Raw genomic sequence first — 56,709 nt, 5'->3', positions numbered from 1 at the left:
GCCCGACAACACCATCAGGAAGAACATCGGCTCGATTCCGGCCGTCCCCGCTCCCAGTGGGCGCAACGCGGCCCCGGCCGCGGCCAGTACGCCGAGCATGGCGATGGCCTTGGCGTCCAGGCCGGCGTCGGCGATGGTCGCCACGACCACCGCGAGCAGCATCGGCAGCAGCGCGGCGAACAACCAGGGCGCGTCCTGGGAATGGGCCAGCCCGGACGCGGAGCCGGCGAGCAGCGGCCACCCGAAAGCCATCACGCCGGTGGCCGAGACCAGGACCAGCGCGGCGACGGAGCGAGGCCCGAGGCGCACCGCGCGCGCCCGGCGGCCGGGTGCGGGTCCCTCGGAGGTGGGGCGGGCGGCAGTGGCCCCGGCACGGTCCCGTTGCGTGCTCATCCGGTGGCCTCCAGGGCACGCGCCACCTGAGGAACGGTCAGCCAGGGCAGCGGAGCCAGCACCTTGGCGACCTGCGGAGCAAAGGAAGGAGAGGAGACGACAACCTCATCGGTGGGACCGTCGGCGACGACCTCACCGTCCGCGAGGATCACCACACGGTGCGCCAGTTCGGCGGCGAGTTCCACATCGTGGGTGGCCAGGACGATGGCGTGGCTCTCGGAGGCCAGGGCGCGCAGCACCTCGATCAGGCGGGCCTTGGCGGCATAGTCGAGGCCGCGGGTGGGTTCGTCGAGGAGGAGCAGCGGCGGACGGGCGGTCAGGACGACCGCGAGGGCGAGGGCGAGGCGTTGGCCCTCCGACAGATCACGGGGGTGGACGGAGTCCGGAACATCGGGCAGCAGTTGGCCGACCAGCGTCCGACAGCTGCCTGCGGGGGCGCCCGCGTCCTGGTCGGCCGCGGTGCACTCGGCGGCAACGGTGTCGGCGTAGAGGAGGTCGCGTGGTTCCTGGGGCACGAGGCCGACATGTCGCAGCAGGGCACGAGGGCTGGTGCGGTGAGGGGCGGCGCCGCCGACCCGAACCGCCCCGGAGGACGGCTGGTGCATCCCGACGAGCGTGCTGAGGAGGGTGGACTTCCCCGCGCCGTTGCGCCCCATCAGCGCGATGGTCTCCCCGCCCCGAACCGTCAGGTCCACCCGGTGCAGCGCGTCGACGGGCCCCCGACGGACGCCGAGCCCGGAAACCTCCGCGACCACGGCGGTGGGCGGGACGGCGGCGGCACCGGCCGGGGCCTCGGCGTCGCCGGTGGGCGGGGCGGCCTGGCGCAGGCGTTCGCGAAGCGGAGCGGCCTTGCGGCGGGCGTCTCGGACGGAGAGCGGAAGCGGGGACCACTGTGCCAGGCGGCCCAGTGCCACCACAGGGGGGTGAACGGGTGAGATGGCCATGATGTCGGCCGGGGGGCCCATGACCGGGGGCGCACCGGGGGAAGGGAGGAGGATGACTTGATCGGCGTACTGGACGACGCGTTCCAGGCGGTGTTCGGCCAGGAGGACCGTGGTTCCCAGGTCGTGTACCAGGCGCTGGAGCACGGAGAGCACCTCTTCGGCGGCGGCCGGGTCGAGGGCCGAGGTCGGCTCGTCGAGGACCAGGATCTTGGGGTGGGTGGTGAGCACCGACCCGATCGCCACCCGCTGCATCTGGCCGCCCGAGAGGGTGGTGATGGCACGGTCGCGCAGGTCGGCGAGGCCCAACAGGTCCAGGGTCTCCTCCACACGGCGGCGCATCACGTCAGGGGCGAGGCCGAGCGACTCCATGCCGTAGGCGAGTTCGTCCTCGACGGTGTCGGTGACGAAGTGGGCCAACGGGTCTTGGCCCACGGTGCCCACCACGTCGGCGAGTTCGCGCGGCTTGTGGGTGCGGGTGTCGCGGCCGTCGACGGTGACGCGGCCGTGCAGGGTGCCGCCGGTGAAGTGCGGGACGAGTCCGCAGACGGCGTTCAGGACGGTGGACTTGCCGACGCCGGAGGGGCCGACCAGGAGGCACAGTTCGCCCTCGGGGACGGTCAGGTCGATGCCCTGGACGGCAGGTGTCGCGGCGTCGGCGTCGCCGTACGTGACCGAGACCTGCTCGAACCGGATCACTGGGTGGGCTCCTTCGTGTGCTGCTCGTACTTCTTGTGCTTCCCGGATTCCGTGCCTGCCGTGTCGAGGGCGGCGGCATTTGTACGGCCACCTGTGCACCCAGGTCGTCCGGTCGCCGCTGAGGCCGGTGCGGGGGCTGGCGCCACGAACGCCGGGAGCAGCCCGAGAAGAACGGATGCGGCCGGCCAGAGGGGGAGGACGGGGGTGGTGAGGGGGACCGCGGGCGGGTGGAGAGCGGCGGGAGCGTAGGCGTTGGCCCAGATCATCAACGCGGCCACGGCGATGCCGGAGCCCGCGACGAGCCAGGCGCGAGGACCCCAACGCTCCGGGCGGTAGCGGGTGCGGATTGAGCGGCGGCCGCCGAGCCACAGTCCGCCGAGGGCCGCGGCCAGACCGCCGAGCAGCAGCGGCAGTCCGTAGCCACCCCCGGTGTCGCCCAGCAGGCCGTATGTACCGGCGCAGATGCCGAGCAGGCCACCGAGCGTGAGCACCGAGGTGGTGTGCCGTACGGCGCGCGGTACCTCGGCGCTACGGCCGTAGCCCCGGGCGTCCATGGCCGCGGCCAGTGCCACCGAGCGCTCCAGCGCGCCCTCCAGCACCGGCAGGCCGACCTGGAGCAGCGCCTTGAACCCCCGGTCGGGGCGGCCGCGCAGCCGTCGGGCGGCACGCAACCGTTGTACGTCGGCGACGAGGTTCGGTGCGAAGGTCATGGCGACGACGACCGCCACGCCCGCTTCGTACAGGGCGCCCGGCAGGGACTTCAGCAGCCGGGACGGGTTGGCGAGTGCGTTGGCGGCGCCGACGCAGATGAGGAGGGTGGCCAGCTTCAGCCCGTCGTAGAGGGCGAAGAGCATGGCCTCCGCCGTGACCCGGCCGCCTATCCGGACGCCCTTCGCCCAGTCCGGCAGCGGGACTTCGGGCAGGGTGAGCAGGGTGTGGGTACCGGGGATCGGCGAGCCGAGAACGACCGCGCAGACCAGCCGAATGGCAATGACGACCAGGCCGAGCTTGACGAACGCGCCGTACGAGCGGGCCCATGGCGCATCAGTACGGCGAGCCGCGACGACATAGCCGGCCACGCCCACCAGCAGCCCCAGCAACAGCGGATTGGTGGTGCGGGAGGCCGCGGTGGCCAGACCGAGCGCCCACAGCCACCAGGCGCCGGCGTGCAGCGCGGTGGTACGGGTCGCCTGTGGGGCGCTCATCCGCGTCGGCGGCGCGCCTGCCACACGGCTGCCGCGCCCAGTACGACGACGGCAGCGACACCGCCGAGCAGCCCTGCGGACGGCCCGCCGTCGGCGCCGGAATCCCCGCCGCCCCCGCCGTCGCCGTTCGCCCCCGTGCTGGCGGAGGCCGCCGTGTCCGTGGCCCCGGTCCCCTTGTCCCCGGACCCGTTGGAGCCGCCCTTCGACCCGCCGTCCTTGGAACTGCCGGTACCGTCCGACCCGTCAGAACCGTCCGACCCGTCCACCTGGTCCGCGCAGCCGGATGTGGGATAGCCGGCGATGGCACAGAGCAGCGCGTTGGAGTCGTAGCGCAGGGGGCGCGCGACCGCTGCGAGTGCGTCGCCCGCCGAGGCGTCCTCGGGCACCTGGGCGCACTCCGTCCGCGTCTTGGGAGGCCGTTCGCCGCCGGGTGCGTCCGCCGTGGTGCCGAAGTCGATGACGATGCCGATCCGCTTACGGCCGTCCTTGGCCGGCGTACGGCGGCAGATGGCGTCGAAGTCGGCCGCCGTGCGCGGCTTGCCGGCCGCGGCGGAGTCTGCGCTGAGGGTGAAGCGGAAGCCCTCGACCGCGCCGTCGGCCGGCCGTAGAGTGGCGGGTCCCTCGGTGGCGTAGGCCCAGGAACCGGAGCCGCTCGTGCCGCCGCCCTTGGCCTCCTCGCCGTGCCAGAAGGACCAGTAGCGGTACTCCTGTGCCTGGGCCGGCCCGGCGCTCAGCCCGAGAACCGCACCGCTCAGCAGCAGCGCTCCGAAGACCCTGCCGGCCCGCACCGGACGCGCCGACCGTACTGACCGCGCCGACTGCCCCGACCGCACCATCAGACGCACCAGAGGCATCAGAGCTCGTTCTTCTTCCTGCGGCCGCTCAGCAGGAAGCCGATGCCGGCGCCGAAGGCGAGCCCGACGCCGACGACCCACCAGATGCCCATGCCGCCGCCCTTGGCGTCACTGGAGTCGCTGGAGCTGTCGGACCCCGCGGTGTTCCCCGCGCTCGTCGCGGCCGGCTTCGGGCCGGTCGCGTTCAGTGCGGCCACCAGGTCCGTACCGCCGAAGGACCGCGGGTCGGCTCCGGTGGCGTGCGCGGCGAGCACCAGCTGGGCGTACGCGGCCGGGCCGTTCTGCCGGGCCCAGTCCTTCGCGTTCTTCTCCAGCCACTTCAGCGGCTTCTGGGCCGCGGCGCCGTGCGCCCCGGCCGCCAGCGCGACCACGGCATCGGCGGTGTTGCCGACATCGGGCTGCTTCTCCTGGCCAGGCATCGCGGAGGGCAGGTGCTGCCCGTTCTCGTCGAGCACCCCGACGAGGTAGGCGGCACCGGCATCCGCCGCCTGCTCCCGTCCGGCGGTCTGCTGCTTACCGCCCTTGTCGCCGTTCTTGCAGCTCAGCTGCTTGACGGCGGTCTTCGCGCCGTTGCCGGCGGGCGCCACGACAAAGCCCTTGCCGAGTGCGCCGGTCGCCGCGGCCGCGGTGGCGTCCGCGTTCGGCGCCGCGCCCTTGAGCTGGAAGGTGAACGCGCCCCGCTCACCCTCCTTGGCGTCGCAGCCCAGCAGGAAGGTGAGCAGCCCGTCGTACGGGTTCTTGCCGCCCTTCCCGGACGTGACCGACTCCGGCTTCTCACCGGCCGCCACGAGCGCGCCGATGACCACGGAAGTGGAGTTGGCGTCGCTGGGCGAGCCGGGCATCGAGCTCCAGCCGCCGTCGTCGTTCTGCACCGACTTCAGCCAGTTCACGGCCTTCTTCACGGTGTCGCCGTGCCCGCCGAGGGTGGCCAGCGCCTGTATCGCCGCGGCCGTCTGGTTGGTGTCCCGCATCGTCTTGGCGTCGCACGGCTTGCCCGGCTCGGCGCGGAAGGCGGTGAACGAGCCGTCGGCGCACTGCTGCCCGGCCAGCCAGTCCACAGCCGACGTCGCGGGCCGCACGCCCACCGTGTCCTGCGCCAGCAGCGCCAGCGACTGTCGCCAGACACCGTCGTACTGCGGGTCCTTGGTGCCGTACAGCCCACTGGGCAGCTTGCCGGCCGACGGGGACGGCGACGGGGCGTCCGCGAACGCTGCGGGAGCTGCCGCCGTGGCCAGTACCGCCGCAGCCGCCAGCGCCGTGGCGGCGCGGCGCGCCAGGAAGGCGACGGGGTGCGTCAACGGGGCCTGGGGTGCCATGGAATCCATGGGGGCCATCGGGTCGGTGCCTCTCGGGTCGGGTCGCGGCGGTGGTACGGAGCCGCGCTCGGTCGGCCGCGCGCCCGATCCTGTGATCGGCACGGTGGCACCGGGCTCAGCTCCGCATACCTCGACGGTGCCGCGCACCGGCCGTCCGCTCGGGCGGGCGGTTCCGGTGGCGGGAGCCTTGGTCGTGCCCCATCGGGTGCTCCGGCTCGTACGGCCGGGTGCGCCGCGCGGTGCGCGGGCCGGCCGTCCTCACGGTTGCGGGTCAGCGCCGGATTTCCACCGGCTTCCCCCGATCGGGTACGGATGCAGTTGTCCCGCACACCCTAACCGGCGCCGAGCCGTCACCCGCCCGCACGTACCAGCCGAGAGCGGGCCCTCACCGGGCCTCACCGTCCTTACCGGCCTCACCGTCCCTCACCGTCCCTCTCTGGGCTCTCTGGGCTTGCGGACCAACCGGTCGCGGACCCGGCCGACCGCCCCGACCGCCCGGAGGCATCCTCCTCCCTCCGGACGGCGACCACGAAAGCCCCGCGGTCCCCGCCGTGCCCGCCGTCCCCGTGCCCGCCGTGCGGAGTCGTGCCGTGTCCACTCGTGCCCCCCTGCGCCCGCCCGTACGACGCCGCAAGGGCCTCGCGGGCGTATGTACGCGGCCGCCAGCCGTGCAGGGTCAGCCAGGCGTCGGCGGGCTCGTCGAGGCCGCCCTGCCACAGGGCGCTCACCTCGCGCATCGACGGCAGTGCCCGCCCGCCGGCCATCAGCGGACTGTTCCGGAAGTCTCCGACCCCGGGGAAGGCGAGGCGGCTGCCGGGGGCGGACTGCGCGCCGATGGTGGACAGCAGTTGGGCGGCGTCCCCGGCCGAGAGGTAGACCAGCAGACCCTCGACCAGCCAGGCGGTCGGCTCGTCCGGAACGAAGCCGGCGGACCGCAGCGGTGCGGTCCAGTCCGTCCGGAGATCGGCGGCCAGGGAGGTGCGGGTGCAGCGCGGCCGGGCATGCTCCTCGTCGAGCACGCGCTCCTTGAAGGCCAGCACCTCCGGGAGGTCGACTTCGTAGAGCCGTACGCCGTCGGGCCACGGCAGTCGGTAGGCGCGGGTGTCGAGGCCGGCGGCGAGGATCACCACCTGGCGGAGGGCGTGCCCGCCGGCGGCCACTGACGAATGCTCAGTGGTGGCTTCCGAGGGGCGCCCGGTGGTGGCCTCCCTCAGGTAGTCGTCGAAGAAGCGGGTGCGTAGCACGATGTGCCGGGCCAGGGTGCGGTGGAAGGCGTCCCGGCGTGCAGCGGCAGGCACCGCGGCGTCGTTGCCGGTGCTGCCGGTGCTGCCGGTGCCGTCGGACGCGGCGGGCCGCCGTGACACCGACGCCGCCGCGGCAGCCTCGACGCCACCGGCCGCTGCCACGAACGCCGCGGCATACGGATCGTCGAAGAGCCGGTCGGGGCGGGCGCTTTCGGCCGCACGGATCCGGGCCACGCCGAGTGCCGTCGCTGCCACGCCGCTCAACTCGCCCATACGAGGCCTCCTGGAGAGAGATTTAGTTGCCTAAGGCTCCTAATTTCTCTCCAGCTTCTCACACCGCCCGGTACGTCGCGGGGTCGGAGCCGGGCACTCGCTCCGCGTGCCCCTGCTTCAGCAGGCGGCGCAGATGGGCCTCGGCCTCCGAAACGGCGATGTTCCGTGAGCCGTAAGGGATCTGTTCCCAGGGGCGGTTCCACTCCATGGCCACGGCGAGCTGCCAGGGGGTGAGTGGCTCGCGGAGCAGTGCTCTCAGTCCGGAGAGCCGCTCTTCGTGGTGTGCGATGAGCTCGCGCACGCGCCCCGTGGCGTCGGAGAAGGCGTGTTGGTGGGCGGGCAGTACCTCGGCGGGGGCGAGTCGGTCGATGCGTTCGAGGGAGTCGAGGTAGTCGCCCAGGGGGTCGGTGACGGTGGCGTCGTCCGGGTCCTCGTAGAGGCCGATGTGCGGGGTGATTCCCGGGAGGAGGTGATCGCCGGAGAAGAGTCGCCCGAAGCCGTCGACGCGCCCGCCGGCCGGGTGTTCCTCCTCCAGGTGCAGGCAGACGTGCCCCGGCGTGTGCCCCGGTGTCCAGATGGCGCGCACCCGGCGACCCGGAAGATCGAGCAGCTCCCCGGGTGTGATCTCCCGGTCCGGTAGTGCCGCCCGTCGGCCCGGCAGTCTCCGGCCGCCGCCCCTCGTGCGCGCCTCGCGCAGCGGCGCCAGGTGGTCGTCCGGTGCGCCCGCCGTCGCGAGCTTGGTGATCAAGTAGTCGAGCCATCGGCCCGGTTCGGCCTCGCGGGTGCGGCGGACCACGGCGGCGTCCGCGGCGTGCATCGCGATCCAGGCGCCGGACGCCTCCCGCACCTGGGCGGAGAGGCCGTGGTGGTCGGGGTGGTGGTGGGTGATCAGGACGCCGTGGACGTCGTCCAGGGTGAAGCCGCACGCACCGATGCCCGCGGCCAGGGTGTCCCAGGAGTCCGGGTCGTCCCAGCCGGTGTCGATGAGCACCGGTCCGCGATCGGTCTCCAGGAGGTGGACGAGGGTGTGGCCGAGCGGGTTGTCCGGGATGGGGACGGCGATGCTCCATACGCCGCCGCGGTGGTCGGTCACCTGCGTCGTCATCCCGGTCCCCTCTCGGTGTGGCGTCACCTGGTTCTCGGTGCCTCGGTGCCTCGGTGCCTCGGTGTCTCGGCGCCTCGCTGTTCCGGTACCTCGGTGTCTCGCTGCCCCGGCGCCTCGGTGTGTACGCGTGGCGGTGCGTACGTGTGGCCGTGCGTACGCGTGCTGGTGCGTACGTGTGGCGGTGCGGTGTTGTGGCGCGGGCCCTGTGCCGCAGGCCGCCCGCCCGTCCCCGCCGCCGTTCACTATAACTAGAACTGGTTTCAATAAGGCGCGAAGTCGACCTCAGGCCAAGGTGAGTTGGGATTCGGGCGCATGCCGTGGACTCCTGGAACTAGAACTGGTATCAGTTCCTGATGCGGTGCGGTAATGGGCAATGTTGCTGACGTGCCGTCATGGCAAGCCGTCGATGGTCGGGGGCGTCCATGGCCCACGGCCCTCTCGACAGTCGGGATCGGATACCGGAGCACGGCACCCGCAGGAGGCGGCAGCGATGAGCGACCTCGTCGAGCACGGAAAGCTCTATATAGGCGGTGAGTTGGTCGATCCGGCCGGCCGGGACACGATCGACGTCGTCTCACCGCACACCGAACGGGTCATCGGCCGGGTCCCGCACGCCTCGCGCGCCGATGTCGATCTTGCGGTGGCTGCGGCCCGTACGTCCTTCGATTCCGGGGTGTGGGCGAACGCCCCGCTGGAGGACCGGATCGCGGTGGTGACCCGTATCAAGGACGCCCTCGCGGCGCGCAGCGAGGAGTTCGCCAAGGTCATCAGCTCCGAGAACGGCACCCCCTTCACCGCCGGCGTCATGGTGCAGTCGCTGGCCTCGGTGCTGGCGTGGGACGCGGCGCTGACCGTCGCCCGCGACTTCCCCTTCGAGGAGCGGCGGGCCGGGGTGCTCGGGTCGATCCTCGTGCGGCGGGAGCCGGCCGGGGTGGTCGCGGCCGTGGTGCCGTGGAACGTCCCGCAGTTCACCGCGGCCGCCAAGCTCGCGCCGGCGCTGCTGGCCGGCTGTTCGGTGGTGCTGAAGGTGTCGCCGGAGACCCCGCTGGACGCGTACCTCCTCGCCGAGATCGCGACCGGGGCCGGACTGCCGCCGGGCGTACTGTCGATCCTGCCGGCGGACCGCGAGGTCAGCGAGTACCTGGTCGGGCACCCCGGCGTGGACAAGGTGTCGTTCACCGGCTCGGTGGCGGCCGGCAAGCGGGTCATGGAGGTCGCCGCCCGCAACCTCAGCCGGGTCACCCTCGAACTCGGCGGGAAGTCCGCTGCGGTGATCCTGCCGGATGCGGATCTGGACGCGGCGGTGGCCGGCATCGTGCCGTTCGCCTGGATGATCAACGGGCAGGCCTGTGTGGCCCAGACGCGGATCCTCGCGCCGCGCAGCCGTTATGACGAGATCGCCGAGCGGTTCACCGCGGCGGCCTCCGCGCTCACCGTCGGCGACCCACTGGATCCGGCCACCGAGGTCGGCCCGCTGGTCGCCCGTCGTCAGCAGCAGCGCTCGCTGGACTACATCGCCCTCGGCCAGCAGGAAGGCGCCAAGGTCCTGACCGGCGGTGGCCGGCCCAAGGGGCAGACCACGGGCTGGTACGTCGAGCCCACCCTCTTCGGCGAGGTCGCCAACTCCATGCGGATCGCCCGCGAGGAGATCTTCGGCCCGGTCATCTGCCTGCTGCCGTACGAGGACGAGGCGGAGGCGGTGCGCATCGCCAACGACTCCGACTACGGGCTCTCCGGCTCGGTGTGGACCGCGGACGTCGACCACGGCGTGGACGTCGCCCGGCAGGTGCGCACGGGAACGTACTCGGTGAACACCTTCAGCATCGACATGCTCGGCCCGTTCGGCGGCTACAAGAACTCCGGTATCGGCCGGGAGTTCGGCCCCGAAGGCTTCGGCGAGTATCTGGAGCACAAGATGATCCACCTGCCGGCGGGTGCCTGATGGGGGACCGCTGGCGGGTGGAGGTGGACCGGAGCGTATGCATCGGGTCGGGGATGTGCGTCGCCGCGGCGTCGGAGGGGTTCCGGCTGGACGCGGGCCGGCAGTCGCACCCGGTGGCGTCGGAGGTGGACGCCACCGAGAGCCTGTTGGCGGCCGCCGAGGGCTGCCCGGTGGAGGCCATCACCCTCACCGCCGCGCGCAGCGGTGAGGCGGTCTTCCCGCCGGAGGAGTAAGCGGCGGGAGGGGGGCGGCGGGCCGTCAGGGCGGGGAGAGGGGCAGTGGGCGGAAGGGAGGGGAGCGCCGGTGCGCCGGGGACGGGGCGGAGCCCCGTCGGGGTGGCGGCGGTCCCGTAGGGGGATGGGGTGGTCGCCCCGTAGGGGTCGCGAAGCCCCCTTGCGGGCCAACTACCCGCTGGAGACGCAGGGTTAACGCTGCCGCCCCGGCTCGCGCCCCGGCTCGCGCCCCGGTGTCGTCACGTCGATCAGTCGGCACACCGTCTCGATGTCTATCTTCACCTGGGCGATCGAGGCGCGCCCGGACAGCCAGGTGATCAGTGCCGAGTGCCAGGTGTGCTCGATGACGCGGACCGCGGACAGCTGCTCGGGAGTGGGGGGTCCGTCCAGGCCCATGGCGTCGAGGATGATCGCAGTGGTCAGTCGGGAGACGGTGTCCACCTCGGGGCTGACGGAGCGGTCCGCGAAGGTCAGCGCGCGCACCATCGCATCGGCGAGGTGCGGCTCGCGTTGCAGTGCGCGGAACGCCCGCATCAGGGTCTGGGCGACCCGTGCGCCGGGGTCCGGTTCCGACGGCGGGCGCTTGCGCAGCGTCTCGTGCATGTGCTGGAGCTGGTCCTGCATGGTGGCCACCAGCAGGTGCACCTTGGAGGGGAAGTAGCGGTAGAGGGTGCCGAGCGCGACGCCGGAGGATTCGGCGACCTCGCGCATCTGCACGGCGTCGAAGCCGCCACGGGACGCCAGCTTGGCGCTGGTGTGCAGGATGCGGCGACGCCGGGCCTCCTGACGCTCGGTCAGGGGAGGACTCGCGGGAAGCGTCGGCCTGGCCGCCTTGGATTCCGTAGTCATATTTCCCATTCCGTGGCATTCCGTCCGCGATGCGGTGAGTGCCGGTGGTGTGACCGGCACAGCATGGCAGGGGGGCGGGTGGTGGCGCGAATCACCTGGTGCGGCTCTTTTCGCATGGTCCTCGGCCGGTAGATTCGAAGCTCGTTGAACTGGCCAGTAGCTCGGCAGTTCTGAAACTTGTTCTAGATTACCGCCAGCGGTTACGCTCCGGCGAAAGTCCAGTGAGAAGGGGGCCGTGCGTGACCGCAGAGGCCGTCCAGGCAGCCGAGCCTCGCCCCGCGGAGTCCCCCTCGGCCTCCGCCCCGCCGAACGGCGAGAGTCCCCTGCGCATCGCGATGCTCACGTACAAGGGGAACCCGTTCTGCGGCGGACAGGGCGTCTACGTACGCCACCTCTCGCGCGAACTCGCCCGGCTCGGCCACACCGTCGACGTCATCGGCGCCCAGCCCTACCCCGTCCTCGACGAGGTGGGCACCTCCCGGGCGGAGTCCGGGGGCGTGACCCTGACCGAGCTGCCCAGCCTGGACCTCTACCGGCAGCCGGACCCGTTCCGCACCCCGAAGCGCGGCGAGTACCGCGACTGGATCGACGCCCTTGAGGTCGGCACGATGTGGACCGGCGGCTTCCCCGAACCGCTGACCTTCTCGCTGCGCGCCCGCCGTCACCTCGCCGCCCGCCGCGGCCAGTTCGACGTCGTCCACGACAACCAGACCCTCGGCTACGGCCTGCTCGGCGGCCCGAGCGCGCTCGGCGCCCCGCTGGTCACCACCGTCCACCACCCCATCACCGTCGACCGCCGGCTCGACCTGGCGGCCGCGAACGACTGGAAGCGCCGCGCCTCGGTCCGCCGCTGGTACGGCTTCACCCGGATGCAGAAGCGCGTGGCCCGCCGACTGCCGTCCGTGCTGACCGTCTCCGGCTCCTCCCGCCAGGAGATCGTCGACGACCTCGGCGTGCGCCCCGACCGGATCCACGTGGTCCACATCGGCGCCGACACCGACCTCTTCTCGCCGGATGCGTCCGTCCCCGAGGTGCCGGGCCGGATCGTCACCACCTCCAGTGCCGACGTCCCCCTCAAGGGTCTGATCCACCTCGTCGAGGCGCTCGCCAAGGTACGCACCGAGAACCCCGACGCCCACCTGGTGGTCGTCGGCAAGCGCGCCGACGACGGGCCGGTCGCCGCCGCCATCGAACGGCTCGGGCTGTCCGGCGCCATCGAGTTCGTCAAGGGCATCACCGACGGTGAACTCGTCGACCTCGTCCGCAGCGCCCAGATCGCCTGCGTGCCCTCCCTCTACGAGGGCTTCTCGCTGCCCGCCGCCGAGGCGATGGCCACCGGCACCCCGCTGCTCGCCACCACCGGCGGCGCCATTCCCGAGGTCGCCGGGCCGGACGGCCAGACCTGCCTGGCCGTGCCCCCGGGCGACGCCGGGGCGCTGGCGGCCGGACTGCTCCGTCTCCTGGGCGACGAGGAACTCCGCCGCAGACTCGGCGCGGCCGGCCGGGAGCGGGTGCTGGCCCGCTTCACCTGGCGGCAGGCCGCCATCGGCACTGCCGAGCGCTACCGCGAGGCGATCGCCCTTGCGGGCGGCCGGACCGCCGCCCGCACCCCGCGGACCTAGCCGGCCCGCCCCCCCCCCGCAGCCACCACCGCCACCCACCGCCGGACGAAAGCAGAACGCCGTGCTGACCGTCGACTTTTCCCGCTTCCCGCTCGCCCCGGGCGACCGCGTGCTCGACCTGGGCTGCGGCGCCGGCCGGCACGCCTTCGAGTGTTACCGGCGCGGCGCGCAGGTCGTCGCCCTCGACCAGAACGGCGACGAGATCCGGGAGGTCGCCAAGTGGTTCGCCGCGATGAAGGAGGCCGGTGAGGCCCCGGCGGGCGCCTCCGCCGTCGCCATGGAGGGCGATGCGCTGGCCCTGCCGTTCCCCGACGACAGCTTCGACGTCGTGATCATCTCCGAGGTGATGGAGCACATCCCGGACGACAAGGGCGTGCTCGCCGAGATGGTGCGGGTGCTGCGCCCCGGCGGCCGGATCGCCGTCACCGTGCCGCGCTACGGCCCGGAGAAGATCTGCTGGACCCTCAGCGACGCCTACCACGAGGTCGAGGGCGGCCACATCCGCATCTACCGCGGCGACGAACTGGTCGGCAAGATGCGAGAGGCCGGTCTGGAGCCGTACGGCACGCACCATGCGCACGCGCTGCACAGCCCCTACTGGTGGCTCAAGTGCGCCTTCGGAGTGGACAACGACAAGGCGCTTCCGGTGCAGGCGTACCACAAGTTGCTGGTCTGGGACATCATGAAGAAGCCGCTGGCCACCCGGCTCGCGGAACGGGCGCTCAACCCGGTCATCGGCAAGAGCTTCGTGGTCTACGCGACCAAGCCGCACCTGCCCGAGGCGCCGGCCGCCGGCGGCGCGGGGCGGACCGCGGGCGAGGCCGGAGACGAGGCCGCGGGCGAGGCCGCCACGCCGGTGACCGAGCCGCCCGCCGCGAAGAAGCCGGTCCCCAAGGCCCGGAAGTCGGCCACGTCCGCCAAGTCGGCCACGACTACCAAGTCGGCCGCCTCCGCCAAGTCCGCGAAGTCCGCCGCGTCCACCGCCGGGGCCGCCAAGTGACGAGTCCCGGGCGTACCGAACGGCTCGTCCTTCCTGGGGTGCTCACCGCCGAGCAGGCCGCCCGTACGGTCGCAGGCATCCTGGCGACCCAGCGCGAGGACGGCGCGATCCCCTGGTTCCGGGGACACCACCTCGACCCGTGGGACCACACCGAGGCCGCCATGGCCCTGGACGCCGCCGGCGAACACGAGCGCGCCGAGGCCGCCTACGACTGGCTGGCGCGCCATCAGAACCCGGACGGGTCCTGGTACGCGGCCTACGCCGACGGCGACGCCGAGGCGCCCACCGACCGCGGCCGGGAGACCAACTTCTGCGCCTACATCGCGGTGGGCGTCTGGCACCACTACCTGTCCACCGGCGACGACGCGTTCCTCGACCGCATGTGGTCCACCGTCTACGCGGCGATCGAGTACGTGCTGGAGCTCCAGCAGCCCGGCGGCCAGATCGGCTGGAAGCGCGAGGACGACGGCACACCCGTCAACGACGCGCTGCTGACCGGCTCGTCCTCCGTCTACCAGGCGCTGCGCTGCGCCCTGGCGCTCGCCGACCAGCGCGAGGAGCCACAGCCCGACTGGGAACTGGCCGTCGGCCGCCTGGGCCATGCGATTCGCAGCCACCCCGAGCTCTTCCTGGACAAGGCCCGCTACTCCATGGACTGGTACTACCCCATCCTGGGTGGCGCGGTCCGCGGTGAGGAGGCCAGGCGCCGTATCGACGCCCACTGGGAGAGCTTCGTGGTGCCGGGCCTCGGCGTGCGCTGCGTGCTGCCCAACCCCTGGGTCACCGGTGGGGAGAGCGCGGAGTTGGCGCTGGCGCTGTGGGCGATGGGGGAGTCCGAGCGGGCCGTACAGATCCTCAAGTGGATTCAGCACCTCCGCGCCGAGGACGGCATGTACTGGACCGGCTATGTCTTCGACGACGACGCGGTCTGGCCGCGTGAGCTGACCTCCTGGACGGCCGGCTCGGTGCTGCTCGCGGTGGCGGCCGTGGGCGGCGACGAGGCCACCACCTCGGTCTTCGGCGGCGAACGGCTGCCGACCGGCCTCGATCCGGACTGCTGCCGGTAGGGGCACCGCGCAATGGGGAGGCCGAACCGGCCGGCGGCGCACTACTGTGCGCCGCATGACACTCCGAGGTTCTCTCACCCATGAGCAGTACTGCGACCAACTCCTCGTCGAGACGGAGAAGTTCCGGGAGGTCGTACGCCACGGTGACCTCTCCGCGACGGTGCCGACCTGCCCCGACTGGACGCTGGCCGATCTCGCCCGACACCTGGGCGGCGCACACCGCTGGGTCGGCACGATCGTCGCCACCCGCGCGACGAAGAACGTCGACGACGCGGACATCCCGGAGGGGAGCGGGCCGGCCGGCGAGGACGCCGCGGCCCTGGACGCCTGGCTGGCGGAGGGCGTGGAGCGGACCGTGGCGGCGCTGCGCGAGGCCGGTCCCGACACGGAGGTGTGGACCTGGTCGCCGGTGCAGCGGACCGGCTTCTGGTCCCGCCGGATGACACACGAGACGGTCATCCACCGCGCGGACGCCGCGCTCACCGCGGGATCCGCCTTCGAGGTGCCGCCCGAGGTCGCCGCCGACTGCCTGGAGGAGTGGCTCCAGCTGTGCGAGTTGCCGGTGGTGGCGGAGCGCTTCGCCCAGCGGTGGGCAGAACTCTTCGGCCCCGGCCACACCCTCCACTTCCACGCCACCGATACCCCGGCGGAGCTGAACGCCGAGTGGTTCCTCGACCTCACGGGCGAGCGGCTCACCCACCGCCGTACGCACGAGAAGGCCGCGGTGGCGCTGCGGGCGCCGCTCACCGACCTCCTCCAGGTCGTCTACCGCAGGCTGCCCGCCGACAGCGAGCGGGTCGAGGTGCTGGGCGAGCGGGCCCTGCTGGAGCGGTGGCTGGCGGTGGCGTCCTTCTAGGGCCGTCCGGCGGGTGCGCGGCCGGCTGTCAGGAGTTGAGCTCGGCCAGTACCCGCAGCGTGTGCGGGTCCGGCGCGGTGACCAGCAGATCGGTGACCGGGCCGGTGCGCCACAACTCCAGGCGTTCCGCGATCCGTTCGCGCGGGCCGACCAGGGAGATCTCGTCGGCGAAGGCGTCCGGCACGGCGAGCACCGCCTCTTCCTTGCGGCCTTCGAGGAAGAGCCGCTGCACCCGCCGGGCCTCCTCCTCGAAACCCATCCGCGCCATCAGGTCGGCGTGGAAGTTCTTTGCCGCATGGCCCATGCCGCCGATGTAGAAGCCGAGCATCGCCTTGACCGGCAGCAGCCCCTCGGTGACGTCGTCGCAGACCACGGCGCGGGCCATGGGGGCGATCAGGAACCCGTCCGGGGCGTCGGCGAGCGAGGCCCGGTAGACGTCGGTGCGCTGCGGGGACCAGTACAGCGGCAGCCAGCCGTCCGCGATCCGGGTCGTCTGGGCGATGTTCTTGGGGCCCTCGGCGCCCAGGAGGACGGGCAGGCCGGCACGCAACGGGTGGGTGATGGGCTTGAGCGGTTTGCCGAGGCCGGTGCCGTCCGCGCCGCGGTAGGGGTGGGGGTGGAAGAGCCCGTCCGTCTCCACCGGGCCCTCCCGGCGCAGGACCTGGCGGATCACGTCCACGTACTCGCGGGTGGCGGTCAGCGGGCTCTTGGGGAACGGCCGTCCGTACCACCCCTCGACGACCTGCGGCCCGGACAGACCCAGGCCCAGCAGCACCCGGCCGCCGGAGAGGTGGTCGAGGGTGAGGGCGTGCATCGCGGTGGCGGTGGGCGTACGGGCGGCCATCTGCGCCACGGCGGTGCCGAGCCTGATCCGGGAGGTGTGCGCGGCGATCCAGGTGAGCGCGGTGAAGGCGTCCGATCCCCAGGCCTCCGCGGTCCACACCGAGTCGTAGCCCAGCCGCTCGGCCGCGCGGGCGAGTTCGAGGTGTCGGGGATCGGGGCCGCGGCCCCAGTAGCCCAGTGCCAGACCGAGTCGCATACGGATCGCCCCTCTCGGACGTGACCACGCACAACCCACGCGCTTTTTGACGGTGCGTCAGATCGGCTTTGCCCGGCGCACTGTACGACCGCCCGGCGGACACCGCAACGGCTTCGGCGGGCACGGCAAACGGCCCGGCGGACACCGCAACGGCCTCGGCGGGCATGGCGACCGGCCCGGCGGACACCGCAACGGCCCCCCGCCCACGAGGGGCGAGGGGCCGTGAAAGGACCGCTGTGCGTCCGGTCGGCCGTCGGGGCGTTCGTCCCAACGGCGCGTCCGGTGTCAGCCGCGCTGGATGCCGGTGGTGTCCTGTAGGACACCGCGACGGCCGTCCTGGGTCTGTGCGATCAGTGCCTGGCCGCGCTGCTCCACCGCCAGATACCAGGTGCCGGGCGCCAGTTCGGCGATCGGCGACGGCGAACCGTCCTCGCCGTAGAGAGGGCGCGCGACGGGCACCGCGAACCAGAACGGCGCGAAGTCCGCCGGAGTCCCGGCCGCCGGGGTGGCACCGGCAGGGGCGGCCCCCGCGGCGCCGCCGGCCGTGCCGTCGCCCGCGGCCGGCTGCCCGGCCGCCGGCTGCCCGCCCGGGTAGCCGTAGCCCTGGCTCGCCTGCTGGGCGCCGGGGTAGCCGTAGCCCGGGGTGGGTCCGGCCCCGTACGGGGCGGCGGCCTGCGGCTTGGGGGCGCCGATCAGGGCGACCTGTAGAGCCGGGACCAGCGGTGTGGCGACGGCGCCGGCGGCGAGGAGCAGGGCGGCGATCAGGCCCAGGATCAGGCCGGCGCCGGCGTTGCTGGAGTCGACGATGGCCCAGAACGCCGTCCATGCGGCGAAGATGCTGAGGGCGAGGCCGAACTGGCCCAGGTCGATGCCGATGACCTTGCGGGGCTGCGGCAGCATGCGGGTGACGGCGATGATCGCCGCGGCGATCAGGCCGGCCAGGTACACGCTCATCAGCACGGACAGCACGTCCCAGGCGTTGTAGCTGGTGCTCTGCGCCTGGGCTTCGCAGTACTTGGCGTATGCCGGGCCGACGGCCGAGCAGTCGGGGCCGCCGCTGAAGTCGAGGAACGAGGCGATGAACAGCAACACCGCTGCTCCGATCACCACGCCGTCGCCTCTAGTGAGGGAGCGGATGTTCACGTAAGGGTCCTTTGTCTCTTTCGTGGGTCTGGTCGTCGCTGTCGCGGTGCGCGCGGTGCGAGGCACGGCGGTGGCCACCCATCGTAAAGGGGAACCTATCGCCGAATCCGGCGGGCCGTCTTGTTCGTTTGAGCGCGCTATCGGACGTCGTATCGGAACCGGTATCCGCGGGTATCGGATCCGGTCCCGTCGGGTGCGGTCCGTCGGTTGTGGTCAGCGTGTCAAGAAGTCCGTAATGCCCTCGGTGATCCCGCGGGCGGCCTTTTCCCGCCAGTGGGCGTCGGTCAATTGCGCGGCGTCCTTCGGGTCGCGCATATTGCCGCACTCGATGAACACCTTCGGCACCGCGGAGAGGTTGAGGCCGCCGAGATCGGAGCGTACGTCCAGGCCGGTGCCGTCACCGATGTAATTGGAGCGCGAACTTCCGGTTATTGCGTGGAAACGGTCGGCCAATCGCTCGCCCAGTTGCCGCGAGGGCTCGACGATGGCCGAGGTGTCGGCCGGGCCGGCCGTGATCCGCGCGGGCATGATCACGTGGAAGCCGCGGTTGCCGACGTCCGAGCCGTCGGCGTGGATCGAGACCGCGGCATCGGCGTGCGCCTTGTTGCCGATGGCCGCGCGCTCGTCGACGCACGGCCCGTACGAGCGGTCGCCGTCCTGGGTGAAGACGACCTTGACCCCCTGCTGCTGTAGGAGGGTACGGGCGCGCCGGGCGACGTCCAGGGTGAAGGACGCCTCGGCGTAGCCGCCGTCGGTGGAGGTGCCGGTGGTGTCGCACTCCTTGCGCGCGTTGCCGATGTCGACCAGCTGGGCGATCTGCCGGCCGTGGTCGCGGTTGTGCGGATTGTGGCCGGGGTCGATCAGCACGGTCTTGCCCTTGAGGCTGCCGTGGCCGTGGGGCTCGGTGGGCCCCTGGCCGCCCGGCCCGGTCCGACCGTCGGCCCCGCCCGCCTCGTCCGCCCTGCCAGCCCCGTCAGCCCTGTCGGTCCCGTCCGTCGACCGGCTCGGCGCCGGCTGGCCGGCTCTCGGCGGCCCGCCGCCGTCGCCCCCCGACGACCGCCAGACCAGCCAGCCCCCGACGCCGGCGACCACCAGGACCATCAGCGCCATCAGGAGGGTGCCGCGCAGGCGGCGGGGCGGAGGGAAAGTGCTGCCGTTCGACACGTTCGCGATCGTAGTCCGCATGACCCGCTCAGATGCCGGGCCCGGTCCGCCGCAGCACGTGCAGCGACCGGTGCGCCGAGATCTCGGTGAAGGCGCCGGACTCCAGCGCCCTGCGGTAGATGCGGTACGGCGCCTGGCCGCCGTCCGCCGGGTCCGCGAAGACGTCGTGGATGACCAGCAGCCCGTCGGGCGCGAGGTGCGGCGCCCAGCCCTCGTAGTCGGCGGTGGCGTGCTCGTCGGTGTGCCCGCCGTCGATGAAGACCAGGCCCACCGGCGCCTGCCACAGGGCCGCGACCTGCGGCGATCGGCCGACCAGGGCCACCACCTGGTCCTCCAGCCCGGCGGCGTGCAGGGTGCGGCGGAAGGTGGGCAGGGTGTCCATCCGACCGACCACGGGGTCCACAACGGACGTGTCGTGGTACTCCCAGCCGGGCTGCTGCTCCTCGCTGCCCCGGTGGTGGTCGACGGTGACGGCCGTCACCCCGGCGACGCGCGCGGCGTCCGCGAGCAGGATCGTGGACCGGCCGCAGTACGTGCCGACCTCCACCAGCGGCAGCCCGAGCGCCGCCGCCTCGACCGCCGCCGCGTACAGGGCGAGTCCCTCGTCCACGGGCATGAAGCCCTTTGCCGCTTCGAACGCGGCGAGGATTTCCGGCTGCGGAGCGGTCGGAGCCGTGGGAGCGGGCATGGGCTTCCTCCTGGTGGTGCGGTCAGGTGGCTCATCGTGCCGTATCGGGTGGGACGGCTGGTGCGGGGGTGTACCTGTGGTGTGCATACGGATATTGAGGCGGGAGGGGCGGGCGCTATTCATCCGTTCCCCTCGGTTTATCGCCGGTCGTCTCCCCGGATGTCCGAAAGCGGCGACATTACGTGCAGGGCGGGACGTGCGGAGAGTGTGCCGAGAGGTCGGAATGGCGGTCCGCACCGGAATTCATCGGACCGTTTCCCGTTCGCATCCGAACCGTTTCCTGGAAGGCGCGGCGGGTGTGGGACACGGTCCGCGAAGCGGGGCCACGGGGCCCTCGCGCACGCCGTCCGCGCACCGGGCGCACGTCCTTCCGTGCACCCTTCCGTCCGCCCTTCCGTCCGCCCTTCCGTCCGCCCTTCCGTGCGCGGTCGCCGTCGCCGTCGCCGTCGCCGCGCTGCGGACCGCGGAGTGTGGCTCTCGTGGAGTTCGCCGTGCCGCCGGGTCCCTCGGGGGTGGATCTCGCCGATCCCGTCAAGCCCCCGGATCCCGCACCCATCTGACCTTCCGTCAGATTGAAACATGTTCTAGCCTGCCTCGCCATGGGCATCGGAATCACGCAGGAGCAACGTGACCTGGCCGAGGCGGTGGCCGGCTGGGCCGCGCGGGCCGTACCGCCCGAGGAAGTGCGCAAACTGCTCGACACCGCGCCCGGCCGGCACGGGCGGCCCGCGTACTGGGACGAACTCGCCGCACAGGGCCTGCTCGGGCTCCACCTCCCCGAGGCCGACGGCGGGGGCGGCGGCGAACTGCTCGACCTCGCCGTGGTGTTGGAGGAACTGGGCCGCGCTGCGCTGCCCGGCCCGTACCTGCCCACCACCCTCGCCGCCGCGCTGCTGCACCGCGGCGGCGCCCCGGGCCTGGCGCGGGCCCTCGCCACCGGCCAACTCCTCGCCGCCGTCGCACTCGGCCCGGGCTCACTCACCGCCGTGGAGACCACCGGGGGCTACGTCCTGGACGGCGTCGCGCCTCCCGTCCTGGCCGGCGCCGACGCGGATCTGATCGTGCTCGCGGCGCGAACGGAACCGACGACGGAACGTGAAGGGGCGGGGCAGGGCTCCCCCGGCGAGGGCGGTGTCGGAGGCCCCGCCTGGCTCGTGGTCGACGCCCGGGCGCTGACCGTGCGCGCCCAGGACAGCGCCGACCCCACCCGGCCCACCGCCGAGGTGCGCGCGAACGGTGTCCTGGTGCCCGGCGACCGGCTGCTGGCCGTCGACAGCGCACTCGTCCGCGACCTCGCCGGTGTGCTGTTCGCCGCGGAGGCCTGCGGCACGGCCGCCTGGACGCTGCGCACCGCAGCCGAACACGCCACCGTACGCGAGCAGTTCGGCCGTCCCATCGGCCAGTTCCAGGGCGTCAAACACCTCTGCGCCGACATGCTCGTACGCTGCGAGCAGGCCCGCGCCCTGGTCTGGGACGCGGCCCGCGCCGTGCACGAGCCGCCCGAGGTCCGCGGCCTGGTCGCCGCGCTGGCCACCGCCACCGCCCTGGACGCCGCCGTCAGCTGCGCCAAGGACTGCATCCAGATCCTCGGCGGCATCGGCTTCACCTGGGAACACGACGCCCACCTCCATCTGCGGCGGGCGATCGTGGCCCGCCAGCTGCTCGGCAGCGGCCACCGCCACCGACTGCGCGCCGCCCGCCGGGCCGCCGCCGGCGCCCGGCGGGCACTCCACCTCGAACTCCCGGCCGAGGCCGCGGAGTACCGCGCACAGGCCCGTACGGTCATCGACCGCGTCCGTGGCCTGGACCCCGCCGCGGTGCGCCGCGCACTGGCCCCCACCGGATATGCCGCGCCGCACCTCCCCCGTCCCCACGGACTGGGTGCGGGCCCCGTGCAGCAGCTGGCGATCCAACAGGAGCTGTCGGCCTCCGGGGTCCGGATCAGCGATCTGGGCATCGCCGCCTGGGTGGTCCCCTCGCTGGTCGCCCACGGCACCGCGGACCAGCAGGAGCGCTATCTGCTGCCCTCGCTCCGCGGTGACCTGCTGTGGTGCCAGCTGTTCTCCGAGCCCGAGGCCGGCTCCGACCTGGCGTCGCTGCGGACCCGTGCCGAGCGGGTGGACGGTCCGGACGGCGGTGGTTGGCGGATCAACGGCCAGAAGGTGTGGACCTCGGCCGCCCAGTGGTCGAGCCACGGCATCCTGCTCGCCCGCACCAACCCGGACGCGCCCAAGCGCCGGGGGCTGACGTTCTTCCTCGTCGACATGGAGACCCCGGGCATCGACATCCGCCCGCTGAAGGAGATCACCGGCGACTCGCTCTTCAGCGAGGTCTACTTCGACGACGTGCTGCTCCCGGCCGATGCGGTGGTCGGCGAGGTCGACGACGGCTGGCGGGTCGCCCGCACCACCCTGGACAACGAACGCGTCCACATGGCCGACCAGTTGACGTTCGACACGGGGCTTGAGGCGCTCCTCGCCCGCGCCGCGGCCCTGGACGGTCCAGACGGAGCCGGGGTCGGAGCCGGAGGTGGAGACGGGGGCGGGGTCGGAGACGGTGAGACGGTCGGGGCGAGTGGGATCTGGGTGAGGCTCGGCGAACTGGCCGCGGAGGCACACGCGCTGAGCTGCATCGGGCTGCGCACCACACTCCAGCAGGTGTCGGGGCTGGAGCCGGGTGCCGGCGCCAGCATCCGCAAGTTGGTGCAGACGGCACACCAGCAGAAGGTCGCCGAACTGGCCTTGGAGCTGCTCGGCCCGGCCGGTGCGGTGCGGGAAGGGGCCGGTGAACGGGCGCTGCACGGCTTCTTGATGGCGCGCTGTCTGACCATCGCCGGCGGCACCACCCAGGTCCAGCTGAACGTCGTCGCGGAGCGACTCCTCGGCCTGCCCCGCGACCCGGAACCCCGCCCCTGACCTGACCTTCCCCACCCCCGCCCCACCCCATTACGGCTTCCCCGGTGACCGTCCCTCCAAGGAGGACCCGCATGACTGGCAAGGCGTACATCGTCGGCGTGGGCATGACCACGTTCGAGAAGCCCGAGACCCGCGCATGGCAGTACTGGGACATGGCGAAGGAGGCGGGCGGCAACGCCCTCGCCGACGCGGGCATCGGCTACGAGGCCGTCGAGCAGGTGCCGGTCGGCTACTGCTACCAGGCCTCCACCGCCGGCCAGCGGGCCGTCTACGAACTGGGCCTGACCGGCGTCCCCGTCTACAACGTCAACAACAACTGCGCGACCGGCTCGACCGCGCTGATGATGGCGCGCCAGTTCGTCGAGGCGGGCGTCAACGACTGTGTGCTGGCGCTCGGCTTCGAGAAGATGAAGCGCGGCGCGCTGGGCGGGGGCGGCGGTGAGAGCGACTTCGCGTCCTCGCCGGTGGCCCGTCACTACGGGGTGATGGCGGCCGCCCACGGCTTCGAGACGACCCCGCCCACCGCCCAGATCTTCGGCAACGCGGCCCGCGAGCACATGGAGCGCTACGGCACCACCGTCGAACAGCTCGCCGCGGTCGGCGCCAAGAACCACCGGCACTCCGCGCACAACCCCTACGCCCAGTTCCAGGACGTCCACACGGTCGAGGAGGTCCTCGCCGCCAAGACCATCCACCATCCGCTGACCAAGCTACAGTGCTCGCCGACCTCGGACGGGGCGGCCGCGGCGGTCGTCGCGTCCGAACGGTTCGTCCGCGAACAGGGGCTGGCCGACCGGGCGGTGGAGATCGCCGCGCAGGCCATGACCACCGACACCCAGGACAGCTTCGCCTCCGGGTCCTGCATCGACGTCGTCGGCAAGCCGATGTCGCGGGCGGCGGCCCGGCAGGTCTATGCGGCCAGCGGGCTCGGCATCGAGGACGTGGACGTCATCGAGCTGCACGACTGCTTCTCGGTCAACGAACTGCTGACCTACGAGGCGCTGGGCATGTGCGCGGACGGGGAGTCGGGGAAGCTGGTGGCCGACGGGGCGACGACGTACGGCGGCCGCTGGGTGGTCAACCCGTCCGGCGGTCTGATCTCCAAGGGCCATCCGCTGGGCGCGACGGGCCTGGCCCAGGCCGCCGAACTGGTCTGGCACCTACGGGGCACGGCGGGCGAGCGCCAAGTCCCTGGCGCCCGGGTCGGCTTGGCCCACAACATCGGCCTGGGCGGGGCGGCGGTGGTGACATTGCTGCGACGGTGAGGCCACTGCGACAGCGAGGTCCCCTCCGTCCTCGGGCGAGGTCTCCTCCGTCCTCGCCCGTCGTCCTCGTCCTCCGTCCTCGTCCTCCGTCCTCCGACCTAGTCCTCCGGCCAGGTGGCAGATGCACCGATATCCCGATGCAGCGCGCACGGGGCGAATGCGAGCATGGTCCGCATGCCCCCCATAGCCACTTCCGCCGCCCCGACCAGAACCCCGCGCCGGACGGCCGCACCGGCCTGGCTGGTGATGCTGCTGGTCTGTGCCGGTCAGTTCCTGGTCGTCCTGGACGTCTCCGTCGTGAACGTGGCGCTGCCCGCCATGCGGACCGGGCTCGGGCTCAGCGAACTGGGCTTGCAGTGGATCGTCAACGCGTATGTGATCACCTTCGCGGGATTCATGCTGCTCGGCGGGCGGGCGGCCGACCTCTTCGGCCGTAAGCGGATCTTCGTCCTCGGGCTGGCGTTGTTCACGCTGGCGAGCGCGGGCGGCGGACTGGCGCAGCAGCCCTGGCAGCTGATCGCGGCCCGTACGGTGCAGGGTGTGGGCGCCGCCGTGCTCTCCCCGGCCACCCTCACGATCCTCACCACGTCGTTCCCGACCGGCGCGGCCCGCACCCGGGCCATCGCCACCTGGACGGCGGTCGGCGCCGGCGGTGGCGCGGTGGGCGGTCTGGTCGGCGGGGTGTTGACCGAGAACCTGTCATGGCGCTGGGTGCTGCTGATCAACGTGCCGGTCGGGGCGCTGGTGTTGGCCGGCGCGGTGCTGTGGCTCACCGAGAGCCGGCAGGGCGTCGCCCGACGGCTCGATGTGCCCGGTGCACTGCTGGTGACCGGCGGGCTGGGGCTGGTGGCGTATGGCATCGTGCAGACCGAGACGGACGGTTGGGCCTCGGCGTCCGCGCTGTTGCCGCTGGCCGCCGGGCTGGTCGTCATCGCGGCCTTCATCGCCGTCGAGGCCCGGACCAAGGCGCCGTTGATGCCGCTCGGACTCTTCCGGCTGCGCTCGGTCTCCTCGGCGAACGCGGCGATGGTGCTGTCCGGCGCCGCGATGTTCTCGATGTGGTACTTCCTGTCGCTCTACATGCAGAACGTGCTGGGCTACCAGCCGTTGCAGGCCGGACTCTCGTTCATCCCGCACTCGCTGTCCATCGTCCTGGGCTCCAAGATCGGGCCGCGGCTGATGCACCGGATGGGCGCCAAGACGCTGGCCATCGCGGGTGCGGTGATCTCTGTGTCCGGCATGGTCTGGCAGGGCGCGATGGACGCCGACGGAACGTACCTGGGCACGCTGCTGGGGCCCGGCATCCTGATGGCGCTGGGCGCCGGCCTGACCGCGACGCCGGTCGCCTCCATCGCCACGTCCGGCGCGGACCCCGCCGACCAGGGCCTGGTCTCCGGCCTGATGAACACCTCCCGCCAAATGGGCGGTGCGCTGGGGCTGTCGGTGCTGTCCACGGTCGCCGCATCCCGCATCGAGGCGGCGGGGCACGGTCCCAAGGCCCTGGCGGACGGTTACGCCCTGGCCTTCCAGGTCGGCTCCGTGGTGCTGCTCGCCAGCATCCTGCTGATGGTCATCGCCCTGCCACGCCGACGGGCGGACGCCGCCCAGGGGTAACGGGAGAGGCGGACGCCACGCAGCCGTAGGCGAGGTTCCGTCCCCTCACAACCAGCCGTTCTGCCGGGCCGACCGGACCGCCTCCATGCGGTTACGGGTGCCGGTCTTGCCGATGGCTGCCGAGAGGTAGTTGCGGACCGTGGCCTGGGAGAGGTGGAGCTTGCCGGCGATATCGGCGACGGTGGCCCCGTCCACCGCCGCGGTCAGTACATCGCGCTCGCGCTGGGTCAGCGGATTGGGTCCGGCGCTCAACGCCGCGGCGGCCAGGCCCGGGTCGATCACCCGCTCTCCGGCCAGTACCCGGCGGATGGCCGCCGCCAGGTCCTCGACCGGGCCGTCCTTCACCAGGAAGCCGGATGCGCCGGCTTCCATGGCGCGGCGCAGATAGCCGGGGCGCCCGAAGGTCGTCAGGATCAGGACCTTGCAGGACGGCAGCTGTTCGCGCAGGTCGGCCGCGGCGTCCAGGCCGCTGCGGCCGGGGAGTTCGATGTCCAGCAGGGCGACGTCGGGACGGGCGCCCAGCGCGGCGTCGACGATCTGGTCACCCGCCGCCACCTGCGCCACGACCTGAATGTCCTCTTCCAGGTCGAGCAGCAGCGCCAGCGCACCCCGCATCATCCCCTGGTCCTCTGCAAGCAGGACCTTGATCACCTGGTCAACTCCTCCGTATCCGCCCTGTCACCCGTGCCGACCGGCAGTTCAGCCGTGACACGGAAGCCGCGCCGGCCGTCGGGGCCGCTGCGCAGCGTGCCGCCCGCCGCGGCCAGCCGTTCGGCCAGCCCCTTCAGGCCGGTGCCACCGACCGGGCCGGCGGAGCCGCCCGGCGTCGCACCGCTCGAACCCCGCGATACGTCGGGGCCGTCGGAGTCGTCCGATCCCTTGGGGGCGAACATGGCTCCTGCGCTGCTGCCGGCCGGATCGCCGCCGCCCGGAACGCCGCCGCGCCCGGGGGCGCGGTCGCGAAGCCAGGAGAGGCCGTGTGCCGTGGCAGCACCGGAGCTTACGGGACCGCGGCCGTCATCCGTGATCGTCAGCCGGACCCGCTCCTCGTCGGCGTACACGTCGATCTCGCAACGGGTGGCGCCGCTGTGTCGGACGGTGTTGGTGACGCCCTCCCGGACCACCCACCCCAGCAGCGCGCCGGCCTGTGGCGGCAGCGGCGGCCCGGCCTGGCGTACGACGGGCTCGATGCCGGCCGCCTCCAGCACCGAACGGGCCCGGTCCAGTTCGGTGCTCAGGCTGCCCTCGCGATAGCCGGTGACCGCCTCGCGGATCTCGGTCAGCGCCTGCCGGCCGACCGCCTCGATGTCGGCGGCCTGGGCGAGCGCCGCGTCCAGGTTGCGCGGTGCGAGCCGGCGGACCGCCTCGGCCTTGACCACCACCACGGACAGGGTGTGCCCCAGCAGGTCGTGGAGGTCGCGGGAGAAGCGCAGCCGCTCCTTCTCCACGGCGCTGCGGGCGAGTTCCTGCCGGGTGGTGTTCAACTCCTGGATGGTGTCGAACAGGCTCAGGACCGTCGCCGTCACCATCCCCGACAGGAACGTGCCGTACCCGATGCCGAACGCGGCGCCGGGGTCGCCGTCCCGCCAGCCGGTGAGGTAGCCGGCGGTACCGCTGAGCGTGATCAGCCAGAGGGCGAGCTTCTTCCCGCGCAGGGCTCGGACCGTGCCCGAGGCCAGGGACAGCAGCGGGAAGAAGAGGAACCAGTTACCGCCGAACCCGACGGCGATCGCGAAGGTGATCGCCGTAAGGATGCCCAGGGCGATGACCGGATAGCGAGAATTCCGCAGCCGGGGGTTGAACGACGTCCAGACGACGCTGATGTAGAAGGAGTTGAAGGCGAACAGCCCCAGGCCGGCCAGCCAGGGATTGCCGGTCTTGCCATGGATGATGTTGGAGAAGGCGCCCAGGCCCATCAGCAGCCAGGGCAGGAAGGCGTACTTTCCCGGCCCCCTGTCCGGCTTCTTGCACGGCTTCGCCGGGTAGGCGGTGGTGGCCGTGCCGTCCGCCGCGGAGGGACCCGCCAGGCCGGACTCCTGTTGCTCTGTGTGCTGCACTGTCGCTTCCCAGGTTTGCGTCATCGTCGGTCACACCGTTCGTGCGGCCCGTCGGTACGCGTACACCGCGTAACTGCCGAAGAGTGCCAGCCAGGCGACCAGTACCGCCACCGCGCTCAGGCTGGGGGCGGCGCCCTCCGTGATGCTCCGGCCGAGCTCGGCGAAGCGGTTGCCCGGTGTCCACGAGGAGAGCGAGCGCAGCCAGCCGGGGAACAGCTCCGGCGGGAACCACAGGCCGCCGACGATCGCGATCAGCAGCATGCAGCCCGTGTTGACCACGCCGGTGGACTGCGAGGAGAGGCGGTAGCCGTTGCCGAGCCCGAGCAGGGTGAAGGGGGCGGTGCCTATCCACAGCAGCACGGTCAGCGCGGCCCACTGCCAGGCCGGCAGCCGCACGCCGTTGACCAGCGCACCCACCAGCAGGACGGCGGCGATGGCCGGCAGCACCGTCACCGACCCGGTCAGCCCGCGGCCCACCACCACCCGTATCGGGCTCAGCGGAGTGATCCGCAGCTGCCGCAGCCAGCCCAGCTGCTTGTCCTCGGCAACGCCGGTGCCCGTGCCGATCGCCGCGCCCAACGCGCCGTACGCGGCCATCCCGACCATCGAGGCGACCTTCCACTCCATGGCGGAGCTGTCCGAGCCCACGCCGATGTTGGTCATCAGCACGTACATCAGCACCGGCATCCCGATGCCGAAGATCACGAAGCCCCGGTCGCGCAGGGTGCGGCGGACCTCGAAGAGGATGTAGTCGAGCATCACGCGCTCTCCTTCGCGGACGGGGTGCCGATGGTGGGATGTGCCGTGGCCGGGGCACCGGCAGCGGCGGCGGATTCTGTCGAGGTGAGCGTCAGGAACGCGTCCTCCAGGCTGGCGGGGGCCACTTGGAGGTTCCGGACGAGCCCGAGCCCGGCCATCGCCATGACCGTCGCGTCGGAGTCCGTCGTCCGCAGGAACGCGCGGTCGCCCCGTATCTCCACCGCGCTGACTCCGGGCAGTCCGGCCAGCGGCTCGGACGCCGCACCTGCGAGGTCGAAGGAGACCAGCGACCCACCGGCCCGACGCCTGATCGCCTCACCGCTGCCGTCGGCGACCACCCGGCCGCGGTCGATCACCACGATCCGGTCGGCGTGCTCGTCCGCCTCCTCCAGATAGTGGGTGGAGAACAGGATGGTGTTGCCGCGGCGGGCATACGCCCGCATGGAGCGCCAGAAGGCGCGGCGCGCCTCGACGTCCAGCGCCGCGGTCGGCTCGTCGAGCACCAGCAGCTCCGGGTTGCCGGCCAGCGCCACCGCGAAGCGGACCCGCTGGGCCTGCCCGCCGGAGAGTCGGTCCACCCGCCGCGCGGCGAACTCGCCCAGGCCCGCCAGCTCCAGCGCGTCCGTGACGTCCATCGGCTCGGGGTAGGTGGCGGCGACGAAGGTGACCAGTTCGCGGACCGTGACCCGTGGGATGGCCTTGCCGTCCTGGAGCATCGCGCCCACCTTGCCCGCCCGTACGGCGGCCTCCGGGGCACCGCCGAACAGCTCCACCGTCCCCACACTGGGCGGCAGCAGGCCCAGCAGCATGTTGAGGGTGGTGGACTTGCCGGCGCCGTTGCGACCGAGCAGCGCCACGGTCTCGCCTGTGGCGATCTCCAGATCGAGGCCGTCCACGGCACGCACCGTGCCGTAACTCCGTGTCACACCGGAGAAGCCGACGGCCGCCCCACCCCTTGGTTCCGTCGCCCGTGCCGCCCGTGCCGCCTGCGCCGTTCTCGCCGTTGCTGTCGCCCTTGCCGGCTCGGTTGCCGTTGTCGCCCTTGTTGCTCTTGTCGTCCTCATGCCCGCCCCTCCGTTTGTTTTCCGTCCTCCCGCTTCCTGTCCTCGACATTACGGAGAGTCGCCGAGGGCGCGGCAGATGCGAATGTGGGTGATGGCCCCTGACAAATGTCATCGGTCGCGCGAGGTGTGTCACTGCGCCGGCCCCGGACCCGAATCTGACAATGCGTCAGAGGTCTTCCGGGTGTCGGGCGGATCGGCTATACATGAGTGCCATCGGCTAGAACGCGTTCTAGAAGTGTGTCCATGTTCGTCGTGTGAGCGCGGCCGCGCCGACCAGATACGACCCCGGCACGGTCGACGGTGCGGACGGCCGGGCCGGGGTCTTCACACCGAGGTGAAGGAGAGCGACAGCCCCATGCCCATCGACGCCGCCAAGGCCACCTCCGCCGAGCCGCGGACCACCGAACTCGCCTGGGACCACAAGGACGTCCAGCTCTACCACCTCGGCATCGGCGCCGGCGCGGCCACACCGGAGAAGCCGCACCCCGCCACCGACCCGGACGAACTGCGCTACACCCTGGAGAGCGGGCTGCACGTCCTGCCCAGCTTCGCCACCGTCGCGGGCGGCGGGATGGCGCTGGCCGGCGGACTCTCCGCACCCGGCATCGACGTCGACCTGGCGGCCGTCCTGCACGGCGGGCAGACCGTCACCCTGCACCGCGCCATCCCGGTGCGCGGCCGGGCCACCCAGACCTCGTCCGTCCCGGCCGTCTATGACAAGGGCAAGGCCGCCGTCATCGTCCTGCGCTCGGAAGTCGCCGATGAGGACGGTCCGTTGTGGACCTGCGACACCCAGATCTTCGTCCGCGGAGAGGGCGGGTTCGGGGGCGACCGCGGCACGTCCGCGCGCCGTGAGCTGCCCGAACGCGCCCCCGACCTGAGCACCGAGCGGCACATCCGCGAGGACCAGGCGCTGCTCTACCGCCTCTCCGGGGACTGGAACCCGTTGCACGCCGATCCGGAGTTCGCCAAGGTCGCCGGCTTCGACCGGCCGATCCTGCACGGACTGTGCACGTACGGGGTCACGCTCAAGGCGGTCGTCGACGCGGTGCTGGGCGGTGATGTGTCGAGGGTGCGGTCGTACACCACGCGGTTCGCGGGGGTGGTCTTCCCGGGCGAGACGCTCCGCATCCGGATGTGGCGGGGACCCGGACGGATCCAGGTGTCGGTCACGGCACCCGGGCGTGACGATGCGGCGGTGTTGGCGGACACCGTGGTCGAGCACGGCTAGCTGCCGTCGGGCCGGAGAGGCGTGCCGTCCGGGCGGGGCTGGGTGTCGTCCGGGCAGGGCTGGGTGCCATTCGTGGCGTGGCGTGGCCTGGCGTGACGTGACGTGACGTGACGTGGCATGGCGTGGCATGGCGTGACGTCTGGGCCGTCGGCCTGCCCAGCTGCCGTTCGGGCGGGGAGGAGAGCCGTCGGGCCGGGCCAGGTCCCTTTCGGGCAGGGGCGGGTGTCGTTCCGGCGAGCGTCGTGCGAGTCGTTGTCGTTCGAGAGGAGCCGTGAGATGCGCGCAGCCGTACAACACGAGACCGGGCAGGACAAGCTCGACGTGCTCGACGACGTCGAGGCGGTGGGGTTCGGCCCCGGGAAGGTCAGGATCCGGATACGGGCGACGGGGCTGTGCCACTCGGACCTCTCGGCCATGAGCGGCGTGCTGCCGCAGCCCGCACCCTTCGTGCCCGGTCACGAGGGCGCCGGGGAGATCCTCGACGTCGGCGACGGCGTGACCGGCCTCGGGCAGGGCGACCGGGTCCTGATGTGCTGGCTGCCCGCCTGTGGCAGCTGTCCCTCCTGCAAGCGCGGCCAGACCCACCTCTGTCTGGCCGGATTCATGAACGCCGGTACGCCGAACTTCAAGCGCCCCGGTGGGGACGTCTTCGGCTTCGCCGGCACCGGAACGTTCGCCGAGGAGGTCGTGGTACCCGCCAACTGCGCGGTCCCGATACCGGACGACGTCCCGTACGAGATCGCCGCGCTGATCGGCTGCGGCGTCACCACCGGACTGGGCGCCGCCCTCAACACGGCCGAGGTGGCGGCCGCGTCCTCGGTCGCGGTCATCGGGTGCGGCGGCGTCGGCATCTCCACCATCCAGGGGGCGCGGGCCTGCGGTGCGGCCCAGATCGTCGCCGTCGATCCGGTGCCCGCCCGCCGGGAGGCCGCGCTGCGCTTCGGCGCCACGGAGGCCGTCGCCCCCGAGGAGTTCGGCGACGCCAAGGCCCGGATCACCGCGGGGGAGGGCTTCGACTACGTCTTCGAGGTGGTCGGCAAGTCCGCCACCGCCCGCACCGCGTACGAGATGACCCGGCGCGGCGGCACGATGTGCGTGGTCGGCGCAGGCGCCATGGACGACACCTTCCAGGTCAACATGTTCGAGCTGTTCTTCGACGAGAAGCGGATCCTGCCGTCCCTGTACGGCGGCGCGGATGTGCTGCGCTCCTACGAGCGCGCGATCGCCCTCTGGCGGGCCGGCCGGATCGACCTGGAAGGCCTCATCACCCATCGCGTCCGCCTCGCCGAGATCAACGACGCCCTCGACCAGATGCGTTCGGGGACCGCGCTGCGCACCTGCATAGAGATCTGATCGACCTGCGTAGAGATCCGATCGACCTGCGCAGAGATCCGATCGCCCGCTAGAGATCTGATCGAGAGGACAGGAACAGGAATGGCACAGCCACTTGAGGGCCTGACCGCGATCGTCACCGGGGCCGGCCGCGGCCTGGGCCGTGCCGAGGCCCTCGAACTCGCCCGCCTGGGAGCGCACGTCGTGGTCAACGACTACGGGCAACCGGGCCGGGACGGCTCCGGTGAGGCCTCCGCGGCGCCCGCCGAGGACGTCACGGCCGAGATCCGCGCGGCCGGGGGACAGGCGGTGGCGCACCTCGGCGACGTCGCCGACCACGAACAGGCCCGTGCGCTCGTACAACTGGCCGTCGCCACGTACGGCCGGCTCGACATCGTGGTCAACAACGCGGGCATCCTGCGTGACCGGATGGTGTTCTCGATGACCGAGGACGAATGGGACTCGGTCATCCGCGTGCACCTCAAGGGCCACTTCAACACCACGCACTTCGCCGCGGCCCATTGGCGCGAGCGCTCCAAGGCAACCGGCGGCCCGGTGCACGGCCGGATCATCAACACCTCTTCGGAGGCGTTCCTCGCGGGCTCGGCCGGTCAGCCCAACTACGCCGCGGCCAAGGGCGGCATCGTCGGTCTGACGACCTCCACGGCCCTGGCACTGGCCAAGTACGGCGTGACCGCCAACGCGATCTGCCCGCGCGCCCGCACCCGTATGACCGAGGATGTCTTCGCCGGCTTCCAGGAGCCGCAGGACGGCGCGCTCGACGCGCTCGCCCCGGAGCATGTTGCGCCGCTGGTCGGCTATCTGGCCTCGCCCTCCGCCGGCAAGGTCAACGGGCAACTGCTGGTCGTGCACGGCGGCATGGTCGCGATCGCCGAACGTCCACGGATCGCCGCCAAGTTCGACACCGCGAAGGAGGTCTTCAGCTTCGAGGAACTGGACGGCCTGCTGACGCCGTACTACGCGGAGCGCCCGCCGAACGAGACCTTCGCGGCGGCCGAGGTACTGGGCCTCACGCACGACTGACGGCCGGCCGAGGCCACGACCGACGCCCGGCCGGGGCGACGAACGACGGTCCGGCCGGGGAGCGTACGACGACGGCCGTGGCCGTCGCCCGCGGAGAACGCGGTGCGGCGGCCACGGCCGGTGCGTGTGCGCGGCGGTCGTCGGTCCGCGACGTCGGTCCGCGCCTCTCGGGCCCGATCCGCGTCCGTAGGTCCGTGTCCGTAGGTCCGTGTCCCTCGGGCCGGACCGCGGCGCCGTGCGGTTACTTGTCCCGGCGGTGCCGGCCGTGGGCGGCGGCGTCGGAATCGTTCGTGGCGGCCGGGCCGCGGTGCCTGCCGTAGCTTGCGGCCTCGGCGGCCTGGGCGGATGCCTCCTGGGGGCGCGCCTGGGGCGTGTCGGTTCGGGCTTCGGACATGGGAAGAGTCACTCCGTCGGATCGCTTGCAGCTGTGCGCGTCGGGACCTCGCCCGACGCCGCCGAGGCTGACCCCCGAGCGGCACCGCCGGTGGCCGGTCAACCGGCTGCTGAGCCCCCACCCGAAAGTTTAACGGGGCGGGAAATCATGCTTCACCGGGTCTACCGTGTCGCGAGAGGCGCCTGTTGCAGGGGTACTGGCCTGTAGATTCGAGGATGCGCAGGGGAGCGCTGTGGTTCCGTTGCGGCGGTCGGTGGATGTGTAGATCGTGTGGAGCGGTCGTTGGTATCCACTGCATCCGGGACAATCCTCCCGCCATTTCCGGCGTCCCTGGTGTTCCCCGCGTTCTCGCCGCGTCCTACGAGCGTGCTCGCAGCGTTCCCGCCGTTCCCCGCGACCGTGCTCGCAGCGTTCCCGCCGTTCCCCGCGACCGTGCTCGCAGCGTTCCCGTCGTCCACGGAGCCCGCCGTGGACGGCATGTCGTCCGAACGCTTCAGGTGCACAAGCCCCTTCAGCTCCACGGGCCCGTGCAGCTTCACCGGTCCGTTCCACTTCGCCGATCCGACGGACCCCGCCGTTCCCGCCGTCCCCGTGGCCTGTGCCGTCCCCATGGCCCGCGCCGTCCCCGTGGCCCGTGCCGTCCCCATGGCCCGCGCAGCCCCCATGGTCTCCACGGCACCCACAGCTCCCACAGCTCCCACAGCCTCCACGGCCCCGGCCGTCCCCGCCGTCCCCACGACCGCCACAGCGCCCACAGCCACAGCCGCAGCCCCCACGGCCCTCGCCGGCTCCGCCTCCACCGGCCCCAGCGGTATGGCCATCCGTGCCACCCCGCACGGTTCCGCGTCCGTCGCGTACGGCAGCAGCAGCTCGCCGCTCGCCGTCCAGAGGCCGGCCCCCGCCAACCACCCGGCCGGTACGGGCAGTTGCCGCAACTGCCGCCCCCGCGGCCGCCAGACCCCCAACCAGGCGCTGCCCGCCGCGTCCGTCCGGTGCATGCGGAAGGCCACCGCGCAGCCCTCCGGTGCCAGCACCTGCCCCGGCTGGATGGCGAACGGAACCACCGTGACGCCGGGCGGCCGCAGGCACTCGGGGAAGCGCACCGGCCGGCTGCTCCCCAGGACGGCCCAGCCCAGCCGGTCGTGCCCGGGGGCGTCCGACCGTACGAGCAGCAGTCCGCTGTCCGGATCGGCGAGCAGCAGCCGGTCGTTGCTCTCCTCGGTGATCTGTAGCAGCAGGCCGGTCTCGCCGCCCCGCTCCAGATCGACCAGCACGGTCTTCGTCCGGCCGTCCAACTCCCGGTCGAGGGCGAGCAGTCGCCCGCTGCGGTCGAGCCAGGCGCCGCCCGTACAGCGTCCGGGGATCTCGGCGATCCGCTCGGGACCGCCCGTGCCGCCGTGCACCAGCCACAGCCCGGTGCGGTGTTCCCCGGGGGCCAGGGCGTAGCCGTGCGTTCCCTCGGGGGCGGGTGGGAGCAGCGTCAGTTCGGGCGCGTCCACGGCGCCCAGGAGCACCTCGCCGGTTCCGGGCCCGGTCGGGTAGAGCAGGGAGACGGCGAAGCGGTCGGCGACCCGGCGCAGGATGAGTACCCGGCCGTCCGCGAGCGGCAGCAGTTCGCTGTCCGGTTCCTCGGGCTGGCTCCCCGGCAGTGGAACGGCGTACGGCTCGGGGCCGTCCAGTGTCCAGCGCTCCGGGAACCAGCTGCCGGCATCGTCGTCGTGACGGGCGAGCCGGGCGCCGTACGAGCCGTCGGCGGCAATCGTCAGCACCGCACGGTGCCGGCTGTCCAGCGCCTCGGCGTCCTCAGTGGCACAGATCGTCATCGGGTGGTCACCTCCAGTCGGCAACCGAAGCTAGTTTTCGCACTTCCGGCCGATCAATGCGAGTTGCGGCACTTCACGCATAAGGGTGGCAGTTGTCCGGTTCGTCGGTGCGGGGTGGGGTGGCTGTGCTCCGGGTTTCGGTGGTGGGCTAAGTTAGGTACACCTAAGTTGAGATCCCTGGAGTGCGTGATGCCCCTTCGCCGCCGCGGCGCCGCCGCGACAGCTCTCGCCGCCGCCGGTGTCCTGTCCCTCGCGGCCTGCGGTGCGTCCGGCACCGACGGTCAAAGTGACGGCGGTGCGGGCTCCAAGTCCGTCGCCCAGGGTGGCAAGGACTTCGGCAAGGCCGCCGAGGAGACCGCGAAGATGGGCACCGACGCCAAGCCGGGCCGGTTCCCGCGCACCATCAAGCACGCGATGGGCAGCACGCCGTTGAAGGCCGCGCCGAAGCGGGTGGTCGTCCTCGACGTCGGCGAGCTCGACAACGTCGTCTCCCTCGGCGTCAAACCGGTCGGCTACGCGCCCACCGAAGGTGACGAGGCGATCCCCGACTACCTCAAGAAGGACGCCGGCCACCCCCGGAGCGTCGGCACCGTCAACGGCCTCAACCTGGAGGCCATCAACAAGCTCAAGCCCGACCTCATCCTGGGCAGCAAGCTGCGCGCCGAGAAGCAGTACCAGCAGCTCAGCAAGATCGCCCCGACCGTCTTCTCGATCCGGCCCGGCTTCACCTGGAAGCAGAACTACCTGCTGAACGCCGCCGCCCTGGACAGGACCGCCGAGGCGAAGGCCAAGCTGGCCGCGTACGAGGCGAAGGCCGAGAAGCTCGGTGCGGACCTCGGCCCCGACAAGCCGACCGTCACGATGCTGCGTTACATGCCGCAGTTCACCCGGCTGTACGCCAAGCAGTCGTTCATCGGCACGATCCTCACGGACGTCGGACTGCCGCGCCCCAAGAACCAGCAGGTCGACGACCTCGCCACCGAGGTCGGCCCGGAGAACATCAACCAGGCGGACGCGGACTGGATCTTCACCGGCGTCTACGGCGACCCCGAGTCCACCAAGCGCGACACCGCCGAGCACAACCCCCTGTGGAAGAACCTCAAGGCGGTCAGGGCCGGCCACGCCAAGGACGTGAAGGACGAGACCTGGTACCTGGGCCTGGGCGTCACCGCCGCCGACAGCGTCCTGGACGACCTGAGGGGCTTCCTGGCCAAGAAGGGGAAGTAGGGGAAGTAGCCGACGGCGGTCGGGCGCGCCCGGTCGGTGGGGCGGTCGGCCGCGCCCGGTCGGTGGGGTGGTCGGCCGTGCGCATTCCGCTGTAGCGGAAGCCCGTCCGGTCACACCCGGGAGGTAACCTTCCATCCGTGCCCGTACTGTCTGAAGTCCTCGCCGCGCTCGACGCTCTCTGGCCCCCCGAGCGGGCCGAAGGCTGGGACGCCGTCGGCACGGTCTGCGGTGACCCCGACGCCGAGGTCCGCCGCGTGCTGTTCGCCGTCGACCCGGTCCAGGAGATCGTCGACGAGGCGGTACAGCTCGGCGCCGACCTCCTCGTCACCCACCACCCGCTCTACCTGCGCGGTACGACGACAGTTGCGGCCTCGACCTTCAAGGGCAGGGTCGTCCACACCCTCATCAAGCACGACATCGCCCTGCACGTCGCGCACACCAACGCGGACACCGCCGACCCCGGGGTCTCCGACGCCCTGGCCGGCGCCCTGGACCTGCGCATCCTCCGCCCCCTGGTGCCGGATGCCGGCGACCCGTCGGGCCGCCGCGGCCTGGGCCGGATCTGCGAGCTGGCGCACCCGATGACGCTGGCCGAGTTCGCCTCGTACGCCGCCGCCCGTCTGCCGGCCACCGCGCAGGGCATCCGCGCGGCCGGCGACCCGGACCGGGAGATCCGCACGGTCGCGGTCTCCGGCGGCTCGGGCGACAGCCTCTTCGACGATGTCCGGGCGGCCGGTGTGGACGCCTTCCTCACCGCCGACCTGCGCCATCACCCGGCCTCCGAGGCCACACAGCACACCCACAACGGCCCGCTGGCGCTGCTCGACGCCGCCCACTGGGCCACCGAATGGCCGTGGTGCGAGCAGGCCGCGGCCCAGCTCGACGCGGTCTCCGACCGGCACGGCTGGGGACTGCGCACGCACGTCTCCCGCACGGTCACCGACCCCTGGACCGCCCACGCGGCGTCCACCCCCGTCTTCACCCCGACGCACACCACAGGAGCCCCACGCTGAACGCCGCGCCCGCCGACCAGATCCGCCTCCTCGACGTCCAGGCCCTCGACGTCCGGCTCACCCAGCTCGCGCACCGCCGCAAGAACCTCCCCGAGCTGGCCGAACTACAGACCCTGGAGGCCGACCTCACCCAGCAGCGCGACCTGCTCGTCGCCGCGCAGACCGAGGAGAGCGACACCAGCCGCGAGCAGACCAAGGCCGAACAGGACGTGGACCAGGTGCGCCAGCGCGCCGCCCGCGACCAGAAGCGGCTGGACTCCGGCGCCGTCACCTCGCCCAAGGACCTGGAGAACCTCCAGCACGAACTCGCCTCGCTGGCCAAGCGCCAGGGCGATCTGGAGGACGTCGTCCTGGAGGTCATGGAGCGCCGCGAGGCCGCCCAGGAGCGGGTCGCCGAGCTGACCGCCCGGGTGGACGCCATCCAGGCCAAGGTCGATGACGCGGTCTCCCGCCGCGACGCCGCCAACGGCGAGATCGACGCCGAGGCCGGCACGGTCACCAAGGAGCGCGAGCTGACCGTCGCCGACATCCCGGCCGATCTGGTCAAGCTCTACGACCGCATCCGCACCAAGGAGGGCGGCGTCGGCGCGGCCCGCCTGTACCAGCGTCGCTGCGAGGGCTGCCGCCTGGAGCTGAACATCACCGAGCTGAACGACGTACGGGCGGCCGCCGCCGATGCCGTCGTGCGATGCGAGAACTGCACCCGGATCCTGGTCCGTACGCCCGACTCGGGTCTGTAGGCCATGCCGCGCACGCTGATCGTCGAGGCGGACGGCGGGTCCCGGGGCAACCCGGGGCCGGCCGGCTACGGCGCCGTGGTCCTCGACCCGGAGACCGGCGAGGCGCTCGCCGAGGCCGCCGAGTTCATCGGCACCGCGACCAACAACGTCGCCGAGTACAAGGGCCTGGTGGCCGGCCTGCGGGCGGCGCACGCGCTGGATCCGGAGGCGCGCGTCCAGGTGCGGATGGACTCCAAGCTCGTCGTCGAGCAGATGTCCGGCCGCTGGCAGATCAAGCACCCGGACATGAAGCCGCTGGCCGCCGAGGCCAGGTCGGTCTTCCCGCCCGACCAGGTGGCGTACGAGTGGATCCCGCGCTCCCGCAACAAGCACGCCGACCGGCTCGCCAACGAGGCGATGGACGCCGGCAAGCAGGGCAGGCAGTGGGAGCCGCGGGACTCCCGGGCGGCGCTCGCCACCGAGCCCGCCCGCAGCGCCGCCGCCCGGGCCGCCGACGAGGCCGCGGAGGCCGCCGAGGCGACCGAGGCGACGGCGGGCCCGCAGGTCGGCTGGGGCGCCCCGGACCTCGGCGTACCGGCGACGTTCGTGCTGCTGCGGCACGGCGAGACCGCGCTGACGCCGGAGAAGCGGTTCTCCGGCAGCGGCGGTGGCGACCCCGAACTCTCCGCCGCCGGACGCCGCCAGGCGGAGGCGACCGCCACCGCGCTGGCCGCCCGCGGCACGATCCAGGCCGTCGTCAGCTCACCGCTGCGCCGCTGCCAGGAGACCGCCCGTGCGGTCGCTGACCGGCTCGGCCTGGAGGTCCGCGTCGAAGAGGGCCTGCGCGAGACCGACTTCGGCTCCTGGGAGGGGCTGACCTTCGCCGAGGTGCGCGAACGCTTCCCCGAGGACCTCGACGCCTGGCTCGCCTCGTCCAAGGCGGCGCCCACGGGCGGCGGCGAATCCTTCGCGACGGTCGCCCGCCGGGTCGCCGTCGCCCGCGACAAGCTCCTCGCCCGCTACGCAGGCAAGACCGTGCTGCTGGTCACGCACGTCACACCGATCAAGACGCTGGTCCGCCTGGCACTCGGCGCCCCGCCGGAGTCGCTGTTCCGGATGGAGCTCTCCACGGCCTCGCTCTCCGCGGTCGCCTACTACGCGGACGGGAACGCCTCGCTACGCCTGCTGAACGAGACGTCCCACCTCCGCTGACCTCGGCGTCGATCGACGGCGCCGGCCGCCCATGATCGATCCGCGACCGGTCCGGGAGGACGGATCCGCGACCGGTCCAGGACCGATCGCCGATCGGTCTAGGACCGATCGGCGGGCTGTCTACGACCGGCCGGCCGCCCAGGTCGCCCCGGCCGGCGGCGGCCGCGCGCCCTGCTGCTGCGGAGCGTTGCCGTCGCCCGGCCGGCGGGCCGCGGTGCGCGGACCGTCCGCCGGGCGGGACGGGACGGGTGGGGAGTGTGCGTCGGGGCGCCGACCAGGTCGGACCCGGGCGCACCGCTCGCATCGGACCGTGGCGCACCGAACCCGTCGGACCGTGGCGCACCGAACCCGTCGGACCGTGGCGCACCGAACCCGTCGGACCGTGGCGCACCCACCCCCTCGGACCGCACGGGCTGACGCACGTCCTCCAGGGCCGCCTCCCACAGGCCCCGCATGGTGATGAGGTCCGCGCGCCCGCCGGCGGCGTCCTCGACCAGGGCGTCGACGATCTCCCAGGGCGGCAGACGACGGCCGTTCAGATAGCGGGAGAGCGTCCCCGGATCGAGGTAGCGCTGCCGCGCATAGCGCCGCAGGGAGCAGCCCAGCGCGTCGAACCGCACCCGCAGTGCCGCTGCCAGCACCTCCCGGGGCGGCACGGCGCCCGGCAGCGTCGGGGCGCCGGCTCCGGCGGCGGGGGGCTCGGTCCCTGGCACGACCGCCTCCTCGACGGGGAGGTCCGGGGTCGGCCGGGCCGGCGGGGGCGGCGGCCCGCCGACCGCCGCCATGCGCGCCCGCTGCCACGCCGCACACCAGGCGGCCACCGTCGCCTCCACGTCCGGTGCGTGCGCCGCGGACCGCGCCGCCAGCACGAGGCAGGCCCGTACCACCAGCTCCACCTGGAAGAGGCGTGGGAGCGTGGCGCGCGCCGGGTGCAGGACGTCGCCCAGGGTGCTGCGCGGCTCACCGGTGAGCCGGGCCAGTTCCTTGAGGGACGGGGCGCCGGCCCATGCTTTGAGGTGGCGGAGACCGTCGATGAACTCGGCGACGGTCCCGGCCCCGTCCGGGGTGGGCACCGTACGGGACAACAGCGGCCCGTACAGCGGTGCTTGGCCGCCCTGCTGGGCCAGCCGCCACTGCTCGCTCCAGTGGTCGCGGTCGCCGCCGCAGTACTCGGCGTAGGCGAGGGCCACCCGCAGGCCGGGCAGCTTCCGCCCGGCGGCCGCCTGCGAGAGCGTGGTGACCGAGTAGCCGGTCTTCCGGGCCATCGCCTTGTACGGCGGCGAGCCGGCCTCGTGGCGCAGGCGCCGCAGCTGCCGGGCGAGGCCGGCGTACGGGGCCGTGGGGTCGATGGGACGTTCCGGTCGTGCCACGCGCCCTCCTGACGGTGGTGGTGGCGGTGCCGCGGAACGCCGCGGCACCGCCGGTTGCCGACAGGGTCAGACGCGCGCGCGGGCCGGTGCCACGGCCGCCGCGGCGGCGGCGAGGACGGTCGCGAGCGCCGCGGGGAGTGGGTGGCCGAGCGCGACCAGCACGATGACCAGGATGGTCACGACGGTCGGTGACGGGGTGGTGAGATCGCGGTGGTGCGGGGGAAGGAGCTGGTACGACATCTGCATCACTGCCCTTGGTCCGGACGGAAGTTGACTGTGCGTCACGGGTTGCCGCCCGTCACGCTCCGTCCACGATCGCACGGTGGATACCGGGGACCAAGGGTGATCGGGAACGCGTAATTCATCTTCGTCCGGGGCCAGTTGGCGAGAGGTGGAGCGACCGGGAAGGGGCCTGCGGCGCCGCTGGTCGGGCATGTGGTGAACAACCCCGATGCCGGCCTGGAACGACCCAGGTCAGCGGGTACGGGTTGTTCGGCGGTCGTCCGGGATTGTCCAGGCAACGGTCAACTCTTCCCGCAACGCCGCCGCACTCCGCACCCTCGGAGCAGTAGAGATCTCTTGATGTATGACAAGAGAGGTCGGCGCGACGTCCTGGTCCGGACGGTGGAGCCACCATAGGAGAGCAAGCCTGTTGCCGCGGGCCCTCTCGACACAAGAGCGACGGGCGCCGGGGCTCGTGAGAGGCCCGGCACCCGCCGCGGTGAGCCGTGCCGCCCAGCCGTCAGCCGCGCAGCGCCGCCGCCTCCCGGGCGAGGCGCTCGACCCGCGGCCAGTCCTTCGCTGCGAGCGCATCGGCCGGCAGCATCCATGTGCCGCCCACACAGCGGACGTTCGGCAGCGCCAGGTACGCGGGGGCCGAGGCCGGGCCGATCCCGCCGGTCGGGCAGAAGCGGGCCCGGGGCAGTGGAGCGGCCAGCGACTTCAGGTAGGCGGTGCCGCCCGCCGCCTCGGCCGGGAAGAACTTCATCTCGGTGACGCCCTCGTCCAGCAGGGTCACCACCTCCGAGGCCGTCGAGACGCCCGGCAGGAACGGCAGGCCGGAGTCCCGCATCGCGCGCAGCAGCCGTGTCGACCACCCCGGGCTGACCAGGAACTGCGCGCCGGCCGCGCCGGCCGCGGCGACCTGCTCGGGGGTCAGCACGGTGCCGGCGCCGACCACCGCGCCCGGGACCTCCTCGGCGATCGCCCGGAGGGCGTCCAGCGCGGCGGGCGTCCGCAGGGTCACCTCGATGGCGCGCAGCCCGCCGGCGACGAGCGCCCGGGCGAGTGGCACGGCGTCGCCCGCGTCGTCGAGCACGACGACCGGGAGGACGGGGGAGTGCCCCAGGACCGACGAGGCGGATCTCCCCTGCTCGGCCGACGTCGAGAGCGCGGCGGAGGCGGGTACGGAGGAGGCGGGCGCGGGTGAGACGGGCACAGGGGAGGCGGCGGCGTCAGGCACGCTGCCCATAGTGCGCCGGCCGCCCCACTCTCCGCAACGGCCATTGCGCATGTTGCAACGCAATGCACGTGATGTGGCGACCGTGTCGCGCCGGTGTCGCGCACGGCCCGCCGACTTCCGGGGCGCGACGGGTGACGATCCGGGCCCTCCCGCGGTGACGGTCCAGGCCCTCCCTCGCCGCCCCGCCGCGCGCTACAGCTCCTTCACGATCACATCAATGGCCCACGCCTTGCCGGCCTTCGCCGGGGCCTCGGCCTCCACCGCGTACCCCAGGTCGCGCAGCGCCTCCACCAGCTCCGCCGGCCCCTCCGGCGCACGGCCCGCCGACAGCAGATCCCGCACCAGCCGCCCCTTGGTCGCCTTGTTGAAGTGGCTGACCACCGTGCGCTTCTCCACACCGGCCACGACCTTCGATTGCAGCACCCGCACCGTCGCGGTCCGCCCGGCCACCTCGCCCTTGGGCTTCCACGCCGTGGCGTACGCCGCGGACCGCAGGTCCAGCACGAGCCCCTGGCCGGCTGCCTCCGGCATCACCTCCGCCATCGGCGCCCGCCAGTACGCGCCCAGCGCACCGAGACCCGGCAGCTTCACCCCCATCGAGCAGCGGTAGGAAGGAATCCGGTCGCCGATCCGCACGGCGCCCCACAGCCCCGAGAACACCAGCAGCGAGCGCTCGGCCAGCGTGCGCGCCGGCGCGTCCAGGGACGCCAGCCCCAGCGCGTCATAGAGCACACCGGTGTAGATCTCCCCGGCCGGCCGGGTGCCGGCGGTGCGCAGCCCCGCGTTCTTGGCGACCTCGCCCTTGAGGCCGTCGCTGAGCCCGAGCACCTCCTGGGCCTTGGACTCGTCCGCCGCACAGAGCTCGACCAGTTCGTCGAGCACCGCCCGACGCGGTGCGGACAGCCCCGGCAGCGACAGCGCACCGATCTCCAGCGGCGCCCCGGCCCCTCCCGCGGCCTTCCCCTCGGACGGCGGCAACAGCACGAGCACGGTGTGTCTCCTTCACGGTGGTACGGGGTGGGGGTGCGGCCCCCGGAAAGCGTATGGCCTGCGACGGCCGCGCGGAGAACCCACCCGTGCGCGCCCGGAGCCCTGGCGCGCCATCCGCCATGCCGCGCCACCGGCGCCCTCCCGCCCTAGGCTCGATTCCATGCCCCGTCGCCATATGCACGTGACCGACGCAGTCGAGGCCCCGCTGCGGGCCGCCCTGCGTGAGCTGCGCTGCCGGCTGGAGACCCCGTACCACTTCCCGCCCACGGCGCAGGCCGAGGCCGAGAGCGCCGCCCGCGCCCCGCGGATCCCGGCCGGTGACGGCGCGGTGGCGACCGAGCACACCCTGGAGGACGCCACCGACCTCCCGCTCTTCACCATCGACCCGCCCGGCTCCCTCGACCTCGACCAGGCCGTGTACCTGTCCCGGCGGTGGCGGTCCCCGCGGTCGAAGAGCGGCGGAGGCGGAGGCTTCCGCGTCCACTACGCCATCGCCGACGTCGCCTCCTTCGTCACCCCTGGCGGTGCCCTGGACGCCGAGGCGCACCACCGGGTGACGACGCTCTACTTCCCCGACGAGCGCGTTCCGCTGCACCCGTACGTGCTCAGCGAGGGCGCCGCCAGCCTGCTGCCCGACCAGGACCGCCCGGCCGTCCTGTGGCAGCTCGACCTCGACCCGCAGGGGGAGCTGACCGCCGTCTCGGTACGCCGGGCCCTGGTCCGGTCCCGTGCCCGGCTCGACTACGCGGGCGTCCAGCGGGTCCTCGACGACAAGACGGCCGAGGAGCCGCTCGCCCTGCTCCGCGACATCGGGCTGCTGCGCGAGGAGCTGGAGGTGGCCCGGGGCGCGATCTCCCTCAACGTCCTCCCCGAGCAGGAGGTCGTCGAGCACGACGGCCGCTACACCCTCGCCTACCGTGCCCCGCTCCCGGCCTACGGCTGGAACGCACAGATCTCCCTGCTCACCGGCATGGCCGCGGCCGAGCTGATGCTGGCCTCCGGAACCGGCATCCTGCGCACGCTGCCCCCCGCCCCGGACGGCTCGGTCGCCCGGCTGCGGCTGACCGCCCGGGCGCTCGGCGTGGACTGGCCGCACCACACCTCGTACGCGGCGTTGATCCGCAGCCTCGATCCGCAGCGCGCCACCCACGCCGCGTTCCTCCAGGAGTGCACCGCCCTGTTGCGCGGCGCCGGCTACACCGCCTTCGACGGCACCCCGCCCAAGCCGTCCGAGGCGCTGCACGCCGCCGTCGCCGCCCCGTACGCCCACGCCACCGCGCCGCTGCGGCGGCTCGTCGACCGCTACACCTCCGAGCTGTGCCTGGCCGCCTCGGCCGGCGAGGAGCCGGCCGACTGGGTCCGCAGTGCGCTGGCCGCCCTGCCCCGGGAGATGGAGGTCGGCACCCAGCGCGCCAACCAGGTCGAGCGGGCCTGCGTCGACCTCGTCGAGGCGGCGCTGCTGCGCGACCGGATCGGCGAGATCTTCGAGGGGCTGGTCGTCGACGTCGACGAGCAGGACCCCACACGGGGCACCGTCCACCTCTACGACCCGGCCGTGGTCGGCCGCGTCGAGGCCACCCCGGACGGTCCTGCGCTCCCGCTGGGGAGCCTCCTCCGGGTCCGGCTCGCCGAGGCCGATCCCGGCCGCGAACCGGTCCGCTTCATCCCCGCCTGACGGCTCCCCCGTCCGGCGCCCCGGACGCCTCGCGGCGGCCCTCGCTGCGGACCTTGCTGAGGCCCTCGCCGGGTGCCGCTCCCCTCGCCGCCCCCATCGCCTCGCGTACGGCCGCCACCGCGCCCCGGGCGTCATCGGCGTGGAACCGCACCGAACGCACCGCCTCCCGCCGTCCCGACAGCCGCACCGCCTCGACCGGTTCGGTCAGCTCCACGGTCACCGACGTCTGCCCGCCGACCGCCAGCTCCGCCGCCCCGTCCGCCGCGCCCTTCTGCTGCTCCCTGGAGAACCGGAGGTCGTAGCGCACGGAGGCGATCCGCTCCAGCGGTATCCGCAGTTCCGTCCGGGCCCCCTGCCGCAGCCACAGCACCCCCGCCCCCAGCACATGCGGCCGGGTGACCGCCGCCGCCTGGAACCCCAGCATCATCAGGACCGTGTAGACGTCGACGACCAGCATCACCGCACGCGCCGCCGGAACGCCGTCGAGCATGACGTGCAACCCGGCCGTCTCCACCACGCACACGAACGTCAGCCCGTACACCATCGCCGCCTGTGCCGCCGCGTACGCGAAGGCCCGCTCGCCTGCCGCCACCCCGATCCGTCGCCGCGCCACCCACCACACCAGGCTCGCCAGCCACCGGCCCTCGTGCGCGGCCAGCCGGCGCAGCAACCCGCTCCGCCGGTTCACCGCGCACGCTCCGCGACCAGCCGGATGGCCTGCCGCACGGCCTCGGCCTGCGCCGGCGCGAAGTGCGCGTAGTACGCCGCCAGGAATCCGTCGTCCAGGGCCGCGGCCGGGTCGGCCGCCCGCTCCCAGTGCTGCTGGTCGGCCTCGGCGAGCACCGCGTCCGGAATGCAGTCGGCGAGCGCTCGCGCGGTCCGCGCCACCCGTGGATCGTCCGGCGGGACCTCCACCAACGCATCGAGCAGCCCGTACACCTCGTAGGCGCGCTCCATCGCCCCCGGTGCCGCGGTCACCGCCCCGAGCACCTCCGTCACCCGCGTGCCCGCCCCGCCCCCGGTGGATTCGAGCAGCGCCAGCACCTCCCGCTCCGTCGCCGCCATCGCCGGCTCCGGACCGGGGCGCGCCGCCGACGTACGGGCCATCTCCCGGAACATCGCCGCCAGTTCGTCCGACACCGGCCCCTCCGCGGGCAGTCCGCCGTGCTCCTCCGCCTGCCGCCGCAGCGCGGCCAGCCGGGCCCGCCGCCCCCGGATCTCCTCCTCCTGGCGGGCCAGGTCCGCGTCCAGTTCGGCCAGCACCTCGTGCAGCTCGCGTCCGGAGTCGTCGGCCAGTACGTCCCGTACCTCCTCCAGCCCGAGACCCAGCTCCGTGAGCCGGCGCAGCCGGGCCAGTGCGACCGCGTCCCGCAGCCCGTACTCGCGGTAGCCGTTGGCCCGGCGTTCGGGCTCGGGCAGCAGTCCGAGGTGGTGGTAGTGGCGCACCGCGCGGGTGCTGACGCCGACCAGTCCAGCGAGCTCACCGATTCTCATGCGGCCAGTAGAAACGTTGACGCTGCGACAAGGTCAAGTGCCGCACCGGGCGCGGCCCCGGCCTCCGCGGCAGGTAGCATGGTCGCCACGGCGGACGAGCCGGCCGGGCGGCCGCGTGGGGATCTTCGATCCTCCCGAGGAACGTCCGGGCTCCACAGGGCAGGGTGGTGGGTAACGCCCACCCGGGGTGACCCGCGGGACAGTGCCACAGAAAGCAAACCGCCGGCGGCTTCGGCCTCCGGTAAGGGTGAAACGGTGGTGTAAGAGACCACCAGCCTCCGAGGTGACTCGGAGGGCTAGGTAAACCCCACCCGGAGCAAGGTCAAGAGGGGGCATCGCAAGGTGCCCCTGCGCGGACGATCGAGGGCTGCCCGCCCGAGTCCGCGGGTAGACCGCACGAGGCTGTCGGCAACGGCAGCCCTAGATGGATGGCCGTCTCCCCCCGGCCCGCAAGGACCGGGGGCGACAGAACCCGGCGTACAGGCCGACTCGTCCGCCCACTACGGCTCTGACCAGGGAGAATGCCGTGTGAGCGCGGTTGTGCGCTCCGACGGGCTTCCTTCCCTGACCTGCGGTTTCCCGGGAGTTCCCGCGTGACTGTGCACTGGTTGTGCACGCGGTTGTGTACGTGAGCCAGGCCGCCAGGGGGTGTGCACGGGTGATCGCCGGCGCAACTGGGTGGGCTGAGAATGTGGTACGGCAGACGGGCTCGGTGCGAAGCCACGACGGAGACCGCGACGCAGAACCTGACGCAAGGCTTGGCCGCAGGTTCGAGTCCTCGGCGGGGCGCGATACAGATGGGAATGGGCGTGACGTGCGGTTCTCCGGATCCATGGTCACCGTCGAGGGCACGTACGACCTTTCGTAGCACCTGACGGCAGCTGCATGTCATGGGGAGGGGTATCGCAACACACAGCCTCCGGCGTATGAGCGGCGTTCCTCCGGGGGTACCTCCGAGGGTTCGTCGGAGGCGTGTCGCGGGCCCAGTCATGCGCCATGCGGCGGACGCTCGTACGGCATGCCCCTCCGGTGAGAGTCATTCCGCAGTGGCGGTCAGCCAGCGTTCGATGGCGGTGCGATCGAACTCCCCTGTCCGAGGCCGTCTGGCCATCCACTCGCCGTGCTGTCGGAAGAACCGGACGCGATGAGGCTCGCGCACGAGCACGAACTCGGTGGATTTTTCCCCTTGTTGTGCTCGTATAATCGCGTTTCCGTCGAGAGCCAGCATGACAAATGCCGGATGGCCGGACCCGTTTCCGAGGATTCCGGTGGCCGCACCGGTGCCCGCGATGTCCCACGGGTCCGACAACGAAACCCTCGCCCACCGCCAGACGTGCGGCTCATCGGGTTCTGCGTAATTGACCGCCAGGAGGAATTCTGGATTCCCTGTTGGGAAGAGCCCGCCCTCCCTCGACAGGCGATACCATCCGGAATTCGCCTTTTCCAAGAGCTGCGGATCGTCCGACATCAAATATTCGACATCTGTCACCCCCTCGGCAGGGCAGCTATTGGCGAAGCCGGCGAGAGCCGGGGGAATGAGCGGAGCCGTCGAATCGGCCATGCCCAAGTACTTCAACCCTGCCTTGGCGAGCGAAGCGGCCAGTCTGGATTCATCCACGTCTCGTACCCTACCTTCTCCTTGCCCAGGGGTATGGAATCAGCTGATTGTAGTTGTGTTCACCATTTTTCTTCCGTCCGAAGTAGGCTATTTCGCCGGTGTCCTTGTGGACGATAACGCGAGCCTGGCTCAACGGGTCACCGTTGTCGTAAATCGGCGAGTCCCGCCACCTTTGAGTGCCTCGAATGCTGCCGTACGCTCCGTAGAAGTCAGGCCGCCTGTCGTGGGCCGGCCCGGTTTGTCGCTGCGGATAGTTCGGATTCGAGACGACATCATCCACCAGGTCATGAATGTCCTGCGGCGTTTCATAATACGCCCGGTTGGCGTCGCTGCGCTTCTTGACCGATTCCGGTGAATAGGGGTCGTCCTCCACGAACGGGGCGGACGAATATCCGTCTCGCGGTCGCGGCTTGCACTTGGGTGCAAGTCCGAGCGGGTCCGCCCACGAGTGCGGATTGCCGACGTAGGCGACCGGGTTGGGAGCGGCGGCAAGACCGATCGGATCGCAACTCGCGTAACGGGCCGTCTCTGGGTCGTAATACCGATGGAAGTTGTAGTGCAGGCCCGTTTCCGGGTCGAAGTACTGCCCGGGGAACCGCAGGGGGGTGTACGCCGTGCTGTCGGCGGCCCAGGTGGTCGTGCCCCAGACGGTGGCACGGGTCCGCCAGGCGATATCGCCCGTCGTGTCCACGAGTTCGGTGGGTGTGCCGACCAGATCGGTGACGATCGCGAAGAATCGCTGGTCTACTTCCCGTTGCGGCGCGTCGGCCGCCGCCGTTTTCTGTTCGTATTGGGCTATCGGCTGCAGCCCGTCGTGCTCCCAGGTGAGAGTGAGGGCGTTGGCCAGGCCGCCGGAACGGGTCGTCTGTTCCGCGAGGTTTGTGCCGTCCCAGGTGAAATCGACCTGCTCCAGGATGGCGCCGTCATCGGCGATCTTCTGCTTGGCGGTGCGGCGGCCGAGGGGGTCGTAGAGGTAGCGCCAGAGCTGCCCGTCAGGAGTGGTGACGGCGGTGAGACGGTCTTCGGAGTTCCAGGAAAAGCGCCAGGTTTCGGGTTTCCGCGAAAGATGGGCCTTCTGGCGGAGGGTGATGCGGCCTTGGGCGTCGTGTTCGTACCGGATCCGGCCCGCGCCGACGATGCGGGTTCCGTTGTAGGTGCGGGGCCCTTGTGCTTCCGCCCCGGCGTGCCGAGCGGGCCAGCTGGCGGACGTTTGGTTTCCGGCGGCGTCGTACGCGTATGCCTCGGCCCAGTTGTGTGCATGAACCGCGGTGACCCGCCCGGCGACATCGAGTTCGAAGCTGCGGGTCCCGTTGAGCTGATCGTCGATACCCACGAGGTTGCCGTCGGCGCGATAGGTGAAGGTCCTGCGCTGGACCATGCGGCCGGCGGTCGTCAGCGACTGGTCCGTCAGGTTACCGACGGCGTCCCAGGCGTGGGCGAGAGCAACGTTTTCCCCCAAGGACCGCAGAACTTCGCGGCCGGTCACGTCATGGGTGAAGTCGATGCCATGGCCGAATGCGATCAACTTGGCGCGGTTACCCGCGGCGTCATACACCTGTGCCGATTCGGCACCGGTAGGTGTACGCCGGCGGGTACGGCGGCCGAGCACGTCGTACGTGTGCGTGAGCGTACGGCCGTTGACGGTCTCGGACAGGACGCGACCAAGTGCGTCGCGCTCCAGGGTGACGGTCGCATCGGGGCCGGCGGCCTGAAGGAGCCTTCCTGACACGTCATAGGTGAAGCAGGTTCGTCCTTCCGGCGTTGTCTTCTCGATGACCCGGCCGAGAAGATCGTGCTGGAAGCGGATTTCCTCGCCGAGGGCATTCGTCCGGCCGACCAGCTGGCCCGCGGCGTCCCGCGCATAGGTGAGCGCCCTGCCGTCGAAGTCGGTCTCGGAGATCAGGCGGCCGGCCGGGTCGTACACATAAGTCCACTCCAGGCCCTGTGGGTTGGCGACCTTGGTGAGCTGGAGATTGGTGTCGTGGGTGAACTCGTAACGCATACCCGACGGGTCGGTCCGGGCTGCCATCCGGTCGAAATGGGTGTACTCGTACTCCGTCGTCCTGCCCATGGCGTCGGTAGAGGTGAGGCAGTTGCCTTCACCGTCGTATGTCCACGACTCGCTGGTGCCATCGGCCTCGGTCCGGGAGGAAAGGTGGCCTTCAACGGTCCAGGAGAAACGCGTCGTGTGGCCCAGCGCATCGGTCGCCGCGATGACGTTGCCGAAGGCATCGCGTCGGCACCGGGTGATCAACCCCTGCGGACCGGTGACGGCGGTGGGCAATCCGGCCGGATCGTTCTCGAAGAAGGCCGATTGGCCCATGGCATTTGTGACGCTCGTGAGAAAACCACGGCTGTCATAACTGTGGAGAGTCGTGGCACCAGTGGGATCTGTCACCGAGGTGCGGTTACCGCGCTCGTCGTACGTCTGCCGGCAGATGCCCCCGTCCGGGTCGACGATTTCGACCGGGAGGTTGAGAGCGTTATAGGTGGCGGTGGTCACCAGACCGTCAGGACGCGTGAGGGAGATGACGTTCCCCGCCTCGTCATAGGCGAAGCGCGTGACGCGTCCCAGAGCGTCGGTGGTCGCGAGCACGCGGTCGTAGCGATCGCGTTCCGTACGGACGGTGCCGCCCAACGGGTCGATCTCGTCGACTACCTGAAGGGCATCGTTGACCAGGTAGCGGCTCGCGTGACCGAGCGAGTCGATGGCCGTGGTGACGCGCAGACCGGTGGCGGGGTCGGTCTGGTCGTAGGACAGCCGCATACTGACGTGGCCGTCCACGCCGCCCTGCGCGACGCACCGGTTCTGGTCGTCGTAGGAGTAGTCGTACCGGCTGCCGTTGCTGTCGGTCCAGGAGACGATCCTGCCGGCCTCGTCGTACGCGAAGCGTGTGGCGCGACCGGCGGAATCGGCGACCGCGGTGAGGTTGCCGCCGGTGTAGCCGTAGCGCACCAACAGCTGGTCGGACCCTTCGGGGCCGGCACCGGCCAAGTGCAGCTCGGTGATGCGCCCGTCGGCCGTCGTGAGTTTGAGGTGGTAGCCCGCGCCGTGGCGGATGTCCGTCGGGATGCCGGCCTCGTCGTAATCGAAGCCGATCCACTGACCGTTACGGTCCGAGATCTCATCGAGCAGTGCGAGAGCGTCGTCGTGCGCGGTGAAGTGCCACACGACTCCGGTGTCCGGATCGGAGATGGCGTAGTCGCCGTTCCCGTCCCGGCTCAGGGGCCGGCGTGGACCGGACTCGGGTAACACCGGTGTGTCGCCGACGGGGTGGGGATAGGAGAGCAACAGGCCGTCGTGCGTCACGAAGACGATGCCCTGGTCGTCGATCTCCAGCCGCTGATCGGCTGTGCTCGACCATGAGGGGCCCAGCCACCGGCCGATCCGGTAACCCGATTCGGCCCGGCGCGAGAAGTCCAGCGGAAGCCTGCCGGGCAGCGAGACATCGGTCTGCGGCAGATACATCTTGCCGCTCGCCATGTCGACCGGGTCACTGCCGCCGGAACACACGCTGTCGCCGGGCCGTGTGCTGTTGTTGGGGTGGTCCTTGCCGAGCTGCTGACGGCTCTTGCTTGCGGGCCCACCGCCCTTGCCGTGCATGCTCCGCAGGCCGCTTCCACCGCTGCCGGCGGGGGCCTTGGGGTCCTCCTTGCCGCCCTTTCCGAGACCCTTGAAATGGTCGGCCAGACCCTTGTCGTTCTCATGATGGTTCTTGGCCATCTGCTTGACGCCGCGGGTCATGTTCTCGTCGAGGTGCTTGGCGGTCTTCTTGACGCCGTCCTCGATGCCGTCGATGACCTTGTCCAGCAGCGCGTTGGCCGCGTCGGCTACGGCGTCCTTGCCGCGGGTACGGCCGTGGTGGCTCCTGGCCCGCCCGATCTTGCCGCCGGCCTTGTTGCGGAAGGTCCCGCCGGCGCTCTGCAGGCCGGTCACCACCCGGTCGTGCTCATCCGGGTCGAAGCTGAAGCCACCACCGGCTCCTCCGCCGCCCCCGCCTCCGCTACCGCCGCCGGCACTCAGGAGCTGCATCGGATTGTCGGCCGCCGACTTCGCTGAGTCCTTGGCGTCCTGCACGCCCTGCTTGAAGCCGTCCTTACCGGCCTGGGCGGCATGCCCGAGGTCCACACCGTCCTGCACTCCCAGGGCATTGGCCCCCAACTGGACCACGAGGTCGCCGACCATCGCGCCGAGCGCCTCCTCGACGGGGGTCAGCGCGATGCTGATGACCTGCTCGGCGACCTGCTGACAGACCTCCTTGAAGATCCGCCGGACCGCCAGCCGCGTTGCCTGGGTACCGGCAAGCGCGCCCAGTTCGGACAGGCCGAATGTGAAGGGGGCGGCAGCCTGAGCAGCGATCACTTCCGCAGCGAGGATGCCGAGCTGGACGATGGCGCCGATCTTGGCGCCTTCGATCAGGACGGCGACGCCGTCCAGGGCTGTGGCCGCCAGCCGACCGCACTCGCCCAGGTTCTTCAGATGGGTGCCGTTGATCTTCCCCCAGTGGGCGTTCAGCGCCTCCACGGCCAGTGAGCCGCCGGCCGACCCCACCAAGCCTTGGATGGCGGTGTGTGCTTCGTTCGCGCCGCTGTCGATGTCGTCCGCGAACTCCCGCATGGCATCCGCCATGTCGCGGTAGTCGTCCTCGTCCACGTTCGGCCACGAGACGCCGATGATGTCGAGAATTTCGTCCGCCCACCCAGGCAGCACCACACCCACGCGAAACGCCCCCCTTTGATCAACTAACTTCAAAGAAGACGAACTATCCGGGCAGATGGTTCCAAGAGGGCACTGACGAGCCGCCGGGCCGACCGCGATTGATCTGTGGGTGCGCCGCGCATCCACGCGGCTACCACCGAGATGGCCGGCCCCGGCCGACTGTGACAACGCCCGGTCTTTGCTTGCCGCCGCAGGGGAGTCTCGTTCTCATGGAGGAGGTGAGTGACAGTGAACGAGAAACCGAGTCAGCGCACACCGCGCACTGTGACGTGGGAGATCGAGGTGGTCGACGGCGAGGAAGGCGAGGTGCTGCGTCGCCGCCAGGCGGAGGTGATGCACGAAGTCGTGGCGTGGATCGTTGAGCAGCGCCGCAGACAGGGCGAGGCAACGGGGCCGGAGACGCCATAGGAGCGCTTGTTCCCATCTGCGGTGCGTCCCACGTAGGGCTCGAACCTGCGGCAGGTGATCCAGCCCGCCGCCGTGCCAGGGATCTGTCTGGCCTGCGCATTCCCGGCAGAGGAGAGGAGCCTGTGAAAAATGAGCGCTCGTAGGACCGTCACCCACACGCACCTCAATGGCACCTGAGGAGCGCAGCCTAACGCGTTGGCCTGCGGGTTCATCGCCCCGCAGGTTGGCGCCCCCGGCGGAGCGCGATACAGATGGGAATGGGTGTGACGTGCGGTTCTCCGGATCAACGATCACTATCGAGGGCACGTGCGGCCTCTCGTAGCAACTGACGGCAGGTGCACATCCTGGGGAGGGCGCCGCAACAGAGGGCGGCATCGAGGGTGCCTGTCGGAGACCAGGTGCAGGCCAGGAGCGGCGATCAGGGCGCCGGTGAACCAGACCACGGCCCATGTGCCCCCTACCGGCTGCTCGGTTTCGGTCATCAACCTGACCGGATAGTTCGTTCACGCATCCGCCTTAAGGTGGTCCCGAGGCCGTATATGCGCGGGTCGCAACCGCCAAGGTCAAAAGCACCAGCAATCCCCGGCGTACAGGCCGACTCGTCCGCCCATTACGGCTCTGACCAGGGAGAATGTCGTGGCCGGGGCCTTTGCCCCGCCGGCAGGGATGGTCGATGTCGTGTGATCGTCGTGGAGCGCGGAAGGAATGGCGCTCGTGACCAGCCTCCCCGGACGGAACCGCTGGCTCTCGGGGCGTGCACTCCGCGCATAATCGACGTCCATGCGAGAAGCGATGCCGTCGGAGCCGGCAGAAGCAACCGAGCACTATGTCTTCAACGATAGTCAGTCGATCGTGCTGGAGCACGGATTCCCATGGGATTCCCTACCCTGTCGGGATCCGATCGAGCGGGAGCGGATCACCGCGCACCGTGCTGTCCGAGCGCTGGCCGAGCTGTGCGAGGGGCTCGTCAGGCCCATGACCTTCGGTGTGACCAGAAACTGGGTGGACGAGTACGGCTGGCCGGCCGACGGTTGTCCACCGCGATGGAACTGGTTTCTGAAGACGCCGCAATCGCCATCTGACGCCCGCTCGTATTACGTGGACCCGCAGGTCCTGGAGACAGGGACGCTGGACGAACGGTCGATGCTCACGGCTGTCGACCGCATATGTGACGACCCGTGTGCGGTACCCGAAGGCAAGCGTCTGGCGTGGGCGGAGATGCGCGTGGACCACACCTGGGCCCGGCTACCCGAACCGGGCCGAGCCATGCTCGATCAAGCCGTGGACCGCCTCCTTCAGCAAGGGTGGCGCACCGCGAACCCGCAATCTGCACGAGGGTGAAGTCGGCCTCCCGGGCGTCGGGAAGCAGCTGCTCAAGAGGTACATCGTCCAGGCGCCGGCGGCGCTCCGGGTTGCTGTGGTGGGCGTGGGCGACGTTGGCGGGATCAGTGGCATTGCCAGGTGAAGCGGGTCCCGTCGAAGCGGTGCGCGGCGAGGTCTTCGGGGGCGATCAGCCAGTCCGATAGCCTGGACGGGAGGCGGTCACGATGCCCCAGCCCCGCTGCGACCGGGACCCCGAGAACCCGGGCCCCGAGAATCTGGTCGACGCCGCCCGGGCCTCCGGTGTGACGGACGAGCGCCTGCTGCGCGCGCTCCGCGCGACCCCGCGTGCGGCCTTTGTGCCGGCCTCCCACCGTGCGTCGGCGTACGCGGACGTGCCGATTCCGATCGCTCATGGCCAGGTGACGACGCAGCCCTCGCTCGTGGCGATGATGGTCGCCGCACTCGGCCTCACCGGGGATGAGCACGTGCTGGAGGTCGGCAGCGGTCTCGGCTTCCAGACCGCGCTGCTGGCCCGCCTCGCGGCGGACGTCGTCGGCGTCGAGCGGTGGGCCGACCTGGCCGAGCGGGCCCGGGCCAACCTCGCCGGGCAGGGCGTGGAGAACGCCGAGATCGTCGTCGGCGACGGCACCCTGGGCGCGGTGGACCGGGCTCCGTTCGATGCGATCGTGGTCTGTGCCGCCTTCCCGGAGGTACCGCCGCCGCTGGCCGCACAGTTGCGGGTCGGTGGCCGTCTGGTGCAGCCGATCGGGCCCGGCGGCCAGGAGTGGGTCGAGCTGTACGAGCGGACGCGTCAGGGACTCGTGCGCCGCCGTACCGTCGTTCTCGCTCATTTCGTCCGCCTCTTCGGCGAGTACGGGTATTCCCCGACGGGCCATGCCCCGGCGGCCCCGTTCGAGGACACCGGCTGACATGGTGGCGGACATATGGCTGACGTGGTGAGCGTCCTCGGCGTCGACGCCTGCCCGGGCGGTTGGCTGGCGGTCGAGCTCCGCGACGGCCGCTTCGCCCAGGCACGAGCCGTCACAACCCTGCGCTCCCTCTTGCCCGTTGCCGCGGCCGGTGGCGTCGCGGTCGTGGCCGTGGACATGCCGCTGGGGCTCCTCGAAACCGGGTGGCGGCGGGCGGACACCGAGGCGGCGGCCCAGCTGGGACCGCGCAAGGGAAGCGTCTTCCGGGTGCCGCCGCGCGCGGTGTGGCAGGAGGAGACGTACGACGATGCGCGGCGCCGGTGCCGCGAACTCACCGGGGCCGGGTTGAGCCGCCAGAGCTGGGGGCTCGCGTCCAAACTCCGTGAGGCGAACGCCTGCTTGGCGGAACCCGGGGGCGACCGGCTCTTCGAAGTGCACCCGGAGGTGTCGTTCCGGGCCCTGGCCGGCGGAACGGCGCTGCTTGCGCGCAAGAAGAGCTGGGCGGGGCAGACGACGCGGCGCTCGCTCCTCGCCACGGCCGGAATCGTCCTCCCGGACGACCTGGGGACCGCGGGGCACACCCCGCCGGACGACGTACTGGACGCTGCCGCGGCGGCGTGGACGGCCCACCGGATCGCCCGCGGCCGTGCGCGCCCCCTCCCGGACCCGCCCGAGCGCGATGCGGACGGGCGCCCGGTCGCCATCTGGTACTGACCGATACTGGTGCCGGTACCGGCATGGGTACCGGCATTGACCTGCCCTCGCTTACCGTCGGCTTCGGCTCGGGTGTGTGCGGGGAGCCGAGTGGTACCACGGCGGCAGGTCCTTGTCGTCCGACCCGGCCGATCGGCCCCGAAGCAGCGGAGCGGAACGCATGACACAGAGCAGCGCACTGGAGCAGCTCATGGGCCGAGCCCGCGGTCCAATGGATGTGAAGCCCCTCGGTGCCAGTCTGGAGGCCTGGGCGGGGTGGCTGCTGTCCGATCCCGATGTCAACGGGGTGAACTCGTTCGCGCACGCCTTCCAGAAGGAGAACGGTGCGCTGGAGCCCAATGAACGCCTGATCCCGCTCCAGTTCTTCGTCACGGGCGGCGCCTACGACTTTGACAACCTGTCGGTCAAGGACGCCGCGGTCGCCATGCGGATTCGGGGTCCCATCGCGCAGAAGACCCACAATGCGCCGGAAGGAGCCACCATTCGCTTCGGCATTGAGCGAGACGGCGCCGGGTGCCCCGGTGTACAGGTCGATTCGATTTGTTTCGTCCGTCCTCTGAGCCCCCTCACCTGCGGTGACGGGGCTCTTTTGCGCTCCGGAAGGCCCGTGGGGAGCGCTCGGAGTGGTGTCGTGCGACGGGTGGTGCGTGTCTGGCGGCAGGGACCGTCGTTCTCATCGTAAAAGCCCATCTCCCCACTTCTGA

General features: G+C 71.8%; 46 protein-coding genes, 1 other RNA gene, 2 pseudogenes and 1 riboswitch (1 of these 50 cut by a window edge). Of the genes and pseudogenes, 23 read left to right on the top strand and 26 right to left on the bottom strand.

The window, feature by feature from the left end; translation table 11 throughout:
• The 7 genes from AB0C96_RS05925 to AB0C96_RS05895 all read right to left on the bottom strand — a co-directional run.
• Positions 1–393, bottom strand: partial view of an ECF transporter S component gene (locus AB0C96_RS05925; protein ID WP_362914095.1) — the beginning only. Its footprint begins 681 nt before the window's first position; the window shows 393 of its 1,074 coding nt (coding positions 1–393); the start codon lies at positions 391–393; the stop codon falls past the left edge of the window.
• Entirely contained in the window at positions 390–2,033 is a 1,644-nt protein-coding gene (locus AB0C96_RS05920) for an ATP-binding cassette domain-containing protein (RefSeq protein ID WP_362914093.1), read from the bottom strand. Before AB0C96_RS05920 ends, AB0C96_RS05925 begins: the two co-directional genes overlap by 4 nt.
• Positions 2,030–3,238, bottom strand: a complete 1,209-nt coding sequence (locus AB0C96_RS05915) for an energy-coupling factor transporter transmembrane protein EcfT (protein ID WP_362914091.1) — start codon at positions 3,236–3,238, stop codon at positions 2,030–2,032. Before AB0C96_RS05915 ends, AB0C96_RS05920 begins: the two co-directional genes overlap by 4 nt.
• The gene (locus AB0C96_RS05910) at positions 3,235–4,026 is read right to left on the bottom strand and encodes an SCO2322 family protein (RefSeq protein WP_362914135.1); all 792 of its coding nucleotides are present in this window, start codon (positions 4,024–4,026) and stop codon (positions 3,235–3,237) included. Before AB0C96_RS05910 ends, AB0C96_RS05915 begins: the two co-directional genes overlap by 4 nt.
• Positions 4,027–4,091: 65 nt before the next feature.
• On the bottom strand, positions 4,092–5,417 hold the full coding sequence (locus AB0C96_RS05905; RefSeq protein ID WP_362914089.1) for a prenyltransferase/squalene oxidase repeat-containing protein: 1,326 nt from the start codon (positions 5,415–5,417) through the stop codon (positions 4,092–4,094).
• A gap of 194 nt (positions 5,418–5,611) precedes the next feature.
• A riboswitch (cobalamin riboswitch) is annotated at positions 5,612–5,707 on the bottom strand.
• A 114-nt stretch (positions 5,708–5,821) separates the two neighbouring features.
• Positions 5,822–6,925: an SAM-dependent methyltransferase gene (locus AB0C96_RS05900; RefSeq protein WP_362914087.1), complete on the bottom strand. Its 1,104-nt coding sequence runs from the start codon at positions 6,923–6,925 to the stop codon at positions 5,822–5,824.
• Positions 6,926–6,983: 58 nt separating this feature from the next.
• Positions 6,984–8,030 (bottom strand): MBL fold metallo-hydrolase, encoded by a 1,047-nt coding sequence (locus tag AB0C96_RS05895; protein ID WP_362914085.1) that lies wholly within the window; start codon positions 8,028–8,030, stop codon positions 6,984–6,986.
• A gap of 490 nt (positions 8,031–8,520) precedes the next feature.
• Between AB0C96_RS05895 and AB0C96_RS05890 the strand changes: the two genes are divergently transcribed.
• Positions 8,521–9,972 (top strand): aldehyde dehydrogenase, encoded by a 1,452-nt coding sequence (locus AB0C96_RS05890; RefSeq protein ID WP_362914083.1) that lies wholly within the window; start codon positions 8,521–8,523, stop codon positions 9,970–9,972.
• Entirely contained in the window at positions 9,972–10,205 is a 234-nt protein-coding gene (locus AB0C96_RS05885; RefSeq protein ID WP_362914082.1) for a ferredoxin, read from the top strand. The genes AB0C96_RS05890 and AB0C96_RS05885 overlap by 1 nt, the downstream gene beginning before the upstream one ends.
• Positions 10,206–10,397: 192 nt before the next feature.
• On the opposite strand, the gene AB0C96_RS05880 is transcribed toward AB0C96_RS05885, so the two are convergent.
• Positions 10,398–11,054: a TetR family transcriptional regulator gene (locus AB0C96_RS05880; RefSeq protein ID WP_362914080.1), complete on the bottom strand. Its 657-nt coding sequence runs from the start codon at positions 11,052–11,054 to the stop codon at positions 10,398–10,400.
• Positions 11,055–11,293: 239 nt separating this feature from the next.
• Between AB0C96_RS05880 and AB0C96_RS05875 the strand changes: the two genes are divergently transcribed.
• From AB0C96_RS05875 to AB0C96_RS05860, 4 genes and pseudogenes are all read left to right on the top strand, one after another.
• On the top strand, positions 11,294–12,676 hold the full coding sequence (locus AB0C96_RS05875; protein ID WP_362914078.1) for a glycosyltransferase family 4 protein: 1,383 nt from the start codon (positions 11,294–11,296) through the stop codon (positions 12,674–12,676).
• Positions 12,677–12,737: 61 nt separating this feature from the next.
• A pseudogene (locus tag AB0C96_RS05870) lies at positions 12,738–13,454 on the top strand (class I SAM-dependent methyltransferase); the annotation flags it as partial.
• Positions 13,455–13,672: 218 nt separating this feature from the next.
• Entirely contained in the window at positions 13,673–14,743 is a 1,071-nt protein-coding gene (locus AB0C96_RS05865) for a prenyltransferase/squalene oxidase repeat-containing protein (protein WP_362914077.1), read from the top strand.
• Between the two features lie 55 nt (positions 14,744–14,798).
• Positions 14,799–15,599: a maleylpyruvate isomerase family mycothiol-dependent enzyme gene (locus AB0C96_RS05860; RefSeq protein WP_362914075.1), complete on the top strand. Its 801-nt coding sequence runs from the start codon at positions 14,799–14,801 to the stop codon at positions 15,597–15,599.
• Between the two features lie 28 nt (positions 15,600–15,627).
• On the opposite strand, the gene AB0C96_RS05855 is transcribed toward AB0C96_RS05860, so the two are convergent.
• The 4 genes from AB0C96_RS05855 to AB0C96_RS05840 all read right to left on the bottom strand — a co-directional run bounded on the left by AB0C96_RS05855 (position 15,628) and on the right by AB0C96_RS05840 (position 19,633).
• The gene (locus tag AB0C96_RS05855; RefSeq protein ID WP_362914073.1) at positions 15,628–16,638 is read right to left on the bottom strand and encodes an LLM class F420-dependent oxidoreductase; all 1,011 of its coding nucleotides are present in this window, start codon (positions 16,636–16,638) and stop codon (positions 15,628–15,630) included.
• A 285-nt stretch (positions 16,639–16,923) separates the two neighbouring features.
• Entirely contained in the window at positions 16,924–17,781 is an 858-nt protein-coding gene (locus tag AB0C96_RS05850) for a DUF5336 domain-containing protein (RefSeq protein WP_362914071.1), read from the bottom strand.
• A 213-nt stretch (positions 17,782–17,994) separates the two neighbouring features.
• Positions 17,995–18,945, bottom strand: a complete 951-nt coding sequence (locus tag AB0C96_RS05845; protein WP_362914069.1) for an N-acetylmuramoyl-L-alanine amidase — start codon at positions 18,943–18,945, stop codon at positions 17,995–17,997.
• A gap of 28 nt (positions 18,946–18,973) precedes the next feature.
• Positions 18,974–19,633 (bottom strand): class I SAM-dependent methyltransferase, encoded by a 660-nt coding sequence (locus AB0C96_RS05840; RefSeq protein WP_362914067.1) that lies wholly within the window; start codon positions 19,631–19,633, stop codon positions 18,974–18,976.
• Positions 19,634–20,232: 599 nt separating this feature from the next.
• Here AB0C96_RS05840 and AB0C96_RS05835 point away from each other — a divergent pair.
• From AB0C96_RS05835 to AB0C96_RS05825, 3 genes are all read left to right on the top strand, one after another.
• Positions 20,233–22,548, top strand: a complete 2,316-nt coding sequence (locus AB0C96_RS05835; RefSeq protein WP_362914065.1) for an acyl-CoA dehydrogenase — start codon at positions 20,233–20,235, stop codon at positions 22,546–22,548.
• Positions 22,549–22,619: 71 nt separating this feature from the next.
• Positions 22,620–23,813: a lipid-transfer protein gene (locus AB0C96_RS05830; RefSeq protein WP_362914064.1), complete on the top strand. Its 1,194-nt coding sequence runs from the start codon at positions 22,620–22,622 to the stop codon at positions 23,811–23,813.
• Between the two features lie 165 nt (positions 23,814–23,978).
• Complete coding sequence (locus AB0C96_RS05825; protein WP_362914062.1) at positions 23,979–25,427, top strand: MFS transporter; 1,449 nt, start codon at positions 23,979–23,981, stop codon at positions 25,425–25,427.
• Positions 25,428–25,472: 45 nt separating this feature from the next.
• On the opposite strand, the gene AB0C96_RS05820 is transcribed toward AB0C96_RS05825, so the two are convergent.
• From AB0C96_RS05820 to AB0C96_RS05805, 4 genes are read right to left on the bottom strand one after another with little or no spacing between them, the layout of a single operon-like run.
• The gene (locus tag AB0C96_RS05820; protein ID WP_362914060.1) at positions 25,473–26,078 is read right to left on the bottom strand and encodes a response regulator transcription factor; all 606 of its coding nucleotides are present in this window, start codon (positions 26,076–26,078) and stop codon (positions 25,473–25,475) included.
• Entirely contained in the window at positions 26,075–27,508 is a 1,434-nt protein-coding gene (locus AB0C96_RS05815) for a histidine kinase (protein WP_362914058.1), read from the bottom strand. Before AB0C96_RS05815 ends, AB0C96_RS05820 begins: the two co-directional genes overlap by 4 nt.
• A gap of 6 nt (positions 27,509–27,514) precedes the next feature.
• Positions 27,515–28,243 carry an ABC transporter permease gene (locus AB0C96_RS05810; protein WP_362914056.1) on the bottom strand — a complete coding sequence of 243 codons (729 nt, stop codon included), beginning with the start codon at positions 28,241–28,243 and terminating at the stop codon, positions 27,515–27,517.
• Positions 28,243–29,148, bottom strand: a complete 906-nt coding sequence (locus AB0C96_RS05805) for an ABC transporter ATP-binding protein (protein WP_362914055.1) — start codon at positions 29,146–29,148, stop codon at positions 28,243–28,245. The genes AB0C96_RS05810 and AB0C96_RS05805 overlap by 1 nt, the downstream gene beginning before the upstream one ends.
• A 514-nt stretch (positions 29,149–29,662) precedes the next feature.
• Here AB0C96_RS05805 and AB0C96_RS05800 point away from each other — a divergent pair.
• The 3 genes from AB0C96_RS05800 (at position 29,663) to AB0C96_RS05790 (ending at position 32,914) form a co-directional block, all read left to right on the top strand.
• Entirely contained in the window at positions 29,663–30,538 is an 876-nt protein-coding gene (locus tag AB0C96_RS05800; protein WP_362914053.1) for a MaoC/PaaZ C-terminal domain-containing protein, read from the top strand.
• 276 nt (positions 30,539–30,814) lie between these two features.
• A complete protein-coding gene (locus AB0C96_RS05795) occupies positions 30,815–31,891 on the top strand; it encodes a Zn-dependent alcohol dehydrogenase (RefSeq protein WP_362914051.1) in 1,077 nt (358 codons plus the stop codon).
• 81 nt (positions 31,892–31,972) lie between these two features.
• Positions 31,973–32,914, top strand: coding sequence for a 3-oxoacyl-ACP reductase (locus AB0C96_RS05790; RefSeq protein WP_362914049.1), 942 nt, complete (start codon positions 31,973–31,975; stop codon positions 32,912–32,914).
• Between the two features lie 241 nt (positions 32,915–33,155).
• Here the strand turns inward: AB0C96_RS05790 and AB0C96_RS05785 are convergent, their stop codons facing one another.
• Together AB0C96_RS05785 and AB0C96_RS05780 are read right to left on the bottom strand one after the other, a co-directional pair.
• Positions 33,156–33,308 (bottom strand): hypothetical protein, encoded by a 153-nt coding sequence (locus tag AB0C96_RS05785; protein WP_362914048.1) that lies wholly within the window; start codon positions 33,306–33,308, stop codon positions 33,156–33,158.
• 818 nt (positions 33,309–34,126) lie between these two features.
• Positions 34,127–35,131, bottom strand: a pseudogene (locus tag AB0C96_RS05780) (hypothetical protein); the annotation flags it as partial.
• Between the two features lie 189 nt (positions 35,132–35,320).
• Here AB0C96_RS05780 and AB0C96_RS05775 point away from each other — a divergent pair.
• The 4 genes from AB0C96_RS05775 to AB0C96_RS05760 all read left to right on the top strand — a co-directional run bounded on the left by AB0C96_RS05775 (position 35,321) and on the right by AB0C96_RS05760 (position 39,302).
• Positions 35,321–36,358, top strand: coding sequence for an iron-siderophore ABC transporter substrate-binding protein (locus tag AB0C96_RS05775; RefSeq protein WP_362914046.1), 1,038 nt, complete (start codon positions 35,321–35,323; stop codon positions 36,356–36,358).
• A 137-nt stretch (positions 36,359–36,495) separates the two neighbouring features.
• Positions 36,496–37,371 (top strand): Nif3-like dinuclear metal center hexameric protein, encoded by an 876-nt coding sequence (locus AB0C96_RS05770; protein WP_362914044.1) that lies wholly within the window; start codon positions 36,496–36,498, stop codon positions 37,369–37,371.
• Positions 37,368–38,111, top strand: coding sequence for a C4-type zinc ribbon domain-containing protein (locus AB0C96_RS05765; protein ID WP_362914133.1), 744 nt, complete (start codon positions 37,368–37,370; stop codon positions 38,109–38,111). The genes AB0C96_RS05770 and AB0C96_RS05765 overlap by 4 nt, the downstream gene beginning before the upstream one ends.
• Positions 38,112–38,114: 3 nt before the next feature.
• The gene (locus AB0C96_RS05760; RefSeq protein ID WP_362914042.1) at positions 38,115–39,302 is read left to right on the top strand and encodes a bifunctional RNase H/acid phosphatase; all 1,188 of its coding nucleotides are present in this window, start codon (positions 38,115–38,117) and stop codon (positions 39,300–39,302) included.
• A 98-nt stretch (positions 39,303–39,400) separates the two neighbouring features.
• On the opposite strand, the gene AB0C96_RS05755 is transcribed toward AB0C96_RS05760, so the two are convergent.
• The 4 genes from AB0C96_RS05755 to yaaA all read right to left on the bottom strand — a co-directional run bounded on the left by AB0C96_RS05755 (position 39,401) and on the right by yaaA (position 43,124).
• Positions 39,401–40,672 carry a helix-turn-helix transcriptional regulator gene (locus AB0C96_RS05755; protein WP_362914040.1) on the bottom strand — a complete coding sequence of 424 codons (1,272 nt, stop codon included), beginning with the start codon at positions 40,670–40,672 and terminating at the stop codon, positions 39,401–39,403.
• A gap of 66 nt (positions 40,673–40,738) precedes the next feature.
• Positions 40,739–40,912, bottom strand: coding sequence for a hypothetical protein (locus AB0C96_RS05750; RefSeq protein WP_362914039.1), 174 nt, complete (start codon positions 40,910–40,912; stop codon positions 40,739–40,741).
• A 502-nt stretch (positions 40,913–41,414) separates the two neighbouring features.
• On the bottom strand, positions 41,415–42,143 hold the full coding sequence (eda, locus tag AB0C96_RS05745) for a bifunctional 4-hydroxy-2-oxoglutarate aldolase/2-dehydro-3-deoxy-phosphogluconate aldolase (protein ID WP_362914037.1): 729 nt from the start codon (positions 42,141–42,143) through the stop codon (positions 41,415–41,417).
• 183 nt (positions 42,144–42,326) lie between these two features.
• A complete protein-coding gene (gene yaaA, locus AB0C96_RS05740) occupies positions 42,327–43,124 on the bottom strand; it encodes a peroxide stress protein YaaA (protein WP_362914035.1) in 798 nt (265 codons plus the stop codon).
• Positions 43,125–43,284: 160 nt separating this feature from the next.
• On the opposite strand from yaaA, the gene AB0C96_RS05735 reads away from it, so the two are divergent.
• A complete protein-coding gene (locus AB0C96_RS05735; RefSeq protein ID WP_362914033.1) occupies positions 43,285–44,799 on the top strand; it encodes an RNB domain-containing ribonuclease in 1,515 nt (504 codons plus the stop codon).
• On the opposite strand, the gene AB0C96_RS05730 is transcribed toward AB0C96_RS05735, so the two are convergent.
• Complete coding sequence (locus tag AB0C96_RS05730) at positions 44,786–45,487, bottom strand: hypothetical protein (RefSeq protein WP_362914031.1); 702 nt, start codon at positions 45,485–45,487, stop codon at positions 44,786–44,788. The two genes, AB0C96_RS05735 and AB0C96_RS05730, sit on opposite strands and share 14 nt — an antisense overlap.
• Complete coding sequence (locus AB0C96_RS05725) at positions 45,484–46,293, bottom strand: MerR family transcriptional regulator (RefSeq protein ID WP_362914030.1); 810 nt, start codon at positions 46,291–46,293, stop codon at positions 45,484–45,486. Before AB0C96_RS05725 ends, AB0C96_RS05730 begins: the two co-directional genes overlap by 4 nt.
• A 95-nt stretch (positions 46,294–46,388) precedes the next feature.
• Here AB0C96_RS05725 and rnpB point away from each other — a divergent pair.
• An RNA gene (gene rnpB / locus AB0C96_RS05720) (RNase P RNA component class A) lies at positions 46,389–46,789 on the top strand.
• A gap of 540 nt (positions 46,790–47,329) precedes the next feature.
• On the opposite strand, the gene AB0C96_RS05715 is transcribed toward rnpB, so the two are convergent.
• Positions 47,330–47,911 (bottom strand): hypothetical protein, encoded by a 582-nt coding sequence (locus AB0C96_RS05715; RefSeq protein WP_362914028.1) that lies wholly within the window; start codon positions 47,909–47,911, stop codon positions 47,330–47,332.
• Positions 47,912–47,921: 10 nt separating this feature from the next.
• A complete protein-coding gene (locus tag AB0C96_RS05710; protein WP_362914026.1) occupies positions 47,922–52,631 on the bottom strand; it encodes an RHS repeat-associated core domain-containing protein in 4,710 nt (1,569 codons plus the stop codon).
• A gap of 228 nt (positions 52,632–52,859) precedes the next feature.
• On the opposite strand from AB0C96_RS05710, the gene AB0C96_RS05705 reads away from it, so the two are divergent.
• From AB0C96_RS05705 to AB0C96_RS05685, 5 genes are all read left to right on the top strand, one after another.
• Positions 52,860–53,039: a hypothetical protein gene (locus tag AB0C96_RS05705; protein WP_362914024.1), complete on the top strand. Its 180-nt coding sequence runs from the start codon at positions 52,860–52,862 to the stop codon at positions 53,037–53,039.
• A gap of 780 nt (positions 53,040–53,819) precedes the next feature.
• A complete protein-coding gene (locus AB0C96_RS05700; RefSeq protein WP_362914023.1) occupies positions 53,820–54,380 on the top strand; it encodes a hypothetical protein in 561 nt (186 codons plus the stop codon).
• A gap of 206 nt (positions 54,381–54,586) precedes the next feature.
• On the top strand, positions 54,587–55,291 hold the full coding sequence (locus AB0C96_RS05695) for a protein-L-isoaspartate(D-aspartate) O-methyltransferase (RefSeq protein WP_362914021.1): 705 nt from the start codon (positions 54,587–54,589) through the stop codon (positions 55,289–55,291).
• A gap of 15 nt (positions 55,292–55,306) precedes the next feature.
• The gene (locus tag AB0C96_RS05690; protein WP_362914019.1) at positions 55,307–56,005 is read left to right on the top strand and encodes a DUF429 domain-containing protein; all 699 of its coding nucleotides are present in this window, start codon (positions 55,307–55,309) and stop codon (positions 56,003–56,005) included.
• Positions 56,006–56,165: 160 nt separating this feature from the next.
• On the top strand, positions 56,166–56,687 hold the full coding sequence (locus AB0C96_RS05685) for a hypothetical protein (RefSeq protein WP_362914017.1): 522 nt from the start codon (positions 56,166–56,168) through the stop codon (positions 56,685–56,687).
• Positions 56,688–56,709 lie beyond the last annotated feature (22 nt).

The organism is Streptomyces sp. NPDC048506, assembly GCF_040651315.1.
Taxonomy (GTDB): Bacteria; Actinomycetota; Actinomycetes; order Streptomycetales; family Streptomycetaceae; genus Streptomyces.
This window is presented reverse-complemented; position numbering and strand designations above follow the sequence as displayed.

What these genes read in the sequence shown, in the direction of transcription:
- AB0C96_RS05895 (WP_362914085.1), bottom strand. Translation starts at nt 8,030, where the DNA reads ATGACGACGCAGGTGACCGACCACCGCGGCGGCGTATGGAGCATCGCC.
- AB0C96_RS05690 (WP_362914019.1), top strand. Translation starts at nt 55,307, where the DNA reads ATGGCTGACGTGGTGAGCGTCCTCGGCGTCGACGCCTGCCCGGGCGGT.
- AB0C96_RS05900 (WP_362914087.1), bottom strand. Translation starts at nt 6,925, where the DNA reads ATGGGCGAGTTGAGCGGCGTGGCAGCGACGGCACTCGGCGTGGCCCGG.
- AB0C96_RS05885 (WP_362914082.1), top strand. Translation starts at nt 9,972, where the DNA reads ATGGGGGACCGCTGGCGGGTGGAGGTGGACCGGAGCGTATGCATCGGG.
- AB0C96_RS05905 (WP_362914089.1), bottom strand. Translation starts at nt 5,417, where the DNA reads ATGGATTCCATGGCACCCCAGGCCCCGTTGACGCACCCCGTCGCCTTC.
- AB0C96_RS05835 (WP_362914065.1), top strand. Translation starts at nt 20,233, where the DNA reads ATGGGCATCGGAATCACGCAGGAGCAACGTGACCTGGCCGAGGCGGTG.
- AB0C96_RS05860 (WP_362914075.1), top strand. Translation starts at nt 14,799, where the DNA reads ATGACACTCCGAGGTTCTCTCACCCATGAGCAGTACTGCGACCAACTC.
- AB0C96_RS05795 (WP_362914051.1), top strand. Translation starts at nt 30,815, where the DNA reads ATGCGCGCAGCCGTACAACACGAGACCGGGCAGGACAAGCTCGACGTG.
- AB0C96_RS05685 (WP_362914017.1), top strand. Translation starts at nt 56,166, where the DNA reads ATGACACAGAGCAGCGCACTGGAGCAGCTCATGGGCCGAGCCCGCGGT.
- eda (WP_362914037.1), bottom strand. Translation starts at nt 42,143, where the DNA reads ATGGGCAGCGTGCCTGACGCCGCCGCCTCCCCTGTGCCCGTCTCACCC.
- AB0C96_RS05810 (WP_362914056.1), bottom strand. Translation starts at nt 28,243, where the DNA reads ATGCTCGACTACATCCTCTTCGAGGTCCGCCGCACCCTGCGCGACCGG.
- AB0C96_RS05750 (WP_362914039.1), bottom strand. Translation starts at nt 40,912, where the DNA reads ATGTCGTACCAGCTCCTTCCCCCGCACCACCGCGATCTCACCACCCCG.
- AB0C96_RS05915 (WP_362914091.1), bottom strand. Translation starts at nt 3,238, where the DNA reads ATGAGCGCCCCACAGGCGACCCGTACCACCGCGCTGCACGCCGGCGCC.
- AB0C96_RS05775 (WP_362914046.1), top strand. Translation starts at nt 35,321, where the DNA reads ATGCCCCTTCGCCGCCGCGGCGCCGCCGCGACAGCTCTCGCCGCCGCC.
- AB0C96_RS05840 (WP_362914067.1), bottom strand. Translation starts at nt 19,633, where the DNA reads ATGCCCGCTCCCACGGCTCCGACCGCTCCGCAGCCGGAAATCCTCGCC.
- AB0C96_RS05725 (WP_362914030.1), bottom strand. Translation starts at nt 46,293, where the DNA reads ATGAGAATCGGTGAGCTCGCTGGACTGGTCGGCGTCAGCACCCGCGCG.
- AB0C96_RS05880 (WP_362914080.1), bottom strand. Translation starts at nt 11,054, where the DNA reads ATGACTACGGAATCCAAGGCGGCCAGGCCGACGCTTCCCGCGAGTCCT.
- AB0C96_RS05825 (WP_362914062.1), top strand. Translation starts at nt 23,979, where the DNA reads ATGGTCCGCATGCCCCCCATAGCCACTTCCGCCGCCCCGACCAGAACC.
- AB0C96_RS05790 (WP_362914049.1), top strand. Translation starts at nt 31,973, where the DNA reads ATGGCACAGCCACTTGAGGGCCTGACCGCGATCGTCACCGGGGCCGGC.
- AB0C96_RS05855 (WP_362914073.1), bottom strand. Translation starts at nt 16,638, where the DNA reads ATGCGACTCGGTCTGGCACTGGGCTACTGGGGCCGCGGCCCCGATCCC.
- AB0C96_RS05890 (WP_362914083.1), top strand. Translation starts at nt 8,521, where the DNA reads ATGAGCGACCTCGTCGAGCACGGAAAGCTCTATATAGGCGGTGAGTTG.
- AB0C96_RS05830 (WP_362914064.1), top strand. Translation starts at nt 22,620, where the DNA reads ATGACTGGCAAGGCGTACATCGTCGGCGTGGGCATGACCACGTTCGAG.
- AB0C96_RS05800 (WP_362914053.1), top strand. Translation starts at nt 29,663, where the DNA reads ATGCCCATCGACGCCGCCAAGGCCACCTCCGCCGAGCCGCGGACCACC.
- AB0C96_RS05785 (WP_362914048.1), bottom strand. Translation starts at nt 33,308, where the DNA reads ATGTCCGAAGCCCGAACCGACACGCCCCAGGCGCGCCCCCAGGAGGCA.
- AB0C96_RS05735 (WP_362914033.1), top strand. Translation starts at nt 43,285, where the DNA reads ATGCCCCGTCGCCATATGCACGTGACCGACGCAGTCGAGGCCCCGCTG.
- AB0C96_RS05760 (WP_362914042.1), top strand. Translation starts at nt 38,115, where the DNA reads ATGCCGCGCACGCTGATCGTCGAGGCGGACGGCGGGTCCCGGGGCAAC.
- AB0C96_RS05695 (WP_362914021.1), top strand. Translation starts at nt 54,587, where the DNA reads ATGCCCCAGCCCCGCTGCGACCGGGACCCCGAGAACCCGGGCCCCGAG.
- AB0C96_RS05815 (WP_362914058.1), bottom strand. Translation starts at nt 27,508, where the DNA reads ATGACGCAAACCTGGGAAGCGACAGTGCAGCACACAGAGCAACAGGAG.
- AB0C96_RS05700 (WP_362914023.1), top strand. Translation starts at nt 53,820, where the DNA reads ATGCGAGAAGCGATGCCGTCGGAGCCGGCAGAAGCAACCGAGCACTAT.